Raw genomic sequence first — 57,408 nt, 5'->3', positions numbered from 1 at the left:
TCATACTCAGAGCTGTCCCCGTCGCGAGGGGAGGGCGCTTGGATCCGGCCCAAAGCGGCGATGGGGATAGGTTGAGCGGGGCCGCTGGCGGTTCCCGAGCGGTCAAGTCAGGTCGTGTGGCTTACTCTTTAGGAGCGCGCACGGGTGGCAGGACCGTCCGGGGTCAAGCCGACAGCGGAGCGACAGGGCGGTGATCGTACAAGCCGCCTATCGTGGATCGTCGGGGTCGAGACGGAGTAGCCGATCGACTTGGTCCACGCCCGTCCGGGGGTAACGGAGGCCCGAGCAGACAACGCTCACGCCCGCCGTCCTCACGGGCAAGAACAGCCTGGCGGAGCGGTCGTCCGAGCCGAAACGTAAAATCAACCTCACGGTCTCCGGGTTCGCCCGGCCGCTCCGTCGCCTCCCCACCACCTTCAGCGGCCAGGCCGCGTGAAGCGGCGACGCCGTGCGCCTCGCGGGCCGTCCGCGACCCATCGTCCCAGATTCACGATTAACCGGGATTCACCATGGCTGGGGAGGCCGCCTTAACCATCCGACCCCATGCTGTACTGAAATGGGATTGGAGGGGCGGGCATGGCCCAGCACGTGGAAACCTTGGTGATCGGCGCCGGCCCGGCGGGCCTGACGACCGCCTATACCCTGGCCAAGGCCGGGCGGGGCGTGACCGTGCTGGAGATGGACCCGACCTATGTCGGCGGCATCAGCCGGACCGTCGACTACAAGGGCTTCAAGTTCGACATCGGCGGCCACCGGTTCTTCTCGAAGAGCCAGGAGATCGTCGACCTCTGGAACGAGATCCTGCCCGACGACTTCATCGACCGCCCGCGCCTGTCGCGGATCTATTATCGCGAGAAGTTCTACGCCTATCCGCTGAAGGCCTTCGAGGCGCTGGCGAACCTGGGCGTCTGGACGGCCGCCAAGTGCATGGCCTCGTTCGGCTGGGCCAAGTTCCGCCCGATCGCCGCGCCCACCACCTTCCACGAATGGGTCCGCAACCAGTTCGGCGAGAAGCTGTTCTCGATCTTCTTCAAGACCTACACCGAGAAGGTGTGGGGCATGAGCTGCGACGAGATCTCGGCCGACTGGGCCAGCCAGCGCATCAAGGGCCTGGACCTGGCCGCCGCCATCATCGACGGCGTCAAGCGCTCGCTGGGGGTCAAGGCCAAGGCCGGCGTTGAGGGTTCGCCCAAGACCCTGATCGAGAGCTTCCGCTATCCCCGAAAAGGCCCCGGCATGATGTGGGAGGCCTGCGCCGAGAAGATCACCGCCCTGGGCGGCGAGGTCCGGATGGGCCGCAAGGTCGACGGTCTGCACCATGACAAGCTGGCCAAGATCTGGACCGTCTCGGTGACCGGCGCGGACGGCAAGAAAGAGATCTACACGGCCGACAGCGTCGTCTCCTCGGCCCCGATCCGCGAGCTGATGCACGCCGTGTCGCCTACGCCGATCAGCGTCTTCCACGCCGGCGAGCTGATGTATCGCGACTTCATCACCGTGGTGCTGATCGGCAAGCCGCAGAAGGAGCTGCCGGACAACTGGATCTACATCCACGATCCGTCGGTGAAGGTCGGCCGCGTGCAGAACTTCCGCTCGTGGTCGCCGGAGATGATCCCGGACGGCGTCTCGACCTGCCTGGGCCTGGAGTACTTCTGCTTCGAGGGCGACGGCCTGTGGACCAGCTCCGACGAGGACCTGGTCGCCCAGGCCAAGCGCGAGATCGGCAAGATCGGCCTGATGGAGCCGGCCGATGTCTACGACGCCTGCGTGGTGCGCCAGCCCAAGGCCTATCCGGTCTATGACGACGCCTATGCCGAGCACATCAAGATGATCCGCCTGGACCTGAAGATGCACTTCCCGGGCCTGCATCTGGTCGGCCGCAACGGCATGCACAAGTACAACAACCAGGACCACGCCATGATGACCGGCCTCTTGACGGCCGAGAACATCATCGCCGGCGAGATCGTCCACGACGTGTGGGAGGTCAACGAGGACGCCGAGTACGGCGAAGCCGGGGTCTCCGGCGCCCGCGCGGCCCTGCGCAGCGAACGCGCCGTGCCCAAGAAGGTCGCCGCCTAACCATGGGTCTTGCGCGACAGCTCTGGCGGCGGCTGCCTGAAGGGCTGCGGGAGCTGCTGCTCTACGGTTTCGCCAGCGCCCTGGCGCTGGGGGTCGACTGGGGCCTGCTGCTGGTCCTGACCAAGCTGGGGGTGAACTATCTGCTCGCCTCGGCGACCGGCTTCACTAGCGGCATCGGCGTGACCTACGGGCTGTCGGTCTCGGTGGTGTTCCGCCATCGGCTCGTCGCCGACCGCAAGCGCGAGTTTCTCGGCTTTCTCGGCGTCGGCCTGGCCGGCCTGATCCTGACCCAGGGCCTGATGGCGCTGTGGGTCGAGGCGCTGCGCATGACGCCGGGCCTGGCCAAGATCCCGACCGCGGGCCTCGTGTTCGTGTTCAACTTCACCGTCCGCCGGGCGCTGCTGTTCCGCGCGCCCGGCGTCGACGCCGCCCGGACTTGAGGAGCCTCATGCCGGGCCGCCCCGCGCGTTTCGCCGCCGACCGGGGGCTGGGCCTGCTGGCCGCGTTCAGCGTCTTCCTGCTCAGCCGTCCCTATCCCGGCGTCTATCACGACGGCCGCCTCTATATCGCCGACGCCCTAGCCAAGCTTGACCCGGCCGGCGTGGGCCAGGACCTGATGTTCGTCCACGACGGCCAGTTCGGCTTCAGCCTGTACACGCCGATCCTGGCCCGGCTGATCGCCATGCTGGGGCCGTCGGGCGGGACGATGGCGATTGTCGTCCTGACCCTGACCCTGTGGTTCGCCGCGGCGGCGCTGCTGGTCGAGCGGCTGCTGGCCGATCGTCCGCCGGCCGTGCGCTGGGCGGCCCTGATGCTCATCGTGGCGCTGCCGCCGTCGTACGGGCCGCTGAACGCGCTGAGCTATGCCGAACCCTACGCCACGCCCCGGGGGCTGGCCGAGGCCGCGGGCCTGGCCGGCATGGCCGCCTATCTGTCGGGACGCAGGATCCTGGGCCTGGCCGCCTGCGCGGCGGGCATGCTGTTCCATCCCATCATGGGCCTGTGCTCGGCCGCCGCCATCGGCCTGGCCCTCTGCCTGGAGGACCGTCGCTGGCTGTGGGCCGCCCTGGCCGGCCTGGCGCTGGCGGCGCTCGCTGGCCTGCTGCGCCTGCCGTTCGCCGACCGCATCGTCACGGTGATGGAGCCGGCCTGGCGCGCCGTCGTCGAAAGGCGCAGCCCGATCGTCTTCCCGTCGCAATGGCCCGTTGAGACCTGGAGCCTGATCGCGCTTCACCTCTGCAGCCTCGCCGCCGGCGCCGCGCTGCTGCGAGACGCGCCGCGCCGGCTGGCCGTGGGCGCCCTGGCCGCCGGCTTACTGGGCGTGGCGGTGTCGGCGCTTCTCGGCGAGCGCCTGTCGCTGCTGCTGTTCCTGCAGATGCAGACCTGGCGGGCGTTGCAGCCGGCGGCGGTGCTGGCCGCCGCCAGCATGGCCCTGCTGTGCGCCGAACTGCCCAGGCGTGGGCCGCTGAGCCTGTGGGGACTGGCCCTGCTGGGCGTGGCCTGGATCTTCCGCGAGGCCAGCCACCTGGCGCTGATCGTCGCGCCCATCGGCCTGCTGTGCGTGCTGTGGGGGCAAAGGATCCGCTTAAGCCGCCCCGCGCTGATCGGCGGAGCCGCTGTCTGCGCCTTGGCGGCGGCGGCGATCGCCTACGGCGCGCTGCGCGTCATCGACCTGGCGGGCGCCCTGGCGGCCATGCCGTCGGCCTGGCCTTTCGGCCTGGTCTTCGTCTGGGCCAGCGATCTGCCGAGCCTGCTCGTCGGCCTGATGGTCGGCGCGGGGCTGGCCTGGGGCTGGCGACCGGCGGCGGCCTTCCGAATTGTCGGCGTGGCGGCGCTGTGCGTTCTGGCGTTGGCGCTTTGGGACGATCGCTCGCCGTTCGTGCGCGAGCGCGACCAGGGCAGGGACGCCGTCCTAACGGCCATGACGGCGTCGCGGCCCGGCGCGGTGCTCTGGATGTTGGGCGACGTCGAGCCGTGGATGTTGATGGGGCGGCCCAGCTGGACCAGCAGGCTGCAATCGGCCGGCGTGGTGTTCTCCCGGCCGCTGGCGCTGGAGCTCAAGGACCGCGCCCGGCGCCTGATCGCGTCCGGCCTGGTCGAGGACGACTGGCTGACATCGCCGCGCGCGGCGATCGCCCCGCCGCCGCCGCCTCGGCTGGCGAGCGTTCGCGCGTTCTGCGCCGCGCCGGACGCGCCGGCGTGGATCGTCTGGGCCTATTGGAAAGACGCCGTCCTGGAGCCGGGACTGAAGGCGCGAGACTGGACGCCGCGGCGCCCGTTCACGCAGGTGACACCCAACGGTTGGTTGACGGCCAGCCGCTACGCGGTGATCCCGTGCGCCGGCGACTGATCGGTCTTGTCGGTCGCCTCGGGCGTCGTCAGGCGGCCAGCGGTCCAGCAGACGAAATGCACGATCGCGTCGGCCAGGCCGACCATCGCCGCCAGCACGAAAACGCTCGAAATAATCAGGATCGCCAGAACCGACATGATGGTCTCCTGTCCGTTTCATCTAGCGGCGGGGAGAAATTTTCGTTCCCGTGGCAGCGCTTCCAAATCACGAAAACCATCTATTTGGTTGACAACGTTGTCACGCTTCCGGTGAATGGCGCGTCCGCGCAAAGACGGACTCAGAGACATCGTCACTAGGGAGTGGTGCAGTGATTGCGGTGAAATACAGCCTCGAGGGCGCCGTCCGATGACCGACGCCGCGATCGCGAAATCCACGACCCAAGTCGGGGGCAAGAACGGCGGCGGCGTCGCCGTCGTCTACGTGACCTGCCTGTTCTTCATCTGGGCCCTGGTCACCAATCTGCTGGACCCGCTGCTGAAGACCATGAAGACGGTTTTCACCCTGACTCCGGTCGAAGCCAACCTGACCGGCTTCGCCTTCTTCATCGCCTACGGCGTCATGTCGATGCCCTCGGCGGCCTTCCTGTCGAAGCTGGGCTACGCCAAGTCGGTGATGGTCGGCCTGGGCGGCATCGTCGTCGGCTGCTTCATCGCCATCGCCGCGGCCAAGCTGCACACCTTCGCCCTGGTGCTGACCGCCCTGTTCGTGATGGCCTCGGGCATCACCCTTCTGCAGGTCGCCGCCAATCCGCTGATCGCCTCGATGGGCCGTCCCGAGGACAGCTCGTTCCGCCTGAACCTGTCGCAGGCGTTCAACTCGCTGGGCGCGGCCTGCGGCCTGTGGTTCGGCGCCAACTTCCTGCTGAAGGGCGAGATCTTCAAAAAGGGGATCACGATCACCGAGCCGATGCGCGAGCAGGCGCTGGGCTTCGTCTCCAACGTCTATTTCGTCATCGGCCTGGGTCTGGCCCTGTTCATCCTGGCCATCTTCTTCGTGCGCCAGCGGATCACCGAAGCCGCCCCGAAGACCGGCCATTTCGTCAACCCGCTGACGGCCCTGTCATCGAAGTGGGCCAATCTCGGCGCGATCGGCATCTTCCTCTATGTCGGCGCCGAGGTGGCGATCTCGCTGAACCTGCTGCTGTTCATCGAGCAGGCCCATATCCTGAACATCCCGGCCGAGCAGGCCGGCAAGATGACCACCTTCTACATGGTCTTCGCCATGATCGGCCGCTTCAGCGGCTCGGCCCTGCTGAAGTCGTTCAAGGATTACGCCCTGCTGACCGTCGTCGCTCTGGGGGCGATCGCGCTGAGCCTGGTCGTGATCCTGACCAAGGACATGGTCCCCAGCGCCCATGCCGGCGAGATCAGCCTGCTGCTGGCCACCGTGCCGGTGACCACCGGCCTGATCCCGGCCTTCGCGGCGCTGCTGATCGGCCTGTTCAACTCGATCATGTTCCCGACCATCTTCACCCTGACCCTGCAGCGCTCGTCGGCCCCGGCCTCGGCGACCTCGGGCCTGCTATGCATGGCCATTGTCGGCGGCGCCTTCCTGCCGCTGGCCTTCGGCAAGATCGAGGAAATGACCGGCTCGAAGTCGCTGGCCTTCGTCGCGCCGCTGATTTGCTACCTCTACGTCCTGTGGTTCTCGCTGGCCGCCAAGAAGGCCCCGACCCACGAGATCGAGGAAGGCGTGGCCGGCGGCCACTAGAGCCAACCAACTCGCACCTGCAAGCGCGCCCCGGGAAGTCCATCTTCCCGGGGTTCTTTTTTGGCTCGGCCTAGTGCGCGTCCCGCGGCGGCGCGCCGGCCATGGGCGGCGGCTTGCAGAACGGCGCCATGACCAGGGCGGCCAGGAACAGCATCGCCATCACCCGGAAGACGTCGTTGAACGCCAGGGTCAGGGCCTCGCGGCCCACGACCTTGGCCAGTTCGCCCTGCAGGATCAGCGCCGCCTGGGCCGTGTCGGGCGTGCGCTCGGCGATGCGAGCGGCCAGGGTCCCCAGCGCGTCGGTTCCCGAACGACCGGCCTGACCCAGAGCCTCGCCGAACCGGGCGACGTGGATGCGGGCGTTGTCGCCGAGCCAGGTGTTCACGACCGCGATGCCGATCGCCCCGCCCAGGTTGCGCATCAGGTTGAACAGGCCCGAGGCGTAGCGCAGCTCGGCCGCCTCGAACCCGCTCAAGGCCAAGGTCACGCTGGGCACAATGCACAGCATGATCGCGAAGCCGCGCAGAGCCTGCGGGACCAGCAGGGCCATGAAGCCCCACTGGCTGGTCATATGCGAGGTCAGCCACAGCGCGGTGGCGAACAGGGTCAGGCCGACGCTGACGGTGATCCGGGCGTCGACCCGGGTGGACAGGCGGGCGGCGATCACCGTCGACAGGATCTGGGCGACGCCGGTGACCACGACCGTCGCGCCGATCTCCAGGCTGTCATAGCCGCGCACCCGGCCCAGGAAGACCGGGATCAGATAGGTCGACGAATAGAGCCCGAAGCCGATCACCAGGTTGAACAGGCAGGCGAAGGCGAAGGTCGGCTTGCGGAACGGCGACAGCTTCACGATCGGCCCGCCCGAACGCAGCGAGCGCTCGACGAACAGGGCGAAGGCCACGACGGCGACCCAGGCGGCGATGGCGATGCCGGCGTCCTCGAACCACTGCCGTCGCGGGCCTTCTTCCAGCACGTATTCCAACCCGCCCAGGAACACGGCCATGGCGGCCAGATGCGAATAGTCGATGGTCTTCAGCATAGATAGCTTCGGCCGATCGACCTTGATCACATTGATCGCCAGCAGGGTGACCAGGGCTCCAGGGACGATGTTGACGTAGAAGATCGAACGCCAGCCGACGGCCTCGGTCAGCCAACCGCCGACCGTCGGGCCCAGGGTCGGAGCCAGCACGGACACCATGCCCAGGATCGCCGGGATCATCGCCCGCTGCGGTCCCGAGAACATCGCGAAGCCCGTGGCGAACACCGTCGGCACCATGGCCCCGCCGGTGAAGCCCTGCAGAATCCGGAACAGGATCATCGAGTCGATGTCCCAGGCCATGCCGCATAGGGCCGACGACAGGGTGAACAGGCCGGCGGACAAGGCGAACAGCCAGCGTGTCGACAGGGCCTGGGCCAGAAAGGCGGCGAACGGGATCATCACCAGCTCGGCCATCAGGTAGCCGGTTTGCACCCAGCTGATCTCGTCGGGTCCCGCCGATAGGCCGGCCTGCACATTGTTCAGCGAGGCGGCGACGATCTGGATGTCGATCAGGGCCATGAACTGGCCGAACGCCATCACCGCGAAGATCAGGAATTTGGTCGGCGTGGGCAGGGCCCCCGGGTCGATCGGCTTGGCGGCGTCGCTCATGTTCGGGTCCCGGGGCGCGCCCCTTGAAAGTATGACGGTCATCATATTATATGCGTCATGTAATCGAGGCCGCAAGATGCGCTACGACACCGAACACAAGGCGCGCACCCGCCGGAAGGTGCTGGACGAGGCCGCCAAGGCCATCCGCGAGGAGGGGCCGCATCGTCTGGGCGTGGCCGGCGTCATGGCCCGCGCGGGGCTGACGCACGGGGGCTTCTACGCCCATTTCCCGTCGAAAGAGGCGTTCGTCGCCGACGCGATCGCCCACATGTTCGAGGGCGGACCGACCGCCATGCTGGAGCGAATGAAGGGCCAGCCGCCACGCCAGGCTCTGACCGAATACATCGACTTCTATCTGTCGCGCAGGCACCGGGACACGCGAGAGGGCGGTTGTCCGCTTCCTTATCTGGCGGTCGACGCGCCGCGCCTAACCGAGGTGTCGCGGGAGCGCTACGCCAAGGGCGTGGCCCACTTGACCAGCATCATCGCCACCCATCTGACGGCGCTGGCCCGCGACCACGCCGAGGACGAAGCCAGCTCGACCCTTGCCGAACTGGTCGGGGCCCTGACCCTGGCCCGCGCCGAGCCCGATCCCACCCGCTCCGACGCCATTCTCGAACGCTCGCGGACGCATCTGAAACGCCGACTCGGCCTGGAGGCCGCCCAATGACCGATGTGACCTTCGAAGGCGCGGCCGGCGCGACTGGCAAGCCCGCCGCCAAGGCCCGTAAGGCCCCGTTCTCGCGCAAGACCGTGCTGGCGGTCGGCGGCGCGCTCGTCGTGGCGGCCGGCGGCGCGACGTTGATCGCCATGCCGAAGGGCTCCGTCTCGACCGACGCGGCCTATGTCCAGGCCGACAGCTCCAGCGTCGCGCCCAAGGTGCGCGGCCTCGTGGCCCAGGTGCTGGTCGGCCACAACCAGACCGTCAAGCGCGGCGACGCCCTGATCCGTATCGATCCCGAGGAGTTCGACGCGCGTGTCGCCTCGGCCGACGCCGACATCGCCAACGCCGAGGCCACCGCCGCCAGCGCGCGCGCGGCCCTGATCTCGCTGAACGCCGAGCAGCGCCTGGCCGGCTCCAACATCCGGGCCGCCCAGACGGCGATCGCCGCCGCCGACGCCGAGAACCTCCGCGCCCAGGCCGACCGCAAGCGCTACGAGGATCTCGCCGACAGCGGCGCGGTGGCCCGGCGCGACGTCGAGCGCTTCCGCGCCGCTGCCGTCGGGGCCCAGTCGGCCGCCGACCGCAGCCGCGCCCAGTTGTCCGTCAGCCAAGATCAGGCCGCCGTCACCGCCGCCAAGCGCGCCACCCTGACGGCCAATCTCGCCCAGGCCGAGGCCGCCGTCGCCCGGGCCCGCGCGGCGTCGATCCTGGCCCGCCAGGACCAGGCCCATACGATCATCGTCTCGCCGATCGACGGCGTGGTCGGCGACCGCCAGGCCGAACCCGGCGACTACGTCCAGCCCGGCACGCGGCTGATGACCATCGTGCCGATGAAGGCGCTCTATGTGACCGCCAACTTCAAGGAGACTCAGGTGGCGCGGATGCTTCCGGGCCAGGCGGCGACGATCAAGGTCGACGCCCTGGACGGCAAGGCGCTGAAGGGTCACGTCGAAAGCTTCGCTCCCGGTTCCGGCTCGCAGTTCTCGCTGCTGCCGTTCGAGCCGGGCACGGGCAACTTCACCAAGATCGTCCAGCGCGTGCCGGTCCGGATCCGTATCGACCCCGGCCAAGCCGAGGTCGCCCGCCTGCGGCCCGGCCTGTCGACGACGGTGAAGGTGCGGCTGAAGGGTTAGGAAGGCGTCTTGCGGAAGGCGTCCTTCAAGACGATGGCGCCCTCCTCGAACCTGAAGATGTCGCACCCGCGTATCGCGCATGAAGCATCGTTCGCGGCCGGCGCATGATAGGTCCAGGTCAAAAGCGCCACATCGCCCATCAGGATCGGCGTGTCGATCTGCATCCTGCCGCCTTTGTCGCGGGCGAACATCTCGACGACCCCGGCGCGGATCGCTTCACGACCGACATAGGTCGCACCGGGCTCGGGTCCGACCGAAGCGCTGTAGATCGCCTGCGGCGCCATGCAGGCGGCGACGGCGTCGGGATCTCGTCGCCCCCAGGCGTCGATGAAGCGCTGCAGCGCCACAAGTTTGGTGTCTGGTTCGCTCATGTTGACTCACTTTCGAGCGGCAGAGTCCAGGGGCGCCATTTGGCGTCAGGTGCGCCGCCAAGACCTCGGTAGAAGTCCTCGGCCCGCGCATTGCCGACCATCACCGTCCAGTTGATCCGTCCCGCGCCGATCCGCCGTCCTTCCGCCACGAGCGCCGCCATCAAGGCCGCGCCGACGCCCTGGCCGCGCGCCTGGGGCGAGACGAACAGCTCCTTCAGGACCAGGGTAGGCCGCAGGTCGTAGGTCCACGGTATGATGTAATGCACCGCCATGCCGACCAGCGCGCCATTGTCGGCCTCGGCTACCAGAGCGCCAAAGCGCGGCTCGGGCCCGAAGCCGGCCTCGATCACCGAGGCCTCGGTCACCGCGAAGGCGTCCGCATAGTCCTCGAACACCGCTAGCTCGCGCATCAAAGCCACGAGCACGGGTGTGTCCCGCCGCTGGAAAGGTCTGACGAGGGGAGCGGTGACGGAGGGCAAGGCGTTTCTCGAGACATCAACGCGTCGGACCGTGACGGATCGGAGGCGATTCCGTGAGCGGCGCGATTGCCTATTTTCGTCAGGATCGTGCCAAGGCGAATTTCGCGTCCCCTCGCGGCCGGCTTAGGCCTTGCGGCCGCGCGGACTGGACCCGGTCCAGCGCTTGAAGGCGCGGGAGAAGGCGCTGGTCTCGGAGAAGCCGACCAGATAGGCGGTCTCGTTGACCGACAGGCGTTCGAGATAGGTCTCGGCCATCTTCCGTCGCAGGGCGTCCAGCACCTGGTCGAAGCTGACGCCCTCGGCCTTGAGGCGGCGATAGAGCGTCTGGCGGGACAGGCCCAGGGCCTTGGCGATGTCGTCCATAGCGAGGTCGCCGGTATGGAGCAGGGGGATCAGCAGCGCCTCGACCCGGCCGCGGGCGGTCTTGGCGTCCTCCAGGCTCTTCAGCAGCGCGTCGGCGTGGCCGTTGAACATGCCGAAGGCGTAGCGGTTGGGACGGTGGATCTCGAGCGTTAGCCAGGCGGGTTCGATCCGCAGGGCGTTCCAGGCCGCTCCAAAGGTGACCGGCGCGCGCAGGATCGGTTCGTAGGCGGCCGCATGGGCCGGCCGGGCGCGGGTCAGGTGCGCGGCGCGGACGAAGGTGAAATCCGGATAGTGGCGGGCCATCTCGCAGGTGAAGCGAGCCAACGCCGCCTCGACCAGCTCCGGGAAGTCCTCGGCGTTCGCGCAGCGATCCACCAGCCACAGCTCGCCGTCACGCGGCGTCAGCTGAAAGCGCGGCCCGTCCGAGACGCCGTCGACCTCGACCACCAGCCGCGAGAAGCGGTTCAACTGCTTGAGCGCGTCGCCCATGGTCTCGGCCGCCTGACAGATCAGGCCGACGACCGACATTTGCTCGAAGCGCGTGGCCTCCGGGAACTTCAGGGCCAGGGCCGGCTCGCCGGTCATCTGCTGGCCGGCCCGATAAAGCGCCTTGTAGGCCTCCAGCGGCACACGGGCGTCCTGGTCGGCGAAGTCGGCCGGCTGGACGCCGGTCCGCGCCAGCAGGGCGTCGCGGTCCGCGCCCAGCGACACGGCGAAATCGAGCAGCGCCCTGAAGAACCCGCCCGACACCGTCGCCTGCGCCACGTTCACCATGACCCGAGGGGTAGCAGCGTGATCGCCAGGGTCAAGTTCGTGGCGCCGCCCGTCATGGCTCTGGCGGACGCCGATCCCTAGCCTGGACCCGAGGGATGCTTGTCGGAACGGGGTTTGCGTATGAAGACGACCGCCGCCAGGGCGCTGAGCCTTTCGGTCGCCGCCTGGTTCGTCGCCCTGGTCATGGGGCTGTGGGCTTTCGGGCTCTATATCCTGGCCCTGTACGGCATCGGCGCGGCGACTGGAAACTGGGAGCGCTGGAATGTCGTGCTGCCCAGCGGTCACGGCTATAGCCGCGGGGACACGGCGGGAAACCTGGCTCTGGGCGTCCATCTGCTGATGGCGGTGTTCGTGACCTTCGCCGGGGCCATTCAGCTGGTCCCGGCGCTGCGGGCCAAGGCCCCGGCCTTCCACCGCTGGAATGGCCGAATCTTCATCGCCGTGGCCTTCGTGATCGCCGGTTCGGGACTCTACATCGCCTTTACGCGCGGGGCGGTGGCCGGGGCCTATATGGCGGTCGGCAACACTCTGAATGCGGTGCTGCTGATGAGTTGCGCGGCGCAGGCGTTGCGGTTCGCCTTGAAGCGACGGTTCGACATTCACCGGCGCTGGGCTTTGCGGGCCTTCGTCCTGATGCTGGGCGTGTTCTTCTATCGTCTCGGCATGATGCTGTGGTTCGTCGCCAACCACGGCCCGGTAGGCCACACCGAGGCCTTCGACGGACCGTTCGACATCTTCCTGGCCTTCGCCCATGTCCTGTTGCCGCTGGCGATCTTGGAGCTCAACCTGCTGGCGCGGGAGCGCGGCGGGGCGGTCGCCAAGTTCGCCATGGCCGGCGTCATGGCCGTGGCGACCGTGGCCACGGCGGCGGGCGGCCTGTTCGCCGCCTTCGGCCTGTGGCTGCCTCGCCTTTAGGCAGATCAGTTTTCCTGGGGGAGCCTGTGGAAAAACCTCGCTCGTAATTCCCACCGCTCGGCACGACATTCAGCATCTCAGGTGTCGAGGAACGAGCATGGCCGCCGCGCAACCCAAGAGCAGCCGCTTCATCAGCGGGTTCGGAGTCCAGGTGCTGGCCGCCATGGTCGTTGGCTTGGCCCTTGGCCTGCTGGCCCGTGACCTGGGACCGGCGGAAGGGCAGGCGGGCTACGTCCTGGCCGAGACCTTGCACCAGGTCGGGTCGATCTTCATCCAGCTGCTGCGGACCTTGGTGCCGCCGCTAGTGTTCACGGCCATCGTGGCCAGCATCGCCAACATCGCCCAGATGCAGAACGCCGCCCGACTGGTCTGGCGCACTCTGTTCTGGTTCGCGCTCACCGCCCTGATCGCCGTGCTGATCGGCATCGCCCTGGGTCTGATCCTGCAGCCGGGCCTGCACACCTCGGTGGCCGCGGCCGCCGCCAAGGCGCCGAAGACCCATGGCTCGTGGCTCGACTTCCTGACCGGTCTCGTGCCGGCCAACGTCCTGGGCCTGGCCGCGTCGACCAAGATCTCGGACGCCGGCGTGGCCACGACCTCGCTGTCGTTCAACGTGCTGCAGATCGTCGTCATCTCGCTGGTCGCCGGCGTCGCGGCCTTGAAGGTCGGCGAGGCGGGCGAGGCCTTCCTGAAGTTCAACGCCTCGGCCCTGGCGATCGTCCGCAAGGTGTTGTGGTGGGTGATCCGCCTGACCCCGATCGGCACCATCGGCCTGTTTGGCAATGCTGTGGCTCAATATGGCTGGACCACCCTGGGCCAGCTCGGCGCCTTCACCGGCGCGATCTATATCGGCCTGGCCCTGGTGCTGCTGGTCGTCTACCCGACGATCCTGGCCCTGAACGGCCTGAATCCCGTGAAGTTCTTCCAGGGCGCCTGGCCGGCCATCCAGCTGGGCTTCGTCTCGCGCTCGTCGGTCGGCACGCTGCCGGTGACCGAGGCGGTGACCGAGACCAGCCTGGGCGTGCCGCGCGCCTATGCCGCCTTCGCCGCGCCATTGGGCGCGACCACCAAGATGGACGGCTGCGCGGCCATCTATCCGGCGATCTCGGCGATCTTCGTGGCGCAGTTCTTCGGCGTGCACCTGGCCTTGTCGGACTACTTCCTGATCGTTTTCGTGTCGGTGATCGGCTCGGCCGCCACGGCGGGCCTGACCGGCGCCACCGTGATGCTGACCCTGACCCTGTCGACCCTGGGCCTCCCGCTGGAAGGCGCGGGGCTGCTCCTGGCCATCGACCCGATCCTGGACATGGGTCGCACGGCCGTGAACGTCGCCGGCCAGGCCCTGGTCCCGACCATCGTGGCCAAGCGGGAAGGGATCCTAGACCTGGAGACCTATAACGCCGCTCGCGTTCCGGCCGAGGCGACCTTGCATCCCGCCGAATAGGCGAGCGCGGTTGCGCCGGGGCGGTTTAGCGGCAATTTTGCCGGCCTGGTGAAGCGTCCCCGGGGGATTCCATGGCTTTGAAGACGACGAACGGCGGCCCGCAGGGGCCGAGCCGGCGCGCCTTCCTGTCCGGCGCGGCGGCCCTCGCGGGGCTGGCCGTCACGGCTCCCCGTGCGTTCGCCCGCGCCTCCGATCGCGTCGAGAGCCTGTTGGCCCAGATGACGATCGAGGAAAAGGCCGGTCAGCTATCGTGCTTCGCCGACATGATCCGGCCGCCGATCGGCGACATGAACCCGCTGGTCAACATCCGCAACGCCCAGACCCTGACCGCCGAGGTCAAGGCCGGTCGGATCGGCGTGCTGATGAACGGCGTCGGCGCCCGGGCCGCTCGCGACACCCAGAAAGCGGCGGTCGAGGGTTCGCGCCTGAAGATTCCGCTGCTGTTCGCGGCCGACGTGATCCACGGCTTCCGCACGGTTTTCCCGATCCCCCTGGCCGAGGCGGCCAGCTTCGACCCGCATCTGGCCGAGCGCACCGCCCGCGCCGCGGCGATCGAGGCCACCGCCACGGGTCTGCACTGGACGTTCGCCCCGATGGTTGACGTCGCCCGCGACCAGCGCTGGGGCCGCGTGGCCGAGGGCTCGGGCGAGGACGTGTTCCTGGGAGAGGTGATGGCCGCCGCCCGGGTGCGCGGCTTCCAGGGCAAGGACCTCAAGGCCGACGACAGCATGCTGGCCACGCCCAAGCACTTCGCCGCCTACGGCGCGGTGACGGCGGGGCTGGAGTACAACTCGGTCGAGCTCTCCGAGGCGACCCTGCGCGAGGTGCATCTGCCGCCGTTCCAGGCCGCGTTCAGCGCCGGGGCGATGACGGTGATGTCGGCGTTCAACGATGTGAACGGAATCCCGGCCACCGCCAACAAGCGCCTGCTGACCGACCTGCTGCGCGGGGAGTGGGGCTTCAAGGGCGTGGTCATCTCGGACTACACGGCCGACCAGGAACTGGTGGCCCACGGCTTCGCCGCCGACGACCGCGACGCCGCGCGCCTGGCCATGCTGGCCGGCGTCGACATCAGCATGCAGAGCGGCCTCTACATCCGCTACCTGCCGGAGCTGGTCGCTTCGGGCGCCGTGCCGATGGCGACCGTCGACGCCGCGGTGCGCCGGGTGCTGTCCCTGAAGGAGGCGATCGGCCTCTTCGACAATCCCTATCGCTCGCTCGACCCCAAGGCCGAGGCTACTCGCACCGCCACGCCGGCGATGCGGGCGCTCAGCCGCGAGGCGGGCGGCCGGTCGATCGTGCTGCTGAAGAACGACCGCGCCTTGCTGCCGCTGCCCAAGGCCGGCAAGCGCCTGGCGCTGATCGGCCCGTTCGCGGACGATAGCGAGAATGTCCTGGGGGCCTGGGGCGGTTTCTTCGCCGATCGGCGGCTGAACGTCGACCTGGCCACGGGCCTGCGCGCCCAGATGGCCGACCCGGCCAGCCTGATCGTCGAACGAGGTTGCGAGGTCGAGACCACGATCGCCGGCGGCTTCGAGCGCGCCGTCGCCGCGGCGCAAGGCGCCGACATCGTCCTGCTGGCCGTCGGCGAGAGCCAGGACATGACTGGCGAGGCCAAGTCGCGCACCGACATTCGCATCCCGGCCGTGCAGCAGCGTCTGGCCGAGGCCATCGCGGCCACGGGCAAGCCCGTCGTCGTCCTGCTGCGCCACGGCCGCGCCATCGCCCTGGAAGGCGTGATCCGCGATGCGCCGGCGATCCTGGCCACCTGGTTCCTGGGCAGCGAGATGGGCAACGCCGTGGCCGACGTGCTGTTCGGGACGGTGAACCCGTCGGGCCGCCTGCCGGTCAGTTTCCCGATCGACAGCGGCCAGGAGCCGTTCTTCTACAACGGCCGCACCACGGGCCGCCCGGCGCCCGCCGATCCGAACGGCCAGGAGTACAAGGCTCGCTGGCGCTCGATCCGCAACGACGCGCTCTATCCGTTCGGCTTCGGCCTCGGCTATTCCGGCTTCGAGATCTCGGACGTGAAATTCAGCACCGCGCGCCTAGCCTGGAACGACACCCTGCATATCACGGCCAAGGTGCGGAACATTGGCCAGGTCCACGGCGAGCACGTCGTTCAGCTCTATATCCGCGATCGGGTCGCCAGCCGCACCCGGCCGGTGCGCGAGCTGAAAGGTTTCCAGCGCGTCGCCCTGGCCCCGGGCGCCGAGCGCGAGGTCAAGTTCGAGCTGAAGCGCGAGAACCTGATGTTCGTCGGCGACAACGACTACTGGATCGTCGAGCCTGGAGTCTTCGACGTCTGGATCGCCAACTCCTCGGTCGACGGTCTGGGCGCCAGCTTCGAGCTTCTGGCGGCGGGGCAGGGCTGAGGCCGAATCGGCGCGCTTAGGAAATGGGGCCAAATGTGGCGGTGCGACGTTTCGTCTCGCCCAAAACGCGCACAAAATTAATCGCCTGATAAGCGAACCCTGGGCCTTCTGGAACAGATCGGGGCACCCAAAGTTTTTGGGCAGGTTCTTGTCTTGTAACGCTTTATCGAAACTCTGTTAGTCCCGGACCTCTCTTTTTCGAGAACCCGGCCTGTCGTGGTTTGCACTGCGTCGGCATGTCTCGTTGAAAGGTCTTGGAAAGGAAATATGGTTTACGCGAAACAAGCCGTAGTGTGGCTTGTTGCCGGATGCTCGCGCCGCGAGTGTCCTCGGATTGCTTCGTGATGCGCTAGGGGGCGCGTCCACCCAGCAAGGATGGATGAATGTCGATCTCGAGCCTTTCCGCCGCCCAGATCTCGAGCCTCTCGGCTACGGTGATCCAGGGACTGTCGACTACGGACATCCAATCGCTGAGCGGGACGCAGGTCGCCGCCATCAGCGCGACCGGGATCGGCGCGCTCGCGGACACCCAGGTCGCCGCGCTCAGCACAACCCAGGTCAAGGCGCTCACCGCGACCCAGATCCCGAAGTTCGCGACTTCGGTGGTCTTCGATGTCACCCAGCTGACCCAGCTCTCGACGCAGCAGGTCTCGGCCCTGACCTCGACTCAGCTGGCCGCGCTCGACACCTCCCACATCGCCGTCCTCAGCTCGACGCAGGTCGGCGCGCTGTCGGCCACCAGCTTCTCGGGTCTGGTCGACACCCAGATCGCCACGCTGGGCGACACCCAGATCAAGGGCCTGAGCGTCAATCAGTTGAAGGGCCTGACCACCACCGACATCGGTGAGCTGGCCGCCGCCCAGATCGGCGCCTTGACGGCGACGCAGCTGGCCAGCGTGACCGCCGCCAATGTCTCGGCGCTGGACGCGACGCAGGTCTCGGCGCTGTCGACCACCCAGATCAAGGCTCTGACGGCCGATCAGCTCAAGGGGCTGAAGACCACGGACATCGCCGAGCTCGCCGACACCCAGGTGGGCGCGCTCACGGCGACCCAATTGGGCGTCCTGTCGTCGGCGAATTTCTCGGCGCTGAACGCCACTCAGGTGGGCGCGCTGTCGACCACCCAGATCAAGGGCGTCACCGCCGACCAGATCAAGGGTTTGAACGCGACGGACATCGGCGAACTCGCCGATACCCAGGTCGGCGCGCTCAGCGCCGCGCAAATCGGCGCCCTGGCGACGACTCAAGCTCAGCAGCTGTCGACCACGCAGCTGTCGGTTCTGTCCTCGACGCAGGTGGCCGCGCTGGGCGCGTCCAACTTCTCGGCGCTGAACGCGACCCAGGTCAGCGCGCTGAACGACACTCAGATCAAGGGCCTGACGACGGCTCAACTGGCCGCCCTGAACGCTACGGACATCGGTGAGCTGGCCACGACTCAAGTCGCCGCCCTGACGGCGACCCAGTTGGGCTCGCTGACCGCCACGGCCTTCTCGGCGCTGGACGCGACCCAGGTCGCGGCGCTGTCGACGACGCAGGTCAAGGGTCTGACGGCGACGCAACTGAAAGGCGTCTCGGCCACGGACGTCGGCGAGCTGTCGTCGACCCAGGTCGGCGCGCTGTCGGCGACGCAACTGGCCGGCGTCACCGCCACCAACGTTTCGGCGCTGGACGCCACCCAGGTCGCCGCGCTGTCGACGACCCAGATCAAGGGTCTGACGGCCGACCAATTGAAAGGTCTGACGACCACGGATATCGGCGAACTGGCCGATACCCAAGTCGCCGCGCTGTCCGCCGCTCAGATCTCGAGCCTCTCGGCCGCCAACGTCTCGGCGCTGAACCAGACCCAGGTCGCGGTTCTCGCCAACACCCAGATCGCCGCCCTGAACACCAGCCAGGTGAAGGGTCTGACCACCACGGATATCGGCGAGCTGTCGTCGACCCAGATCAGCGCCCTGACGAGCGCCCAGATCGGCGCCCTGGCCACGACCCAGGTGAGGGAGCTGTCGACCACCCAGATCGGCGGCCTGTCCTCGAGCCAGATCGGCGCGATCGCCACGACCAATCTGACTCAGCTGAACGCCACCCAGATCGGCGCGCTCAGCTCGACGCAGCTGAAGGGCCTGACCAGCTCCCAGCTCGCCGGCCTCAGCACCACCAATATCGGCGATCTCGCCGACACCCAGATCGGCGCTCTGTCCGCGGCCCAGGTCGGCGCGCTGACGGCGACCGGCTTCTCGGCCCTGAACGCCACCCAGGTGGCGGCCCTGAACGAGACCCAGGTCAAGGGTCTGACAACCGTTCAGCTCAAGGGTCTGACGTCCACCGACATCGGCGAATTCGCCGATACCCAGGTCGCGGCTCTGACGGCCGCCCAGGTCGGCGCTCTGTCGGCGAACAATGTCTCGGCCCTGAACCAGACTCAGGTCGCCAACCTGTCGACGACCCAGATCAAGGCTCTGACCCCCGATCAGCTGAAGGGCCTGACCACCACGGACGTCGGCGAATTGTCGACGACCCAGGTCGGCGCCCTGACCGCCGCCCAGATCGGAAGCCTCTCGACCACCAACATCTCGGCCCTGGTCGATACCCAGGTCGCGGCTCTGTCGAGCACGCAGATCAAGGGTCTGACGACCGCCCAGATCGGCGGCCTGACGACCACCGACATCGGTGAACTGGCCGACACCCAGATCGCGGCCCTGGCCACCTCGCAGATCACGGCGCTCAGCCAGACCAACGTAAAGAGGCTGTCGACCACTCAGGTCGCCGCGCTCAGCGCCTCGCAGGTCGGCGCGCTCTCGGCCGCCAACTTCTCGGCGCTGGACGCCACCCAGGTCGGCGCCCTGAACGAGACGCAGGTCAAGGGCCTGACGACCTCGCAATTGGCCGCCCTGAACGCGACGGACATCGGCGAGCTGGTCGACACGCAGATCGCGGCCCTGGCGGCGACCCAGGTCGGCGCGCTTTCGGTCACGGGTCTGTCGGCGCTGGACGCCACCCAGACCGCCGCGCTCACGACCACCCAGGTCAAGGGGCTGACCGCGGTGCAGCTGAAAGGCCTGTCGGTCACCGACGTCGGCGACCTCAGCGCCACCCAGGTCGGCGCCCTGACGGCGACCCAGCTGGGCTCGCTGACCGCAACGGGCTTCTCGGCGCTGAACGGCACCCAGGTCGCCGCGCTATCGACGACCCAGATCAAGGGCCTGTCGGCCGATCAGCTGAAGAATCTGACGACCACGGACATCGGCGAGCTGGCCGACACCCAGATCGGCGCCCTGAGCGCCGACCAGATCAAGAACCTCTCGGCCGCCAACGTCTCGGCCCTGAGCCAGACGCAGATCTCGGCTCTCGCGAGCACGCAGATCCAGGCGCTGAGCACGACCCAGTTGAAGGGCCTGTCGGTCACCGACATCGACGAGCTGTCGGCGACCCAGGTCGGCGCGCTGTCGGCCGCCCAAGTCACCGCCCTGGCCTCGACCCAGGTGCAGGAGCTGTCGACCACCCAGATCGGCGGCCTATCCGCCACCCAGATCGGCGCGATCACGGCGACGAACGTCTCGCTGCTGGACGCCACGCAGACGGCCGCCCTGACGACGACCCAGGTGAAGGGCCTGACGACCAGCCAGCTGGCCGCCCTGAACACCACCAACATCGGCAACCTGGCCGACACTCAGATCGGCGCCCTGACGGCGACCCAGTTGGGCGCGCTGACCGCCACAAACTTCTCGGCCCTGAACGCCACCCAGGTGGCCGTGCTGAACGCGACCCAGATCAAGGGTCTGACGACCGTTCAGCTGAAGGGCCTGACGTCTACGGACGTCGGCGAGCTTTCGACGACCCAGGTTTCGGCCCTGTCGGCCGCCCAGATCGGCGCCCTGACGGCGACCAGCGTTTCGGCGCTCGACGCCACGCAGACGGCGGCCCTGTCGTCGACCCAGGTCAAGGGCCTGACCGCGGATCAGTTGAAGGGTCTGACGACCACGGACGTCGCCGAACTGGCCGACACCCAGGTCGGCGCCCTGACCGCCGACCAGATCAAGAACCTCACGGCCACCAACATCTCGGCGCTGAACGCCACGCAGTCGGCCGCCCTGTCGATCACTCAGATCAAGGGGCTGACGACCACCCAGATCGCCGGTCTGACGACCACCGATATCGGTGAACTAGCCGACACCCAGATCGGGGCTTTGTCGGCCGCGCAAATCACCGCGCTGAATGTCCAGGACTTGACCTCGACCCAAGTCGCCGGTCTCAGCTCGACGGTGATCGGCGCGATCGGCGCGACCAAGTTCTCGGCCTTCGACGCCACCCAGGTGGCGGCGCTGTCGTCGACCCAGATCAAGGGTCTGACCGCCGACCAACTGAAAGGATTGACGACCACCGACATCGGCGAACTGGCCGACACCCAGGTGGGCGCGCTGACGGCGACCCAGCTGGGCTCGCTGACGGCGACTGGTTTCTCGGCTCTGAACGGGACCCAGGTCGCGGCGCTGAGCTCGACCCAGATCAAGGGTCTGACGGCGGTGCAGCTGAAGGGTCTGACGGCCACGGACATCGGCGAACTGGCCGACACCCAGGTGGGCGCCCTGACGGCGAGCCAGGTGGGCGCGCTGTCGGCGACCGGCTTCTCGGCGCTGAACAGCACCCAGGTCGCGGCGCTGTCGACGACCCAGATCAAGGGCCTGAGCGCCGACCAGTTGAAGGGTCTGACGACCACCGACGTCGGTGAGCTGTCGACCACTCAGATCGGCGCCCTGACCGCGGACCAGCTGAAGAACCTCTCGGCCGCCAGCATCTCGGCCCTGGCCGACACGCAAGTGGCCGCGCTGAGCAACACCCAGGTCCAGGCGCTGTCCACGACCCAGCTGAAGGGCCTTTCGGTCACCGATATCGACGAGCTGTCGGCGACCCAGGTGGGCGCGCTCTCGGCCGCCCAGATCGGCGCGCTGGCCACCACTCAGGTGCAGGAACTGTCGACCACCCAGATCGGCGGCCTCGCGGCCACCCAGATCGCGGCGATCTCGAACACCAACCTGGCGCAGCTGAACGCCACCCAGGTGGCGGCGCTGTCGACGACCCAGGTCAAGGGCCTGACCGCCGACCAGCTGAAGAACCTGTCGACGACCAACATTGGCGACCTCACGGAGACCCAGGTGGGCGCGCTGACGCCGACCCAGCTGGGCTCGCTGTCGGCCACGGGCTTCTCGAACCTGAACAGCACCCAGGTGGCCGCGATCAACGGGACCCAGATCAAGGGCCTGACCGCGTCGCAGCTGAAGGGTCTGACGACCACCGACATCGGTGAGCTGTCGACGACCCAGGTCAACGCCCTGACGGCGACGCAGCTGGGTTCGTTGACGACCACGGGCTTCTCGGCCCTGGACGCCACCCAGGTCGGCGCGCTGTCCACGACCCAGATCAAGGGTCTGACCGCGGATCAGCTGAAGAACCTGACGGCGACGGACATCGGCGAACTGGCCGACACTCAGGTCGGCGCTCTGACCGCCGATCAGATCAAGAGCCTCTCGGCCGCCAACATCTCGGCGCTGTCGAGCACCCAGTCGGCGGCCCTGTCGTCGACCCAGATCAAGGGACTGACCAGCGCTCAAATCCAAGGCCTGACAACGACCGACATCGGCGACCTGGCTGACACCCAGATCGGGGCGCTGACCACGTCGCAGATCACGGCCCTGGCCACGACCCAGGCCCAGCAGCTGTCGACGACCCAGATCGGCGCCTTGAGCGCGACCCAGGTCGGCTCGCTGACGACGTCCAGCTTCTCGGCGCTGAACGCCACCCAGGTCGGCGCGCTGTCGACGACACAGGTCAAGGGTCTGACCGTCGGCCAACTGGCCGCCCTGACCACGACGGACGTCGGCGAACTGGCCGACACCCAGGTGGGGGCGCTGACGCCGACTCAACTGGGCTCGCTGACCGCCACGGCCTTCTCGGCCCTGGACGCCACCCAGACCGCCGCCCTGACCACGACCCAGGTCAAGGGCCTGACCACGGCTCAGCTGAAGGGCCTGTCGGTCACGGATATCGGCGACCTCGCCGACACCCAGGTCGGCGCCCTGACGGCCACCCAACTGGGCTCGTTGACGGCGACCGGCTTCTCGGCGCTGAACAGCACCCAGGTCGCCGTGCTGAACGCGACCCAGATCAAGGGCCTGAGCGCTGACCAGCTGAAGGGTCTGACGACCACCGACATCGGTGAGCTGTCGACCACCCAGATCGGCGCCCTCACCGCGGACCAGCTGAAAAACCTCTCGGCCGCCAATATCTCGGTCCTGGTCGACACCCAGGTGGCCGCGCTGAGCAACACGCAGATCCAGGCGCTGAGCACGACCCAGCTGAAGGGCCTGTCGGTCACCGACATCGACGAGCTGTCGGCGACCCAGGTCGGCGCGCTGGCGGCCGCCCAGATCGGGGCCCTGGCCTCGACCCAGGTGCAGGAGCTGTCGACCACCCAGATCGGCGGTCTCTCGGCCAGTCAGATCGGGGCGATCTCGGTCACCAATATCAACCTGTTGAACGCCACCCAGGTCGGCGCGCTGACGACGACCCAGGTCAAGGGCCTGACGGTCGGCCAGCTGGCCGGCTTGAACACCACCAACATCGGTGACTTGGCCGACACCCAGGTCGGGGCGCTGACCTCGACCCAGCTAGGCGCCCTGACCGCCACGGGCTTCTCCAACCTCAACGCCACCCAGGTGGCGGTGCTGAGCGAGACCCAGGTCAAGGGCCTGACCGTGGGGCAGCTGAAGGGCCTGACCACCACCGACATCGGCGAGCTGTCGACCACTCAGATCGGCGCTCTGTCGGCCGGCCAGGTGGCCGCCCTGACGGCGACCAGCGTCTCGGCGCTGAACGCCACTCAGACGGCGGCCCTGACGACCACCCAGATCAAGGGTCTGACGGTCGACCAGCTGAAGGGCCTGAGCACGACGGACATCGGCGAACTGTCGACGACCCAGATCGCCGCCCTGGCCACCAGCCAGATCGCGGCGCTGTCGGCGACCAATGTCTCGGCCTTCGACGCTACCCAGACGGCGGCTCTGACCAGCACCCAGGTGAAGGGTCTGACCAGCGACCAGGTGAAGGGCCTGACGACCACCGACATCGGCGAACTGGCCGACACCCAGGTGGGGGCGCTGACCACGGCGCAAGTCGGAGCCCTGGCCTCGACCCAGGCGCAGCAGCTCTCGACCACCCAACTGGGGGCCCTGAGCGGTTCGCAACTGGGCTCGCTGACAACGACCGCCTTCTCGACCCTGGACAGCACCCAGATCGGCGCGCTGAACAGCACCCAGGTGAAGGGCATCGCCACCACCCAGCTGGCCAGCCTGACGGCGACGGATGTCGGCCAATTCGTCGACACCCAGATCGCCGCGCTCAGCCTCCTGCAGCTGGCGGCCCTGTCGGCGACCAGCGTCTCGGCGCTGGACTCGACCCAGACGGCCGCCTTGTCGTCGACCCAGGTGAAGGGCCTGACGGCGACCCAGCTGAAGGGTCTGTCCTCGACGGACGTGGGCGACTTCGCGGGCACCCAGCTGGCGGCGCTGACGACCAGCCAACTGGGCGCGCTGTCGACGACCGTGATCGGTGCTCTGAGCACCACCCAGATCGGCCAGCTGCAAGCCTCGCAATTGGCCGGCCTGACCTCGACCCAGCTGGACTACCTCACGACGACCAATATCGAGGCGCTGTCCAGCACCCAGGCGAACGCCCTGACCGCCACCCAGGTGCAGAGCCTGAACGACGCCCAGATCGCTTCGTATCTGACCGTCGCCTGATCCTAAGCGTCCGCCGCTCGCGCCCACCAGCGCGGGCGGCGGACCGCTTCTCGGCCATTGGTCGAGCGTCCAACCCCATGCCATGATCGCCGACAGCCGACTCGCGCGCCGTGCTCGGGCGCGGCTGCCCGCCGCTTATCGGTTGCAGGAAGACAATGGCCGACGTCGACACGCTGGATATGCTCAGCAAACTGACCGCCGAGAGTTTCTCGCTCGGCGACGTGATCACCCTGGCCTCGACCTTGACGCAGGACGGCCAGCCGGCCCTGGCCGACCAGGCCTACAAGATCTGGATCCGCTTCAATTCCGAGCATCCACAGCTGAGCGTGGCGCACTTCAACCGCGCCGTCCTGCAATCCGCGCTCGGTGACAACCCCGGGGCGATCGCCTCCCTGGAGACGGCGATCGCCCTGAACGCCGATTTCCTGCCGGCCTATGTGAACCTGGGCGGCCTGCAGGAGCGCGCCGGGCTGTCGGAGATGGCCATCGCCACCTGGGAGACCGGCGCCAATCGTCCCGCCGTCATGAACGGCGTGGGCGTCGGCTACGCCTTCACCTGCCTCAAGCAGATCGCGCGCGTGCTGGGCGACCTGCACCAGCCCGTCCGGGCCGAGATGGCCCTGTTGCGCGCCGCGGACCTCGATCCGCACGCGATGGACGTGATCGGTCAGCTGGTGGCGATGCGCCTCAGCCAATGCAAATGGCCGGCGGTGCAGCCCAACGAGCGCCTGAGCCGCGAAACCTTGCTGAAGGGCGTCAATCCGCTGTCGGTGGCGGCCTATACCGACGACCCTCTCCTGCAACTGGCCGCTGGCAACTATTTCGTCGAGCGCGAGGCCAAGGTCACGCCCGAGCAGGTCCGCGCCGACCGCCGCGACGCCCCGATCGACCTCTCCGGCCGCCGCCCGCGCATCGGCTACATTTCGTCCGACCTGCGCGACCACGCCGTCGGCTATCTGATGGCCGAACTGTTCGAGGTGCACGACAAATCCAAGGTCGAGGTCTTCGCCTACTACTGTGGGCCGGAGTCCAGCGACGGTCTCAACACCCGCATTCGCGCCGCCGTCGAGCACTTCACCGATATTCGTCCGATGACGGACGACGAGGCCGCTCAGCGCATCGTCGACGACGGCATCGACATCCTGGTCGACGTCAATGGCCACACGCGCGACGCTCGCACCGCCGTCTTCGCGCGTCGTCCGGCTCCCATCCTGGTCAATTGGCTGGGCTATCCCGGCACGATGGGCAGCGACTATCACCATTACATCATCGCCGATCCGTGGATCATTCCGCCGGAGATGGAGCTCTACTACTCCGAGGCCGTCCGCCGGATTCCTTGCTATCAGCCCAACGATCGCCGTCGGAAGGTGGACGAGACCGTCCCGAGCCGCGCCGACGCCGGCCTACCCGAGGACGGCTTCGTGTTCTGCTGCTTCAACGGCCCGCAGAAGATCACGCCGTACGTGTTCGATCGCTGGATGGAGATCCTCAAACGCACCTCTGGCAGCGTGCTGTGGCTGTTGGACAGCAATCCGGAGACCAACGCGCGCCTGCGCGACGCGGCCGAGGCGCGAGGCGTCGACCGGACACGCCTGGTCTTCGCGCAGAAGATGCAGAACGCCTTCCACTTGGCGCGTTACCGCCTGGCGGACCTGTTCCTCGACACCACCCCCTACGGCGCCCACACCACGGCCTCGGACGCGCTCTGGATGGGCGTGCCGATGCTGACCTGGTCGGGCCGCTGCTTCGCTTCGCGGGTTTGCGGCAGTCTGGTGCGCAACGCGGGCCTGCCCGAACTGGTCGTCGACAGCCCCGAAGCCTATGTCGAGAAAGCGGTCGAGCTGGGCGCTGATCCGGCGAAGACCCGGGCCCTGCGCGCGACGCTGGAAGCCAACCGCGACACCTGCGTGCTGTTCGACATGGACCTGTTGGCCGCCAAGCTGGAAGAGCTCTATGGCGAGATGATCGCCGAGCATCAGGCCGGCCAGCGACCCCGGCCGAACCTGACCAACATGTCGACCTATCTCGACATCGGGCTGGCCCTGGACCGCGACGATCGCGAGATGCAGGCCGAACCGGACCTGCATGGCCTCTATCGCCACGAGCTGGCGCGGCGTCACCAGGTCAAGGCCATCCCCGCCGACAACCGGCTGTGGGCGGGCGACACCCCGTGAGTCGCCGGCGGCTGGAGGCCCTGAAGCTCGACGGCTACGCCCCGCGCGACCTCCTCGACGTGGGGGCGAACGTAGGGGACTTCACCCGCGAGCTCCTGCAGGCTTTTCCGGACTGCGTCGCGACCCTGGTGGAAACGACTTCGGACGTCGGCCACGAGGGCGTAATCGCCCTCGGCAAGGATCGTCTGGACGACCGGCTGGCCGGCCGTCGCTTCGACTTCGTGAGGATCGACGGGTCCGGCGAACTCGACCTCTTGCGTGGCGGGAAGACCCTGCTGCGCCAGGCGGATTACGTGCTGGTCGAGGTCCCGGCCGGCGACCTCGCCGAGTCCGTGATGACCCAGATGACGTCGATGGGATTTGTCCCGGCCGACCTCACGGCCTCCGATGATCGGATGGAGGTCCTGTTCACGCGCCGGGCGGCCCGGCCGTCGCAGTTCGGCCGGCTGACCACGCTCAACGACCTGACCGGCCTGGTGGCCCACCTGCGGGCGCGAAAGGCGCAGAACCCCGACTTCCGCGTCCTGCTGATCGGCGGCGGTCCCGCCGGCTGGCCGGGGGATCTTCGCGACGCGGTCCTGGGCGGCGACAGCGTCGCGTTTCCGGGCGACCTTTCCGATCCGGACACCTATCGCGCCATTCTGGCCCACGTCGCCCGAGAAGGCCGCTTCGACTACGCCGTCGCGCCGCACGTGCTCCAGACGCTGGCCCGGCCCTCCGTTCTGCTGGAGCGGCTGCCGCTGGTCGCCGAGGTCGGCTGGATCACGACGCCGTCGCGCTATCTCGAAGCCCTGAAGCCCGAGGGCGAGCACCGGGGCTTCGCCCATCACCGCTGGGGCGTCGACCTTGATCAAGGGACCCTGGTCCTGGCGCCCAAGACGCCGCTGATCGAGCACATGGTGTTCCCGGGCGAGACCGTCTGGGCGCAGGCGCTGAACCGCTACGAGCTGCAGGTCGGCTGGCGGGGCGGCCTGCGGTTCGAGATCCTGGGCGGGGAGGGGGCGTCGCCGCCGCGCGACGAAGCCCTGGCCCTGATGGGACGCTTCTTCGAGGGCGTCGCCGCCGACGCCGCGCCGGCCAGCCCGCCGAAGCTGGATGTCGCCGCCGAACTGGCCCAGGCCTTGGCCACCGCCCGCGACGCCAGCGGTGTCCTGCATCCTCTGGGCCGGATGAAATTCTACCACGACGCGGTCAGCCTGATCCTTTGCGAGCCCCTGACCCGCGAGCGCCTCGACCTGTTCGAGACCCTGCTGGCCGAGGCCGAAGCCATGGACGTTCGGCCGCCCGCGCCGGAATGGACCGACTGGGTCATCCACTATCGCGTGGTGCTCGAGGCCCTGACCGGCGCCCATCTCGACGATCCGACGCCGCCCGCGCCGAATGACGGGCCCCAGACCTTCCTGACTGGCGACGGCCAGAGCCTGGATGGCGCGGGGCTGAGGGCCCATGCCGACGCCCTGGGCGTGCAGGCGGTGTTCTTCGCCGCCGCCGACGAGCGCTATGTCGAACTCTACGGCCGCTGGCTAGCCCTGTCGGTGCTCAAGCACAGCGACGTGCCGTTCCTGGTGGTGATCCACGTGATCGGCGGAGGCGAGCGCTTGGCGGCGGCCGCCGCGACGGTCAGAATCGACGATCCGCGCGTGGTCTTCACCGGCGACGGCTTCGACGCCTCGGCGGTGACCACCAAGTGCTACGAGGCGCCGCCCAAGGGCCTGATCGAGATCCCGGTCGCCCACTACCAGTCGGTGCGCTTCCAGCGCCTGGGGGGGCTGCTGGAGCTGTTGCACAGGCCGGTGTTTGTGTCCGACATCGACCTGCTTTTGCAACGCGGCGTCTCGGATCTGCTGGAGAAATGGCCTGACGCCGACCTCGTGATCAACGAGAACGACCGCAACATCCAGGCCGGCTCGCGCATCACCGCCAACCTGCTGCTGGCCCGTCCGACCCCGGCGACGGCGATCCTGCTGCGCTGGCTAAGAGTCTATCTGGATGAGCGTCTGTCGCGCCCGACCGTCACCCGTTGGATCGACCAGGTGGCCCTGAACCTGGCTCGCCATCACCTGGCGTGGCACGTTCCGGACGCGAAGATCGGGGCCTTCGACACGCTTAGCGACATCAACAACGTGATGTTCAGCGAGTACATCCCCGGTCACCCGTTCCGGTTCCTGTCGCTGTATCACGGGTTCGATACGTCGACCCTGGAGGAGTAGGGGCGGCGCTAGAACTCGGCGCGCGCCCGCATCAGCACCGCGCCGCCGGCCTCCGCCCAGAGCTCGGCGCCGCCATCGACCAAGCGACCCTTCGCCACGATCGTCTCGCCCGCGAAGGCCGGCTTCACCGCCCGGAACGCGAAGCGCGTCAGCGGGCGCGGGGGAAGGATCTCCAGCAGTAGCAAAGCGATCAGCGGACCGTGGACCACCAGGCCGGGATAGCCCTCGACGCCGGTCGCATAGGCCTGGTCGTAGTGGATGCGGTGGCTGTTCGAGGTCGCCGCCGAGAAGGCGAACAGCAGCGCCGGATCGGTGGCGGTCTCGCGGCGCCAATCGGCGGGCGGCAAGGGTTCGAGGTCGGGCGCGCGGGGCGCCGGTGGAGCGGCGGTGTAGACGATGGTCTGGCGCTCGGCGACGCGAACCTCGCCCTGCTGGCCGAACGTCCGATCGAGCGTGACGAAGGCCAGCGGCCCGCTCGCGCCGGGCTTTTCGGTGACGCCGGCGATCGTCTCGACAACCTCGGTCTCCTGGCCGGAAATTAGAGGACCGGGGAAGGTCATCTCCGCCGCCGCGAACATCCGCCGGGGCGCTTCGATCGGCGGCAGGAACAGGCCACGTCGGGGATGGCCGTCGAGGCCAAGGTCCGACCGTCGGACGGGCTCGGCGAGGCAGGCCCAGTGCCAGGCCGGCGGGACCACGTCCGGCGCCTCCGGCCGGTCCAGCACGGCCGCCAGCCGCGCCAGGTCCGAGGTCGCCAGGACCGCCGTTCGCCGTCGCTGCCGACCGATCCAATCCATCAGTACGAGCGCGGCAGGCCGAGCACGTGCTCGGCGACGTAGGCCAGGATCAGGTTCGTCGAGATCGGCGCCACCTGGTAGAGGCGCGTCTCGCGGAACTTGCGCTCGATGTCGTACTCCTCGGCGAAGCCGAAGCCGCCATGGGTCTGCAGGCACATGTCGGCCGCCGCCCACGAGGCCTCCGAGGCCAGCATCTTGCCGATGTTGGCTTGCTCGCCGCAGGGAAGTCCGGCGTCGTAGCGCGCGGCGGCGTCATAGACGGTCAGGCGCGCGGCATGGGCCTGGGCGTAGGCGCGGGCGATCGGGAACTGCACGCCCTGGTTCTGGCCGATCGGGCGGCCGAACACCACGCGGCTCGACGCATAGTCCCGGGCCTTGCCGATCAGCCAGGCGGCGTCGCCCAGACACTCGGCCCCGATCAGGATCCGTTCGGCGTTCATGCCATCCAGAATGTAACGGAAGCCTTGGCCTTCCTCGCCGATGAGGCTGTCGGCCGGGATGATCAGGTCGTCGAAAAAGAGTTCGGTCGTGGCGTGGTTCAGCATGGTGGCGATCGGCTTGATCGTCAGCCCACGGCCTTTCGCCTCGCGCATGTCGACCAGGAAGACCGACAGACCCTCGCTCTTGCGCGCGACCTGGTCCTTGGGCGTGGTGCGGGCCAGCAGCACCATCAGGTCGGAGTGCTCGGCCCGGCTGGTCCAGACCTTCTGGCCGTTGACGACGTATGTGTCGCCCTCGCGGCGAGCGAAGGTCGAGATCGAGGTGGTGTCGGAGCCTGCGGTCGGTTCGGTGACACCGAAAGCCTGCAGCCGGATCGAGCCATCGGCGATCCGGGGGAGCCAGGTTTCCTTCTGCTCGGGCGAGCCGTGCCGCAGGACCGTTCCCATGGTGTACATCTGGGCGTGCAGGGCGGCCGCGTTGCCGCCGCTGGCGTGGACCTCTTCCAGGATCGCCGCCGCGGCGGTCAGGCCAAGCCCGCCGCCGCCATGCGTTTCAGGGATCAGCACGCCCAGCAGGCCGGCCTTGGTCATGGCGGCCACGAAGTCGGTCGGATAGGCCTTCTCGCGATCCAACGCGCGCCAGTAGGGCGGCGGGAAGTCGCGGCAGAGCGACCGCACCGTCCGGCGCAGGGCTTCGATCAACTCGGGATCGGCCTGCGACATCAGATCCGCTCGAAGACCAGGGCCGGCGCCATGCGGTTCCTGTCACGGATAGAGGCGGTCATGGAGCGGCTCCGACGTCATCGCGATTTGTTAGATACGCGAGGGCCAGGCCTCAACAAGTTTTCGGCGCCGGCGGTCGCCAGGCGACCCTAGTCGTCCGGCCCGAAGGCCAGTTCGCTAAGGTTCAGCGTCTAAAAGAGAAGGAATGGTGGGTGTAGTAGGATTCGAACCTACGACCCGCTGATTAAGAGTCAGCTGCTCTACCAACTGAGCTATACACCCATTCGACGGTCCGAAGCACTTGCGAGCCCCGGCGGCGAGGCGCGGAACATACGCAATGAATTTGGGAGCGCAAGCGCTTTTTTCATGGCCAGACGAGATATCAGCGGAGCCGTGGATTTCGCTTACCTGGAAGGGTTCGCGGCGGGGGATTCCGGAGTCGTCGACGAGGTGCTGGCGCTGTTTCGCGAACAGGCCGCGCTGTGGACTCCGATGCTGGATCCCGGCCATCCCGGCTGGAAGGACGCGGTCCACACGGTCAAGGGCGCGGCGCGGGGAGTCGGCGCCTTCGCGCTCGGCGAGGTCTGCGAGCGCTGCGAGGCGGGCGAGGAGAGCCTAGAAGCGGTCAAGACGGCTCTGGACGTCGCCCTGATGGACATCGCCGCCTACGCCCACGAACAGGCGCTGCGCTCGCTGAAGGGCTAGAGCCACTGACTCATAATCAGCGGGCCCAAGCTTCAGCCAAAAAAATAGGGACCGAAGCAAGGCTTCGGCCCCATGAGGAGGAGGTTGCTAGAGCGCGCCCTAGAACTTGGCGCGCATGGTGACCTGATAGGTGCGGCCGTCGTAGTCGATACGGCGCGGCAGCATCGGATCGTTCTCGTATTCCGAACGGGTCGCGTCGGTCAGGTTGAAGGCGTCGACCGAGACCGTCAGGTCCTTGGTCACATTGAACGAGGCCGACGCGTCCAGCTGGCTGCGCGCCTTGACGGTGCGGGCGTCGCCGACGAACGAGTTGCCGGCGGCCAGGTCGTACTTGTCACGCCAGTTGTAGACCAGGCGGACGCCGCCCCACTTGGCTTCGTAGTAACCGATGACGTTCAGGTTGTTCTTCGACACGCTGGGCAGGGTGATCTTGTTGCCCGCCGTGTCCTTGCCGTCGATCTTCGTATACGAGTAGTTGAACGCACCACCGAAGTTCTTCCAGAAGCCCGGCAGGAAATCGAGGTTCTGCTGGATGTTGAACTCGAAGCCGGTCACTTGCATCGGCGACTGGTTGGTCTTGCCGCTGATGTTGACCTGGGCGTTCTTCAGGACGCCGCCGGCGCCGACGAACTTGTTCGAGCTGACGCAGCGCGGCGTGCCGGCCGAATTGTCGATGCTGAGCGTGCCCAGGTCGACATCCACGCCGTCGATCTTGCCGCTGGCCGGACAGAGGATCGATTGATCCGTGATCGGACCGATATAGCCCTTGATGTCCTTGCGGTAGGCCGCGATCGAGATCAGGCCGCCCGGGCGGTTGTACCACTCCAGCGACAGGTCGTACGAGTTGGAGGTGTACGGCTTGATGTCGGTGGCGCCGAGCGTGACCGTATAGACCGGATCGGTCGGCGGGTTCACGTCGACCGGAACCTGGACGAAGGTCGTCGGCACGTTGTCGCGCGGTTGCGGACGGACGTAGGTGCGGTAAGCGGCGGCGCGGAAGACCAGGTTGTCGCGCAGGTCGGCGACCACGATCGCCGAGGGCAGCCAGTAGTCGAAGTTGTTCTTGCGGGTCGAGGTGGTCAGCGAGTGGTTGATCGGCCCCGCGACGTTCGCCAACGCGGCGGCGCAGTTCTTACAGTTCAGGGCGACGATCTTCTGCTCGGTGTATTCGTAGCGCGTGCCGACGGTGCCACGGACCGGAACGCTGAACAGTTCGGTCTTGAACTTCGCGGCGAGATACGCCGAGAAGACGTCGTTCTGGTTGCTGAAGTTGTTGTTCCAGTAGTTGCCGTCCGTGTAGTTGTTCACCACGCCATAGGGCGTCAGGAACACCCCGGGCGCGCCCAGCGCGAACTGGTCGGGCAGGCCGTTCGGATTGGTCGCCGTGCGTAGGTTGGTGTTGACCGGCGTGATCGCTTTCAGAATCCGGTCGATGTCGACGTTCATCCAGTTTGACGTGGCGCCCGCCGCTTGGCCGCCGAAGAAGTCCTTCGCGTAGCCGAGCTGACCGGCCATGTCCGGCGTGATGTTCTGGGTCTGGGCCCCCAGCGCGGTGTTGCGCGAGCCGGTCGAGGTGAACTTGTTGTGCTCGGCGCGGCCGCCGAACGTCAGGTTCGTAAAGATCGAGGCGTCCAGCGAACGGTCGAAGTCGAGCTGGAACGCGTCCAGGACGTTGTCGGCGTTGCCGCTGGTGCCGGTGACGCCGAACTTGTCGCCGGCGGTGGTCGCGCTCTGGCCGGGCATCTGGGCGCCGGCCTGGGTCGCGGCGGTCGCCGTGGCCGGGATCAGGAAGCCGCCATTCGGCAGGTGGGTGGCGTGCGGCGTGTTCAGGACCGCCGTGTAGTTCGCCAGGTCCGTCCCGCCCAGGTTCACCGAGGTGGTGATGCCGTTCAGGCCGGCCGAACCGAGGTTGCGGTAGGGGTTCTGGACGACGTCCAGCTCGATCTGATTGGCCTGGGCCTGGGCGCGCGAGACGGTGAGGGCGGCTGTCGCCTTCCACGCGTCGTTCTTGAATTCCAGGCTCGGGTTGATGGCCCAGGTCTGGTTCTTGGCGGGCTCGGAGCGGACCGAGTCGAAGGTGTTGATGTTCGCGGCCGAGAACTTGTTGATGTAGGCGCGATCGCCGTTCGGCGTCTTGACGATGTAGGGCGTACCGATGTCGCTGATCACCGCGACGGCCGAGGTCGCGCTCAGCGCGGTGTTGGTGTTGTTGCCCGGGCCCGCGTCGATATAGAGCAGGTTGTTGGTCGCCTCATCCAGCTTGCGCTTGGTGATGAAGGCGTTGGCGCCGAACTTCCACTCGTCGTTGATCCGCCATTCGAAGCCGCCGGCCGATGACAGGGTCGTGCCGCGGTTGAACTTCACCAGCTGGCGGGTCTGGCTGGGATAGTAGACGCCGCCCGGATACTTGGCGATCAGGGCGTCATAGGTGGGGTTGTTGCCCGGCGTGGCCTGGTTGCCGACCTGGATCGAACCGAGCTTGTTGGCCCACGAGTTCACCGTGATCGAGTCGCGGCGGAACTTCTCGTCCTTCCAGGCCACGACGCCGAACACGGCGAAGTCGTCGGAGAGGTGCTTGTTGTAGCCGATCGAGGCCAGCGGGCTGCCGAGGTTGCCCAGGTCGTTGTACTCGTAGGACAGCTTGGCGAAGCCGCCGTCCTTGCGGGCCAGGGCCGGGTTGATGCGCAGGTCGATATTGCCCGACAGGCCGCCGGCCAGGTTCGACGCCGACGGCGACTTGATGACGTTGATCGCCGTGAAGATGTCCGAGTTGAAGGCGCCCAGCGGGGTCGAGCCGTTCAGGATGGGATCGGCGAAGGCGCCGCCGTTCAGCGTGGTGCGCGCGAACGAGCCGGGCAGGCCGCGCAGCGAGATCGTGGCGTTGCGGCTGTCGGCCTCGCGGTTGATCTGGATGCCGGGAATCCGCTGGATGGCTTCGCCGACGTTCAGGTCGGGGAAGCGGCCCAGGCCGTCCGACGAGATGCCGTCCGAGATTTCCAGTGTCTCGCGCTTGGTCGAGATGGCGTTGGCGTAGGCCTGACGGAATCCGGTGACAACAACGGCTTCAACGGTTTCGGCCTCGGGCTTCGGCCCCGCCGCGGGCGCGGCTTGGCGCGCTTCGGCGGCCGAGCCGACCGCCAGGGCCGCGCACGACGCCATCAGGGCGGCGCGAAGCGCGAAGGTGTTGCGAGCATGGATCATGAGAAATGCCTCCCCCGGCGCACTGACCTGGCGCCCTTGAGAGAGACTTATCCGACCAGTTCGTGCCGTTGTCAATAATTGGTAATGCCACTTGCGAAGATGTGGCGCCCACTTGGTCAGGCCAAAACCATAGGATGTGGACTAACCGCTCGCCAATGGAAGCGCGCCCAATGCGCGAAAGGCAGCATGCCTTGAATCTCTTTGGAAAACCCTGCCTTCGGGCGTCGAGAGGTGCGACATAGAGGCGCGTCGCGGCCGCCATTTGTCCGACCAATGGTATGACCAGATTGAGCGTCTGACTTGACCGCCATTCGGCCCAGATCGGCCAGTCAATTTACGGATGCGTAATTGGCGAGGCGGATGTGGCTTCGTTACAACGGGGCCTCGTCACGAGGAGACATCCCATGCCCCCAAGCCCCTGGAGCCATCAACGCAGCGCCGGCGTCGCCGACGACATCGACTTCGAGATCAAGGGCGAGGAACTGCAGTTCGTCGAGATCGAACTGGATCCGGGCGAGAGCGCGGTGGCCGAGGCCGGCGCCTTCGTCTGGAAGGACGCCAGCGTCCAGATGACCACCGTGTTCGGCGACGGCTCGGCCGATCAGGGCGGCGGCTTCATGGGCAAGCTCCTGGGCGCGGGCAAGCGGCTGGTCACCGGCGAGAGCCTGTTCACCACGGTCTTCACCCACACCGGCCAGGGCAAGGCGCGCGTGGCCTTCGCCTCGCCGACGCCCGGATCGATCCTGCCGCTGAACCTGGGCCAGCTGGGCGGGACGCTGATCTGCCAGAAGGACAGCTTCCTGGCCGCCGCCCGCGGCGTATCGATCGGCATCCACTTCCAGAAGCGGATGATGACCGGCCTGTTCGGCGGCGAGGGGTTCATCATGCAGCGCCTCGAGGGCGACGGTTGGGTGTTCGTGCAGATGGGCGGCGCCCTGGTCGAGCGCACGCTGGCGCCGGGCGAGGAGCTGCATGTCGATACCGGCTGCCTGGCGGCCTATACGCCGGGCGTTGATTTCGACCTGGTCATGGCCGGCGGCGTGAAGAGCGTGTTGTTCGGCGGCGAGGGCCTGTTCTTCGCCCGCCTGCGCGGCCCGGGAAAGGTCTGGATCCAGTCTTTGCCGTTCGCGCGCCTGGCCGGTCGTATGCTTCAGGCCGCCCAAGGCCAGGGCGGCAATCGCGGCGAGGGTAGCATCCTCGGGCAGTTCGGCAATCTGATCGACGGGAACTGATCCGCAAAAGCTGTCATCCCGGACAAGCGCATAGCGCGCAGAGCCGGGACCGCCGGTAGCTCCGAGCTCGTGGCGGTCCCGGCTCTCCGCTTCGCTACGGCCGGGATGACAATTTCACGGACCCTTCGTCTTGTCCCAGCTGTCGTATTCGTACGCGATGCAGCGGTCGATCAGCGTGCGCCAGACCGGTTCGGCGATGGCTTCCGACAGGCCCGAGGCGCGCGCGGCGGCCTTGACCTTGGTCACCACATCCTCGATCCGCGCGCGGTCGAACACCTTGCCGCGGTCGGCCTTGATGCGGGCGGCCGCGTCCATGTAGCCCTGACGCTCGGTCAGGAGCTGGACCAGGGCCCGGTCCAGGGCGTCCACGCCCTGTCGCACATCGGCCATGGTCTGGCAGTCGGCAGGCGCGAGGCGCTCGTCGACCGTGAGAGTCGTCGTTTTCATGGGCCCCTTTAAGCCGGTTCCGCGGCCTAAAACCAGAGCTTGGCAGGCTTAAATGCCCGCGCCGTTGTCCATGGTGCGCAGGGCCGCCTCGTGGGCCTCGGCCTCGGCCTTCAGCCAGGTCACGAACGCCTTGACCTGGGGCAGGCGACCCTTGGCCTTGGGGTGGACGACGTAGTAGGCGAAGTCGACCGCCGTGGAGGCCTCGAACGGGATGACCAGGCGCCCCGAGTCGAGGTCGGCCTGGGCCAGGGTGCGCTTGGCCAGGGCGATGCCGCGGCCGTTGGCGGCGGCCTCGATGACCAGGCTGGACTGGTTGAAGCGCGGCCCCCGCGCGCCGTCGACGCCCTTGATACCGCGCGCGGCCAGCCACATCGCCCAGTCGGGGCAGCTGTCGTCGGCGTCGGGCGAGCCGTCGTGCAGCAGGATATGGTGGGCGAGGTCCTCGGGGCGCTCCAGGGCGTTGTCGGCCAGCAGGTTCGGACTGGCGACCGGCACCACCGACTCGTGCATCAGGCGGACGACCTCCAGACCCGGATAGCGGCCCGAGCCGTAGCGGATGGCCATGTCGACCTCGCCCGTGGCGAAGTCCACGACCTCCATGCCGGCCGACAGCCAGACGTCGACCTGGGGATGGGCCTGCTCGAACTTGCCCAGGCGCGGGACCAGCCACTTGGCGGCGAACGAAGGTGCGGCGGTCAGGGTCAGGCGGCGGCCGTCGACGGCGGCGGTCAGCAGGCTGGCGGCCTCGGCCAGGCGGTCGAAGGCCTCGCGCAGGGCGGGCAGGGCGGTCTGGGCCGCGTCGGTCAGCAGCAGGCCCTTGGGCGTGCGCTTGAACAGGGCCGCGCCGACATAGTCCTCGAGATTCTGGATCTGCTGGCTGACGGCGCCGGGCGTCACCGACAGCTCGTCGGCGGCGCGGCTGAAGTTCAGATGCCGCGCGGCGGCCTCGAACGCGCGCAGGGCGTTCAGGGGCGGCAGGCGGCGGCGCTCGTTCGGTCTTTCCATGAGTTTTACTGAACGCCCCGGCAGAAGTCCTTGTTTGCGAATTGGCCTCTTCGCGTCGACTTTGCAAGCGTTCGCTGACGGATCGGCCCTTTTCGTTAGTGGACGCCGTGGGGCGGCCGCGAGGCCGCCCCACTATTTCTTCAAGGCCAATGGCAGGGGTGGTTCGAAAGGACCGCCCCGCATTGCGTTCCGCCGGTCTATTCCGATCGCGTTGATAGAGGTTCTAAACAGCATGGCCCGCTCGCCGGTCCGAAACGCCCTGACCCGCAATGGCAAGCCTGGCCTTGTCGCCGTCGGCGGCGCGCGCGTCGATCGCGCGCCCGGCGCGGTGTGGCTGGTCGGCGCGGGGCCCGGCGATCCGGACCTGCTGACCTTCCGAGCCTTCAACGCCCTGCGGGCGGCCGACGTCGTGGTGCATGACGGCCTGGTCTCCGAAGAGATCCTCGACCTGGCGCCCTCGGCGGCGCGGCGGATCAATGTCGCCAAGCGCAAATCGCGCCATATCCTGCCGCAGGACGGCATCAACCAGTTGATCGTGGCCCTGGCCCTGGACGGCCTGACCGTGGTTCGCCTGAAGGGCGGCGACCCGTTCCTGTTCGGGCGCGGCGGCGAGGAACTGCTGGCCTGTCGGGAGGCCGGCGTCGTTTGTCACGTCGTGCCCGGGGTCACCGCCGCCCTGGCCGCCAGCGCCGGCGCTGGCGCGCCCCTGACCCATCGCGGCGCGGCCCAGGCCGTCACCTTCGTTACCGGCCACGCCGCGCACGGCGAGCCTGACCTGGACTGGGCCGCTCTGGCGCGTCCGAACCAGACCGTCGTCGTCTATATGGGCGTCTCGACGGCGGGCCTGATCGCCGAGCGCCTGACCGCCGCCGGTCGCGCGGTGTCGACTCCGGCTCTGATCGTCGAGAACGCCAGCCGCGCCGACGAGCGCCGCATCCAGACCACCCTGGCCGGCCTGGCCGAGGCCGCTGAAGGCGTGACTGGCCCGGCGCTGCTGATGGTCGGCGAGGCCATGGCCTTGGCCGACGTCGGTTCGGTCGCCGCCGAAATCTCCCAATCCGTTTCGTTCGAGGCGAGCGCGCGTTCATGAAAGCCATCACCGCCAACCGCCTGCTCGACGGCGACGTCGTGTTCTGGAAGTCCGGCCAATGGGTCGAGCGCTTCGGCGACGCGCAGCTGTTCGACGAAGACCAGGCTGACGCGATCGAAGCCGCCGTCGCCACGGGCAAGGGCCAGCCGACCGTGGTGGTAGACGTCTATCCGATCGACTTGACCCCGTCGGAAGGCCACTGGGCCCCCGTCAGCTATCGCGAACGCATCCGGGCCCTGGGCCCCACCAACGAACCCACCCACGGCAAGCAGGCCGAGGGCGGCGACGTCGTCGAGGCCCTGCGCCACGCGGCGGGCGCGGCGCGCTCGACCGGCCGCGTCGATCTGATCCGCAGGAAGTAGGGCGGAAGCCATGTACCAGTACGACGTCATCGACAAAGAATTCCTCGTCGACCGCTCGAACGAGTTCCGCGGCCAGGTCGGCCGCCGCTTGTCGGGCGAGCTGACCGAGGACCAGTTCAAGCCGCTGCGGCTGATGAACGGCCTCTATCTGCAGCTGCACGCCTACATGCTGCGGATCGCCATTCCGTACGGTTCGCTGAACCCGACCCAGACCCGCCGGCTGGCGCAGATCGCGCGCGACTACGACAAGGGCTACGGCCATTTCACCACGCGCCAGAACATCCAGTTCAACTGGATCAAGCTGAAGGACGCGCCGGACATCCTGGACAAGCTGGCCGAGGTGGACCTGCACGCCATCCAGACCAGCGGCAACTGCATCCGCAACACCACCTCCGACCCCTATGCCGGCGCCACGGCCGAGGAGATCGACGACCCGCGCGTCTGGTCCGAAGTGATCCGGCAGTGGTCGACCCTGCACCCGGAATTCTCGTTTCTGCCGCGCAAGTTCAAGATCGCCGTCACCGCCTCGGCCAAGGACCGCACGGCGGCCAAGGTGCACGACATCGGCCTGCTGCTGCGCCAGGGTCGTGACGGCGCGCACGGCTTCGAGGTGATCGTCGGCGGCGGCCAGGGGCGCACGCCCTATGTCGGCCCGACCATCAAGCAGTTCCTGCCGACCGATCGGCTGCTCAGCTATCTGGAAGCCATCCTGCGCGTCTACAATCGCCACGGCCGCCGCGACAACATCTACAAGGCCCGGATCAAGATCCTGGTCGCCGCCCTGGGCGCCGAGGAGTTCGCGCGCCAGGTGGAAGAAGAATGGAGCAAGATCGACGCCGTCCGCGCCGACCTGCCCGCCGGCGAGCTGGCCCGCATCCGCGCGTCGTTCGCCACGACCCCGTTCGAGGCCCTGCCGGCCCGCTCGGAGATCTTCGAGGTCGCCAAGGCCAACGACAGCGCCTTCGCCCGCTTCGTGCGGAACAACGTCCGCGCCCACAAGCAGCCGGGCTACGCGATCGTCGAGGTCTCGCTGAAGGCCCAGGAGCAGACCCCGGGCGACGCCTCTGCCGACCAGCTGGACGTCGTCGCCGACCTGGCCGAGCGCTACAGCTTCAGCGACCTGCGCGTCACCCACGCCCAGAACCTCGTCCTGCCGCACGTGAAGCTGGACGACCTGCCGACCGTGTTCGCCACCCTGCAGGCCAACGGCCTGGCTACGCCGAACATCGACCTGATCAGCGACATCATCGCCTGCCCGGGCCTGGACTACTGCGCCCTGGCCAATGCCCGCGCCATCCCGATCGCTCAGGACATCGCCCGCCAGTTCGCCGATCCCGATCGCGCCGAAGAGGTCGGCGAGCTGAAGATCAAGATCAGCGGCTGCATCAACGCCTGCGGCCACCACCACGTGGCCCACATCGGCGTCCTGGGCGTCGATAAGAAGGGCGAGGAGTTCTACCAGCTGTCGCTGGGCGGCTCCGGCGCCGAGGACGCCTCGATCGGTAAGATCCTGGGCCCAGCCCTGCCGGCCGACAAGGTGGCCACGGCCGTCGAGCAGTTGGTCGGCGCCTATCTCGACGTCCGCGCCGACGGCGAGCGCTTCCTCGATACCTATCGCCGCGTCGGCCTCGAGCCCTTCAAGGAGGCTGTCTATGCCCAGGCTGATTGAGCTGGCGGACGGTCAGGCCCGCTGGGCCGACGACGCCTTCGTCCACATCACCGACGAGGACGCCATTCCGGAAACGGGCGACGTGATCCTGACCCTGGCCCGCTTCGAGACCGAGGGCGACGCCCTGCTGTCGTCGAACAGCCGCCGGGTCGGGGTGAGGATCGAGTCCGATCAAGAGGTCGAGGTCCTGGCCTATGACCTGCCGCGTATCGCGGTGGTGGCCCTGGCCTTTCCGAAGTACCGCGATGGCCGCGCCTACACCTCGGCCCGCCTGCTGCGCGAGCGGTTCGGCTATCAGGGCCAGGTGCGCGCCGTGGGCGACGTGCTGCAAGAGCAGGCCGGCTTCATGGTCCGCTGCGGCTTCGACGCGTTCGAGGCCGCCGACGGCGCCACGCCCGAGGCCTGGACCAAGGCCGCTGGCCGCTTCCGCCACGTCTATCAGCGCGCCGCCGATGGGCGTGAAGTCGCGTTCGAGGAAAGGGCTCGCTGATGGCCTATGACCAGACCGCCACGAGCGCTTCCGGCCTCGCGGCCCGGCTAGACGCCGAGTTGCGCGACGCCCATCCGCTGACCATCCTGCGCGCCGCCTACGATCACTTCGGCGATCGGCTGGCGCTGGTCTCGTCGTTCGGGGCGGAGTCGGCCGTGCTGCTGCACCTGGCCTCACAGGTGTCGCCCGGCATTCCGGTGCTGTTCCTGGACACCGGCATGCTGTTCGGCCAGACCCTGGACTATCGCAAGAACCTCGCGGCCCAGTTCGGCCTGACCGACGTGCGCGACCTGCGCCCGGCCTTCACGGACCTGGCGACCCAGGACCCGAACTCGGACCTGTGGCGCAGCAGCGTCGACGCCTGCTGCAACATCCGCAAGGTCCTGCCGCTGGACCGCGCCCTGGGCGGCTTCGACGGCTGGATCACCGGCCGCAAGCGTTTCCATGGCGGCGATCGCCTGAGCCTGCCGGTGGTCGAGGAGGCTGACGGCAAGATCAAGTTCAACCCGCTGGCCAATTGGGCCAAGGCCGAGCTGGACGCCTATGTGGCCGAGCACAAGCTGCCGGCTCACCCGCTGGTGGCCCAGGGCTACGCCTCGATCGGCTGCTGGCCGTGCACCAAGCCGTCCGAGGACGGCCGCTCGGGCCGCTGGGCCGGCCTGGAGAAGACCGAGTGCGGCATCCACGTCGCCCGCGCGCCCGGCGTCGCGCCGAACGTCGGCGGCGACATCTAGCTAAGCCGGCAGGCGCGTCGAGCGGGGCAGGGCCAGGCGCTCGGCCTCCTCGCGGGCCAGGAACCGCAGTTCCACGACCGCGCCGCCATGGCGCCGATTGCGGATTGTGACCTCGCCGCCGTGCGCGTCGGCCAGCGCCTTGACCACGGCCAAGCCTAGGCCCGAACCACCGGTCGCCCGGGTGCGGGAGAGGTCCGCGCGCCAGAAACCCTCGAAGGCGCGATGGTCCGCCGGGAAGCCGGGGCCGCGATCGGCCGCCTGCAGCACGCACTCGCCGTCCTGCGTGAAGGTGCGGACCGATAGGCGCCGGCCCTCGGCGGCGTAGCGGCGGGCGTTCTCCAGCACCGCCCGTAGCATCTGCCGCACGCGGGCCGGATCGGCGCGGACCAGGGCGGGCTGAAGATCCGTCTCGACCGCCATCTGCGCCGCGGCGAACTGCGGGGCCAGGGCGTGGAGCACCGACAGCGTCTCCTCGGCCAGGTCGCAGTCGGCGACTTCCAAGGCCAGGGCGCCGGTCGAGCCCAGACTGACCGTGCGCAGGTCGTCGATGATCCGCGACAGGTCGTTCACCTGAGTCAGCAGGGCGCGCATCTGCGCATCGTCGCGCGGAAAGACGCCGTCCAGCGCGCCCTGGATATAGCCGTTCAGCACGGTTAGGGGCGTGCGCAACTCGTGGGCGATCGCGGCGGACTGGAACCGCATTCGCCGCTCAGAGCTCTCCAGCGCCTCGGCCTGGGTGTTGAAGCCGTCGACTAGGCTCTGCAATTCTAGGGTCAGCTTTGGCGGCGCGACAATGCGGTGGCTGAAGTCGCCGGCGCCGATCTTCTTGGCCCCTTCGGCGACGGCGTTGATCGGCGCGGCGAAGCGACTGGCGATCCGACCGGACAGCCAGACGCAGACGACGATGACCAGCACCGACAAGACCGCGACGCCGGCATAGCTCAGCACGACCGCGCGGGTCTGCTCGGCCGACATGGTCTTGAGCAGGGCCAGCATATCCGCGTGGGAAGGGACCTCGTTGCGGTCCAACTGCTCGATGGCGTGGACCAGGCGGGGAGGAATACGGCTCTTGATCTCCAGATTGATCAGCCTGTCGATCCCGGCCGAGGCCGTGGCGATGAACAGGACCGCGCAGACCAGCATCCAAGCGATGGCCACGCCCAGGCGGCGAGCGAGGGTTGGCGGGGTCTTCACGCCGCGCCGACCAGGCGATAGCCGACGCCGCGCACATTGACGACGAAGCCCACGGCCCCCGCGGCCTCCAGCTTGCGCCGCAGGTTGCTGACGTGGCTATCGACGGTGCGCTCCAGCGCGTCGCTGTCGGGCAGACAGGCGTCGAGGATCTCGGCCCGGCTCAGCACCCGCATGGGGGCGTTGAGGAACCGGACCAGGATGCGGAACTCGCTGAGCGTCAGATTCAAGGTCGTCGCGCCGGCGTCGGGATCGACCACGCGAGCCACGTGGGCGGAGAGATCGGCCTCGATCGGGCCGTGGCGCAAAAGGCCGGCCCCGCCGCCGCCGCGGGTCCGTCGCAGCACCGCCTTGACCCGCGCCACCACCTCGGCCGGATTGAAGGGCTTCACGACATAGTCGTCGGCGCCCATCCGTAGGCCGGTTAGGCGGTCGATATCCTCGGCCATGGCGGTGGCGAAGATCACCGGCGTGTCGCCGCGTCGCCGCACCTCGGCCAGCACCGCGTAGCCGTCCTTCTTGGGAATGTTGACGTCCAGCAGCAACAGGTCGGGATTGAGGCTGCGGTGCTGCTGCAGCGCCGTCTCGCCGTCGGCGGCGCAGACCACGCGCAGGCGTTCGCGCTCCAGATAGGTCTGCAGGATGCGGGCGATGTCGGGATCGTCCTCGACCACGCAGATCAGCGCGTTTTCCATCTTCGGGGTCCTGAAGGTGAGCGGCGGATCGTGGCGCGGGACTGTCGAGGGTTCGTCGAGGTTCGGCGCAAACCTCGCGAGCTTGATGCAAGGCCCGCGGATCGGCGTTCTGGCAAATGAATTACTCTTAAGGTCGCCCCCACGCGACCTCCACACTTCGCGCGCAAACCCTCCATCGCCCGTCGCCATCAAGGCTCCACGTCCCGCCGGCCCCCACGCCGGCCTCGTCAACAACGATGGAGCCTTCTCCGATGCTGAAAATCACGATGATCGCCACGGCCCTGCTGAGCGCCGCCGTCGCCGCCCCCGCCATGGCTCAAGACGCCGACGCGTTGAGCGGCCTCTACGCCGGGGCCGAGGTCGGCTACGCCAAGCCCAAGACCAAGCTGGACTTCACGCCCAAGACGGGCGCCGCGGCCGCTGGTTCGGCCAACAAGACCGGCTTCGACTACAGCGGCTTCGTCGGCTACGGCGCGGTGGTCGGCGAGAGCCTCTATCTGGGCGGCGAAGCGTCGCTGGGCGCCGGCGGCGGCAAGGTCTCGCGCAGCCTGGCCGGCCAGCGGGTCACGGTCGATCCAGGCCTGCGCTACGGCGCGGCCGCCCGCGCGGGCTTTGTCGTCACCGAGGGCGGTCTGCTGTACGGCAAGGTCGGCCTGGAGCGTCGCAAGGTCGAGGCCTCGATCATCGGCTCCAAGAAGAAGGTGACCGAGAAGGGCCTGGTCTACGGCGTCGGCTACGAACAGCAGCTGAGCGGCAACCTCTCGCTGCGTGGTGAGGTGTTGCGTGTGAAATACGACGACAAGAGCGCCACTTTCGCGGGCGGCGAGAAGCTGAACCTCGACGGCAAGGAGACCCGCGTGAACCTGGGCGCGGTCATTCGCTTCTAGGACCGCCGGCCACGCCGCCCGGGTCAATCTCCCGGGCGGTAGGTCTTCACGGCGTGCTTCTGGACGTCTTCCGGGTAGAAATAGACGTCGCGCAGATTGCCTCGGCTGTAGCGCAGGGCCTGATCGTTGAAGTGCGGGGAGGCGGGATCGCCGCTTTCGCCGCCGGCCGAGACGGCGCGGGCCCGGACCTTGTCGCCGAACTGAACGACCGCCACGAAGCTGTTGCCCAGGGTGCCATAGTATTTCTTGGTTCCGGGCCAGCGCTTGGCCCCGAACGAGGCCAGCGAGCCCCACTGGGCCGAGGTGAACGGCACGGGGATGCTGGGCTTGGCGTCGTCGAAGGTCTGGACGATCGAACCGTCGTTGCGCTGGAAGCGATTGATCTGGCCCCAGGGGGTCTTCCACGATCCGAAGTCGGCCGTCAGGCGATCCGAGGCCTCGGCCAGGGCCGAGAGCTTCTCGGCGGCGGTCAGCTTGTCGGCCATGTAGTCGTAGGGATTAAGCCCCTGGGCCTTGGCGGCCGGCGCGGCCTTGGCCCACATCGCCTCGCCCCAGAACACGGCCAGCGAGGTCTCGGTCGACTGGGCCGACCAGCGCTTGTCCCAAGCCTTCAGGGCGGCGACCTGATCGGCTGTCTTGGCCTTGACCGGATCGCCGTCGGGTGTCGTGTCATAGGCGGCGACCAAGGTCGGGACCAGCCGCGCGAAGGCCGTCAGGTACGGGTCGTAGGCCTTGTCGATCAGGCCGCCCAGGGTGAGGTTCTTGGCGTCCTTCAGGACGAGGTCGGCGTGGACGCCGCGCGGGTTCTCGCCGGCGCTGTCCATATATTTCGGATAGTCGGCCTTCTTCGGACTGTAGGGGCCAGCGGCCGTGTAAGGCCAGTTGTTGGTGTTGAAGGCCCAGCCGTTCGGCGGGTTCAGCACGTGCGGCGCGTCCTTCAAGGCGTGCAGGCCCTTCCAGTCGGTGGCCGGGTCCGAACCGTCGACTGGCTTGGTGTAGTCGAAGCGGTCGTCGCGGATCGGGATGAACTGCGGGTGCAGATAGGCGATCTCGCCCTTGCTGTCGGCGAAAAGCGTGTTGTTCGACGAATTGGCCTTCAGCTCGGCCACTTTCATGAACGACGCGTAGTCGGTGGCCTTGGTGCGCAGGAACGACTGCTCAAGGGCCGCCATCGGCTTGTTCATCAGGGCGATGCTGATCCACTTGCCGCCCTCCTCGCGCACGATCGGGCCGTGGTGGCTTTTGAAGACGGTGAAGCGCTTTGTCGCCATCGTCCCATCGGCGGCGCGGTAGGGAACGGCGATCACCTCGCTCTTCAGCGGGCGCAGCGCCTTGCCATACTTGTAGAAGCGCTGGCCGTCCTTCTCGACGATGGTCTCGGCGAACTCGTCGACCACGTCGACGCCGCTGGAGGTGTGCATCCAGCCGGCCTTGGCGTTGAAGCCCTGGTAGATGAAGAACTGGCCCCAGGTCGTGGCCCCGTAGGCGTTCAGGCCCGCATCGCTGGCCACCTGCATCTCCGAGCGGAAGAAGAAGCTGGTGTGGGGGTTGATCAGCAGCAGGGCGTGGCCCTCCAGCGTATTCTTCGGCGCGATGACGAAGCCGTTCGACCCCTTGGGCTCCTTGAACAGCAGGCCCTTCTCGTCGGCGGTCATGGCCAATTGCCGTTGACCATAGAAGGCCTCCAGCTGGGTCAGGGCCACGCGCTCGATGTCGCCGCCGATGCTGCCCTCCGAGAAGCTGAGCGCCATCCAGGGCTCGAACCGGGTGATGACCTTCGGCTTCACGTCGGGATGGGTGGCCAGATAGAAGTTCAGCCCGTCGGCCCAGCCGTTCATCAGCGCCTTCAGCCAGGCCGGGCTTCTGGCGTAGTCGGCCTTCAGCACGACCGGATCGATGAACAGTTTCTGGCGCAGGTCGGCCCAGATCGCCTTCTCGCCCTCGGCCTGGGCCGTGCAGCCCAGCGAGGTCATGAAGTTGGTCTCGACCCGGTTGAAGTCGTCCTCGGCCTGGGCGTAGGCCATGCCGAACACCGCGTCGGCGTCGGTTTTTCCGTGAATGTGGGCGATGCCCCAGTCGTCGCGCGTGATCTGGACCTTGGCGGCGCGGGCCTTGAGGGCGGCGAGGTCATCGGCTCGGGCGGGCGCGGCGGCCAGCACGGCGACGAGCGCCAAGACGCTGATCGAAAGACTACGACGCATGATCATCCCCAACACCGCCAAGGCGGGGATCCAAGCCGAGTTCGGGGATCAATTCTAGTCCGCGTCGCGCGCGAAGGGCGACTTCATTCCCCGCCTCGACGAGGCGCGCGGATTTCGTGCGGAGGTCGCGCCTATTGCGGCGGGCAGCCCTTGAACTCGCCGACCTTAATGACCGACAGGCTGGAGAGGTCGACGCCGCCCAAGGCTCGCATCGAGCCGGCGCCGAAACCGCTGAACAGGTCCAGCTTCAGGCCCTTGATCGCGCCGCCGATGTCGGAGGCGTACCAGTAGCCGTCGTGCGTGCCGCCGTCGGGCATCGGCAGGCCGACGGTTTCCTTGATGAAGATCACGGTGCGGCGCGGGATCACCTTGGGATCGACCGCGACGGTCCGCATGGCCGCGACCTTGCAGCCCAGCGAGTCGAACGCGCGGATGCCCTTGGCGCCAGCGTGGTACATCGTCGCTTTCATCTTCCACTCGACCGAGCCGGGCAGGGCGCCGCCGCTCAGGGCCGAGGTGATCAGGTCGCCCAGCGGGTCGACACGCTGCGTCGAGGCGGACTCGGTATCGGCGGCATGGGCGAGAGCGGGAAGGGCGAATGCGGAGATGACCGCGGTGGCCAAAATTCCGGCGAGCTTGCGTCGCATCGAGGGGGACCTCTTATCGGCGTGTCTGTCGGGCGGCGGTCTGAATATTCGGATCACGGCCCTGTGACAACCCTGGGAGTCGTCCCATCTCCGGCCCGGCTCGCTCAATGAGCGAAAAAGCGGCATGGATTCAGGGGCTTGAAACTTGGCCTTGGTGGACTCACTTTTTTTGTTTCAGTCAGCTTCACAGGAGGAACTCGCCATGACGCTCCGTATCTACGGCGACTCGATCTCGGGCAATTGCCTCAAGGTGAAGTGGACCGCCGAGCGGCTGCATCTGCCGTTCGAATGGATCGAGACCAGCGTTCTGACGGCCGAGACGCGCACGCCGGAGTTCCTGGCCCTGAACCCGGCGGGACAGGTTCCGCTGGTCATCCTGGAGGACGGCCGGCCGCTGTCGCAGTCCAACGCCATCATGCTGCACCTGGCCGAGGGCTCGGCGCTGATCCCGACGGACGCCTATGACCGGGCCAAGATGTTCGAGTGGCTGTTCTGGGAGCAATATAGCCACGAGCCCTATGTCGCCGTGGTCCGCTTCCAGGTCGCCTATCTGGGCAAGGCCCGCGAAAGCCTGGAGACGCGGCTGATCGAGCGCGGCGACCAGGCCCTGGCGCGCCTGGAAACACAGCTGAAACAAACGCCCTTTCTGGTCGGCGAGCGGCTCACCCTGGCGGACATCGCCCTGGTGGCCTACACCCGCGTGGCGCACGAGGGCGGGTTCGACCTTTCGCTGTATCCGGCCGTGAAGGCCTGGGTGGAGCGGATCGAGACCGCGCTCGGCATTATCTGATCCTTCGGAGCTCTTCCTTGCGTCTGTCGTCCAGCCTGAACGTCCTCGTCCTCGCCGCGGCTCTCTCGGCGCCGGCCGCCTCGGCCTTCGCCTGGGGCTCGTCGGGCCACCGCGTCGTCGGCGTCGTCGGCGCCGCCAGCCTGTCGTCCGACCTGCCCGCCTTCCTGCGCACGCCCGAGGCCATCGCCGCGATCGGCGAGTACGCCCGCGAGCCGGACCGCTGGAAGGGTTCGGGCAAGATCCACGACACCGACCGCGACGCCGCCCACTTCCTTGACGTCGACGACCAGGGAAAGATGTTCGGCGGCCCGGCCTTCACGGTGGCGACCCTGCCGCCGACCCGCGCAGACTATGAAAAGGCGCTGCAGGCCGCCGGCGTCGACAGCTGGAAGGCCGGCTATCTGCCGTACGCGATCATCGACGGCTACCAGCAGCTGGTGAAGGATTTCACCTACTGGCGGATCCTGACCGCGGCGCTGAAGATCGAGAAGGATCCGACCCGGCTGGCCTATTACAAGGCCGATTTGAAGCGTCGTCAGGAGCTGCTGGTGCGCGACCTGGGTGTCTGGGCCCACTATGTCGGCGACGGCAGCCAGCCGCTGCACCTGTCGGTGCATTACAATGGCTGGGGCGACTATCCGAACCCCAACGGCTACACCAATTCGCGCTCGATCCATTTCCAGTTCGAGGGCCCGCTGGCCAAGGCGCTGGGCGACGAGACGTCGATCAAGGCGCTGGTGCCGGCCTACCAGGCCTGCGAATGCTCGATCGAGACACGCGTCGTCGGCTACCTGACCGAAACTTGGAAGCAGACCGAGCCGCTGTATCAGCTGGAGAAGGCCGGCGGCATGGTCGAGACCGACCCACGCGCCAAGACCTTCGTCCAGGCTCGCATCGCGGCTGGCGCCGCGGCGCTGCGCGATCTGGTCACCGACGCCTGGAGCGCCAGCGCCAAGGGCACGATCGGCTATCGTCCCGAGATCAGCGTGGCGGATGTCGAGTCCGGCAAGGCCGATCCGTGGCTCGACCTGTACGGCAAGGATTGAGGATGCTGGCTTTCGGCGCGCCGGTCGCGGGGCTCAACTATCTGGATCGTCCCGCCGCGTTCGGCGTCGCCGAGAACGCTCTGGGCCAGATCGCCCTGGCCCAGGTGACCAAGCCCGGCAAGGCGCCGTACTTCGACCTGCCCGGCGGGGCGGTGGACGGTGACGAGACCGAACAGGAAGCGGTGGTCCGCGAATTCGGCGAAGAGACCGGCCTCGTGGTCGAGGCCGGTCTTCTGATCGATACGGTGTCCCAGCTGTTCCTGAAGTCCGACGGCCAGCCCGTGCGGAACTTCGGCGGGATCTACACGGTCAAGGTGACCGGCGAGAAGCCCGCCCTGAAGGTGGAAGACGACCATACGCTGGTCTGGCTGGACCCGCGCGACGCGGTGGTCGCCCTCCGCCATGACGCCCATGCCTGGGCCGTCGCGGCGTGGATGCGTCGCGGTTAGTTCAAGGTCAGCTCGACGCCCGCGCGCTGGGCGATCTTCAGGTCCTCGACCTGGCGCTCGGTCAGGGCGTCCTTCAGGTCTTCGTTGAAGTCCATCAGGCAAGCCTTCACCGACAGGCCACGCAGGCCCTTGGCCTCGCAGGCGCGGTTGGCGGCGATGTTGACGCGGCGGGCGAACTCGCGGGCGTCGGTCGGTTCGGAGAGGCGCAGGTCGCCAACCTTGATGCGGGCGACCGGCTGAGCCGGTTCGGCGGCGTGGGCGGCGCTCAGGCCGATGATCGGCGTGGCGGCCAGCACCAGGGTGGCGATGGCGGCGATACGGTTGACGAGCTTGCTCATGGTCTGAAGGTCCCTCTCTGGTTGGTCGCCCGCGGCGATCCGTTGAGGGAGGGTGTAGTCTTCGCGCTCGCCGAACACCCGTTACGATGGCGTCATGACTTCGATTTAAGTCTATGAAACAGAAGTAATATTTCGAAAAATTTAGAATTGGACTGTCGCGTGCCAATCCTACGCCGCGACGAAGTCCCGCGTGGCCTTGTGGTCGCTTTGGCGGACGGGCAGGGTGAAGCTGACCGTGGTGCCTTCGCCGGGCAGGGAGTGCATCTCCAACACCCCGTCGTGCATGGTGATCAGAGACTTGGTCAGGGCCAGGCCCAGGCCCGTGCCTTGGGTGGTCTTGGAGAACTGGCTCTCGACCTGCTCGAACGGCCTGGCCAGGCGCTCAAGGTCTTCCTTGGCGATGCCGATGCCCGTGTCGGTGACCGAGACCTTGACGGTGTCGTTGAACGGATCGCGACGGACCTCGGCTCGCACCGTGACGCTGCCGGCCCGGGGCGTGAACTTGATGGCGTTCGACAGCAGGTTCAGCAGCACCTGCTTGACCGCGCGATAGTCGGCCTCGATCTCCGGCAGGGGCGGGAAGTCGATGCTGAGCTTCAGGCCGGCGGCCTCGGCGCGGTTGCGGATCAGGCGGACGGCGTCCTCGGCCACGTCCTCCAGATGCATCGGCTCGAACTTCAGGTTCATCTTGCCGGCTTCGATCTTCGACATGTCGAGGATGTCGTTGATCAGCGCCAGCAGATGCTGGCCAGACGAGTGGATGTCCTGGCTGTAGCCCTTGTAGCGCTTGTCCCCGAGCGCCCCGAACATCTCGTTCATCATGATCTCGGAGAAGCCGTTGATGGCGTTCAGCGGCGTCCGCAGCTCGTGGGACATGTTGGCCAGGAACTCGCTCTTGGCCTTGTTGGCGCTCTCGGCCTTGACCTTCTCGGTCTCGTACTTGCGGGCCAGCTCGGCCAGCTGCTCCTGGCTGCGCTCCAGGCCGGCGATAGCGTTCTGCAGCTGCTCCTCGTTGAGGCGGCGGGCTTCTTCCTGGGTCTTGATCGCGGTGATGTCGGCGGCGGTCATGACCAGACCGCCCTCGGCCGTGCGGCGCTCGCTGATCTGGATCCAGCGACCATCCATCAGCTCGGCCTCGCGCACGCCCTTGGCGCCGTCGGGCGCGGGGATCTCCTGCTTGATGGCCAGCGCCGCGAACCGGTTGACCTCGGCGCGGGCCGCGCCGGGCTTCAAGAGCTTGGGCTCCAGCGAGAAGACGCTGCGGTAGTTGCGATTGCACATCAGCAGCCGGCCCTGGCGATCCCAGAGCACGAAGGCCTCCGACACGCTTTCAATGGCGTCGCGCAGCCGGTTCTCGGCCGCCTGGGCGCGAGCCTGGGCGATGCGCTCCTCGGTGACGTCCAGAGCCACGCCGATGATGCGGACATAGCCGTCGGTCCCAGGCTTGCCGAAGCCCTGACCCCGCGCGTCGATCCACAACGAGCGGCCGCCCTGTTCGGCGGCGGGGACCCGGAACGAGACGTCGAAGGCGCCGTACATGGCCGCGTTGGCCAGGGCCTGGCGGACCCGTTCGCGGTGGTCGATCGAGATGCGTTCGAGCAGGTCCTGACCCGCGACGACGCCGCCGCCGCCCCAGCCGAACATGGCGCCGGTCACGTCCGACAGAAACACCTGGTCGCCGTTCAGGTCCCATTCCCAGATGCCGCAGCGGGCGGCCTCGACGGCGAGGCGGAAGCGCTGTTCGCTGTCGATGAATTCGCGATGGGCGACCTCGGCCTTGCGGCTCTGGATCAGCAGCAGCAGGGCCAGGGCGATGCCGACGGCCAGCGGGGCCAACAGGTTGAAAGCGCCTTCCATGACCTGGCGGTCCAGGTTGGCGACGGTGTGGGTTGGGGCCGCGGCCAGCACCAGCAGGGCGCCCTCGGCCGCTGGGCGCACGGCGATGTCCAGGGCCGCGCCGTCGATCGCCTGGCCGCGCAGAGCGACCGCGCCGTCACCGACATCCTCGGGCGAGAGGGCGAAGGCCTCGCGGAACGTGCCGGCGCCCTGGGCGCCCCGGCCGCGCGCGGCGATCAGCTTGCCGTCCGGCAAAGCCAGAGCCGCGCTGTCGCCCTTGGCGGGATCCTCGATCAGGCGCGTGGCGTCGCCGCTGGCGATCACGAAGGCGCGGGCTTGGTCCAGGGTGGCGGTGGTGGCGACATAGAGCCGCCCCGTGTCGCCGACAGAGCCGGTCCAGGTGGAGTGGCCCGAGGCGGCGGCGGCCTGGGCGGCGGCCTTCCAGTCGGCGCCCTCGTCGCGTCCGGACACCGAGACCACGCCGGCGGGGCCGATGACGGCGACGGCCGCGGCCTCGCCGCCGGCGGCGCGCAGGGCGGTCTCGGCGGCGTCCATGGTCGCGCCCGGATCGCGTTTGAGCAGGTCGGCGGCCGCCGACAGACCCGCGCGCTGAGCGGCGAGATTGACCTCGACTCGGCCGGCGATCAAACCGGCCTTGGCCGACAGCGGCGCGCCGCCCGGCTGGATCGAAGCGTCATTCTGCAGACGTTTGACGCCGAAGGCGGTGTAGACGGCCAGCAGCAGCAGCGCGGCCAGAATCGCGATGCGAACGAACGCCTGGGAGGGTCCTTGGACGGACTTGGCCCGCATGGCCGCGGGCGCGGTCGGTCCGGCGCGCGCCGTCCCCCCGTGTCTCGCCATGCCCCTATCCAAACCGCCCGGCTCCCGGATTCACGCGGCGAGTCACTTCGCCAAGATGGTGAATCTAACTTACCGGCCACGATGGCGTCACCGCCGAAGAGGCGGATTCCGCGCTTGTGGGCTTATTGGTCGCAATCCCCTCCCGGCGCGACTCGTGAAAACCTTGTCAGTCCAAGGCCTTGGTGGCCAGCTCCAGCACGTTTTTCGACAGGTCCGGATGGGCCGCGACGCGCGCGAGCTGCTCGCGCATCAGCTGGCCCAGTTCGGGTTTGTAGCGTCGCCAGTTGCCCAGCGGCTCGACCAGGCGCGCGGCGGTCATCGGGTTGAACGCGTCCACCGCCAGGATCCTGTCGGCCAGGAAGCGGTAGCCGGCCCCGCTGGGATCGTGGAAACGGGCCGGATTGAAGTTGGCGAAGGTCGAGATCAAGGCCCGCAGTCGATTGGGATTGGTCGGCTCGAAGTCGGCGTGGGTGGTCAGGGCCATCACGCGTTCCAGGACATCTTCGTTCGGGTCGCGCGCCTGAACGGCGAACCACTTATCCAGGACCAGCGGCTCCAGATGCCAGGCATAGTGGAAGTTGGCCAAGGCCTTGTCGCGGGCCACGCCGCCGATGGAGACCAGCGGATAGAGGCCGCCGATCATGTCGGTCATGTTGCGGGCGCCCTCGAAGTGGCCGACCAGACGCATCAGGTTGTCGGCGTGCGGATCGGCCGACAGGACCTCGGCGCAGGCGTTTCGTAGGGCGCGACGGCCCGCGGCTTGAGCGCTGGCCGAGAATTCGCCCTCGCTTTGCATCTCGCCATGCAGGCGGCGCAGCAGGTCGCCTAGATGGATGGCGATGCGGGCGCGCAGGTGGTCGCGAGCCGCGTGCAGGGCGGCCGGATCAGCGGGCTCGGACATCAGGGCCAGATCCGGCTCCGACGGCAGAGAGAGCAACAGGGTCTTGAAGGCGGGCTCGGCCGCGTCGTCGATCAAGGCCTGCCCGAGCGCCTCCGCGTAGCGTTCCTCGCCCACCTCGTCAGGTGTCCCGGCGGCCCGCGCCAGGATCAGGTCGCGGGCCAGGGTCTGGCCCGCCTCCCAGCGGTTGAATAGATCCGGATCCGAGCCGAACAGAACGTAGCGGTCCGAAGGACGCGCGTCGGTCGTCAGGTTCACGGGCGCGGAGAAGCCGCGCAGCGCCGACAGGACCGGGACGCTGGCGACGCCGTCCCAGCGGACCGTCAGCGTCTCCTGGTCCAGAAGCACGACCTCGGTGTCGCGCAGCACCTCGCCGTCCGTCGACAGCAGGCCGATGGCGACCGGGACCGGCAGCGGCTTCTTGGTCGGCTGGCCGGGCGTCGGGGCGGTCGACTGGGTCAGGGTCAGGGTCACCGCCTGGGCGCTCGCGTCATAGGCGGTCTCGATCGTCACCGCCGGCGTGCCAGCCTGCTCGTACCAGCCGAAGAAGTCGGAAAGATCGCGGCCCGAGGCCTCGGCGAAACAGGCGATGAAGGCCTCCACCGTGGTCGCCTGGCCGTCATGGCGCTGGAAGTAGAGGTCGCAGCCCTTCCGGAAGGCCGCGGCGCCCAGAATGGTCTTGAGCATGCGGATGATCTCCGCGCCCTTCTCATAGATCGTCGCCGTGTAGAAATTGTCGATCTTCAGATAGCTGGACGGCCGCACCGGGTGGGCGAGGGGGCCCGCGTCCTCGGCGAACTGCCGCGCGCGCAGGGCGCGGACATCCTTGATCCGCTGCACGGCGCCGCCGCGCATGTCGGCGCTGAAGCTCTGGTCGCGGAAGACCGTGAAGCCCTCCTTCAGGCACAGCTGGAACCAGTCGCGGCAGGTGATGCGGTTGCCGGTCCAGTTGTGGAAATACTCGTGCGCGACCACGGCCTCGATGCGCTCGTAGTCCAGGTCGGTGGCGGTTTGGGGGTCGGCCAGCAGCAGGGAGCTGTTGAAAATATTCAGCCCTTTGTTCTCCATGGCCCCGAAGTTGAAGTCACGAACGGCCACGATCATGAACAGGTCGAGGTCGTATTCGCGGCCGAACGTGTCCTCGTCCCACTTCATCGCCCGCTTGAGGCTGTCGAGGGCGTAGGCGGCGCGGGAGGCCTGGCCCGGATCGACGAAGACCCGCAGCGCCACCTCGCGGCCGCTCATGGTCACGAACTTGTCGGTCAGGACGTCCAGGTCGCCGGCCACCAGAGCGAACAGGTAGCTGGGCTTGGGGAAGGGATCGACCCACTCGGCGAAGTGCCGGTTGTCGGCCAGCGAGCCCTGGTCGACCAGATTGCCGTTGCTCAGCAGGTGGGGAAACTTCGCCCCCGCCTCGATCCGGACGCTATAGCGCGACAGCACGTCCGGACGGTCGGGGAAATAGGTGATGGTTCGGAAACCCTCGGCCTCGCACTGGGTGCAGAAGCGGCCGCCCGACATGTAGAGGCCCGTCAGCGCCTTGTTGGCCAGAGGATCGATCTCGACCTCGGTGGTCAGGACGAACTGGTCGGGAACTTCGTGGATCGTGAGGTGCTCGGCGTCGGCCGCGTACTGGTTGGCGCCCAGCGCCTGGCCGTCGACGGCGATCGAGACCAGCTTCAGCCGCTCGCCGTTCAGCACCAGAGGTTCGCTCTCGTCGCCGATCCGGCGCACCGCCAACTCGGTCTTCACCCGCGTCGCTGACGGATGCAGCTCGAAGACCAGCCGCGTGGTCTCGATGGCGAACGGGAACGGGCGATAGTCCGCCAGGCGGATGGGCTGAGGGGTGTCGGTGCGCATGGGTCCTACTTAGTCCCCCGGGGCGACCTCCGCGAGAGGACCTTGACGGCCAAGCCCGAATTAATGGCTGCTTCGCCCTCGAAACGGGCGTGGGGGAACACGGCGATGACGGACGATCGGACGGGGCTGGAAGTCGGCCGCAGGCGCTTCCTGCATCCAGGGCCGCTGCGCTGGCTGCGCGCCGTGGGCTGGATGATGCTGCTCTTCATCATCTTCACCCTGGTCTATGCCGGGGCCCAGACCGTGGGCAATCCGCTGTTCAAGGGCGGCGGCCATCTGCTGGAGGTGCTGGAGGTCGCGGCGATCTGCGGCGCGGGCCTGGCGCTCTACGGCGGCGTCGTCTGGCTGGCCGAGGGGCGCTGGCCCGAGGAGCTGGACCCGCGTAGGGCCCCCGTCGACCTGGCGATCGGCCTGCTCGTCGGCGCCGCGATGCTGAGCGCGGCGGTGGGCGGGCTTTACGCCCTGGGCGTCTACGACATCAGCGGCCCGCGCCCGGCCTCGGCCTGGGGCACGATCGCCATGGCCATCGAGTCCGGCGTGATGGAGGAGCTCCTGATGCGGGCCATCGTCCTGCGCCTGCTGATGCGCGCCTTCGGCGTCTGGCCGGCCCTGGTGGCGCAGGCGGCGTTGTTCGGCGCGCTGCACCTGGCCAATCCCAACGCCACGCCGGTCGCCGCCGCCGCGATCGCCGTCGAGGCCGGCCTGATGCTGGCCGGCTTCTACCTGCTGACCGGACGCCTCTGGGTGTCGATCGGCGTCCACGCCGCCTGGAACTTCACGCAAGGCTGGGTCTGGGGCGCCTCGGTCTCGGGCATCCCGGTGGTCGAGAGTTGGCTGGTCAGTAAGCCCAAGCCGGGCGCGCCCGAATTGCTGAGCGGCGGCGCCTTTGGGCCCGAGGCCTCGCTGCCGGCCATGGTGGTCGGCACGCTGGCGGCTTTGGTGACGCTCTGGTGGGCCTGGAAGAAGGGGAACTTCGAGGCCCGGCCAGACGTGCAGGCGCCGCCGCGACCTTGATGAGCGGCGAAGCGCTCAGCTGGCGTTGCTCTCGTCGATGATGGCGATCGCGTCGACCTCGATCAGATAGCCTGGAGACATGACCGCCACCCCGACGATCACGTTCGCGGGCTTATGATCCCCAAGGAGCGAGATCTGCGCGGCCTCGAGGATCGGAACGTGCTGGTCGCGGTCGTAGTCGACGACGTACACCGTAATCTTGCAGACCTGCTCGGGCCGTGCGCCCGCCGCCCTAAGCGCTCGGCCAAGATTGGCGAAGGTCAGGCGCGCCTGCGCCGCGAAATCGCCTTGTCCGACCAGCTTGCCGTCGATGTCCTCAGGCTGTTGGCCGGAGATGAACACCAGCTTGGACCCCGTCGCGACGACGACCTGGGTGTACATTTCCGGAGTCGGCAGATCCGCGGGATTGATGAGTTCGAGCGGCATGCGAGGGTCTCCTACTGAAATCGACGTCGGCGATCATCCCGTCGCGGTCGCATGCAGCGACGGAAACGCCAGAGTCGCGCCGGATGTGAGCGCGCGTCGGATCGCGAAGCTGCGCTCCAGCATAGGGCGACTCTCGCCGGCCGTTCCAGAAGACGTTACGCCTCGACCGTCCCGCCCGGACCCGCCGCCGGCGTTTCCTGCAGGTAGCGTTCGATCGCCACGATCTTCTGGGCCAGGGCCGTCAGCACAGGCGGCGCGTCCTCGGGGCTGTCGGCCACCAGGGTCAGGACCTCGCGGGCGATGGCGTGCAGGCGCGGGGCGCTGGCGATCAGGCGGGCCTGGTATTCCATCCGGTGCGGGTCGCGATCGTACTCCGCCCCCGGCGTGCGCCAGCCGCCCCAATCGTTAGGATCGGTGACCACGACCGGATAGGTGCCCGGATAGGGGTGGTGGGCGCAGTCGTTCTCTTGCTGCCACTTGTTGCGGGCCCGCAGCACGCGCCAGTTCGAATGGGCGCCGCCTTCCTCGGGATCGGCCTTGTCCTCGGCCTTCAGCTCGTGAGCCTGGAACTCGCGGCCCAGGCCCAGGTCATAGGTCACCCGCACCGGCTCGTCGAAGCCCTTGGCCCAGATGGGCACGATCTTCTCGACATTGGCCCAGCAGCCGACGCTCTCGACCCACACCCGCTGGTTCTTCTGGAAGACGGTCTTGGCCATGGCCCGATGGTAACGTCCGAAAGCATACGAAAGGCTGTCATAAGAACCTGAAATCCTTGACGCCGGGTCAATCTTTCCCTTCGCGTGAACGTCGTTCAGTGTGGTTCCCGAGACCAGCCGCAGAGCTTGGTCCAGGGAGGCTCCAGTGGATTTCGACTATTCGGACGACCAGA

The 57,408-nt window shown here is 67.9% G+C and carries 44 protein-coding genes and 1 tRNA gene (1 of these 45 only partly in view); 25 read left to right on the top strand and 20 right to left on the bottom strand.

Annotated elements, in window-relative coordinates; all coding sequences use genetic code 11:
- The first annotated feature begins 576 nt into the window (after nt 1-576).
- Genes ABIC66_RS06950 through ABIC66_RS06940 form a run of 3 tightly spaced genes read left to right on the top strand, consistent with a single transcriptional unit; the run spans nt 577 to nt 4,429 of the window.
- Nucleotides 577-2,079 (top strand): NAD(P)/FAD-dependent oxidoreductase, encoded by a 1,503-nt coding sequence (locus ABIC66_RS06950; RefSeq protein ID WP_354068857.1) that lies wholly within the window; start codon nt 577-579, stop codon nt 2,077-2,079.
- Between the two features lie 2 nt (nt 2,080-2,081).
- The gene (locus tag ABIC66_RS06945; protein ID WP_354068855.1) at nt 2,082-2,519 is read left to right on the top strand and encodes a GtrA family protein; all 438 of its coding nucleotides are present in this window, start codon (nt 2,082-2,084) and stop codon (nt 2,517-2,519) included.
- Between the two features lie 8 nt (nt 2,520-2,527).
- Nucleotides 2,528-4,429, top strand: a complete 1,902-nt coding sequence (locus tag ABIC66_RS06940; RefSeq protein ID WP_354068853.1) for a hypothetical protein — start codon at nt 2,528-2,530, stop codon at nt 4,427-4,429.
- Here ABIC66_RS06940 and ABIC66_RS06935 read toward each other — a convergent pair.
- Nucleotides 4,399-4,566: a hypothetical protein gene (locus tag ABIC66_RS06935; RefSeq protein WP_354068851.1), complete on the bottom strand. Its 168-nt coding sequence runs from the start codon at nt 4,564-4,566 to the stop codon at nt 4,399-4,401. The genes ABIC66_RS06940 and ABIC66_RS06935 overlap by 31 nt on opposite strands.
- A 208-nt stretch (nt 4,567-4,774) precedes the next feature.
- Between ABIC66_RS06935 and ABIC66_RS06930 the strand changes: the two genes are divergently transcribed.
- The gene (locus ABIC66_RS06930) at nt 4,775-6,139 is read left to right on the top strand and encodes a sugar MFS transporter (protein ID WP_354068850.1); all 1,365 of its coding nucleotides are present in this window, start codon (nt 4,775-4,777) and stop codon (nt 6,137-6,139) included.
- 70 nt (nt 6,140-6,209) lie between these two features.
- Here the strand turns inward: ABIC66_RS06930 and ABIC66_RS06925 are convergent, their stop codons facing one another.
- Nucleotides 6,210-7,790: a DHA2 family efflux MFS transporter permease subunit gene (locus ABIC66_RS06925; protein ID WP_354068848.1), complete on the bottom strand. Its 1,581-nt coding sequence runs from the start codon at nt 7,788-7,790 to the stop codon at nt 6,210-6,212.
- Nucleotides 7,791-7,866: 76 nt separating this feature from the next.
- Between ABIC66_RS06925 and ABIC66_RS06920 the strand changes: the two genes are divergently transcribed.
- Nucleotides 7,867-8,460 carry a TetR/AcrR family transcriptional regulator gene (locus ABIC66_RS06920; RefSeq protein ID WP_354068846.1) on the top strand — a complete coding sequence of 198 codons (594 nt, stop codon included), beginning with the start codon at nt 7,867-7,869 and terminating at the stop codon, nt 8,458-8,460.
- Nucleotides 8,457-9,587, top strand: coding sequence for an HlyD family secretion protein (locus tag ABIC66_RS06915; protein WP_354068844.1), 1,131 nt, complete (start codon nt 8,457-8,459; stop codon nt 9,585-9,587). The genes ABIC66_RS06920 and ABIC66_RS06915 overlap by 4 nt, the downstream gene beginning before the upstream one ends.
- On the opposite strand, the gene ABIC66_RS06910 is transcribed toward ABIC66_RS06915, so the two are convergent.
- The 3 genes from ABIC66_RS06910 to ABIC66_RS06900 form a co-directional block, all read right to left on the bottom strand.
- Nucleotides 9,584-9,958, bottom strand: coding sequence for a nuclear transport factor 2 family protein (locus ABIC66_RS06910; RefSeq protein WP_354068843.1), 375 nt, complete (start codon nt 9,956-9,958; stop codon nt 9,584-9,586). The genes ABIC66_RS06915 and ABIC66_RS06910 overlap by 4 nt on opposite strands.
- The gene (locus tag ABIC66_RS06905) at nt 9,955-10,383 is read right to left on the bottom strand and encodes a GNAT family N-acetyltransferase (protein ID WP_354068841.1); all 429 of its coding nucleotides are present in this window, start codon (nt 10,381-10,383) and stop codon (nt 9,955-9,957) included. Before ABIC66_RS06905 ends, ABIC66_RS06910 begins: the two co-directional genes overlap by 4 nt.
- A 177-nt stretch (nt 10,384-10,560) precedes the next feature.
- Entirely contained in the window at nt 10,561-11,574 is a 1,014-nt protein-coding gene (locus ABIC66_RS06900; protein WP_354068840.1) for an AraC family transcriptional regulator, read from the bottom strand.
- 120 nt (nt 11,575-11,694) lie between these two features.
- On the opposite strand from ABIC66_RS06900, the gene ABIC66_RS06895 reads away from it, so the two are divergent.
- The 6 genes from ABIC66_RS06895 (at nt 11,695) to ABIC66_RS06870 (ending at nt 28,485) form a co-directional block, all read left to right on the top strand.
- Entirely contained in the window at nt 11,695-12,489 is a 795-nt protein-coding gene (locus ABIC66_RS06895; protein WP_354068838.1) for a DUF2306 domain-containing protein, read from the top strand.
- Nucleotides 12,490-12,586: 97 nt separating this feature from the next.
- Nucleotides 12,587-13,933, top strand: coding sequence for a dicarboxylate/amino acid:cation symporter (locus ABIC66_RS06890; protein WP_354068836.1), 1,347 nt, complete (start codon nt 12,587-12,589; stop codon nt 13,931-13,933).
- Between the two features lie 71 nt (nt 13,934-14,004).
- Nucleotides 14,005-16,308 carry a glycoside hydrolase family 3 N-terminal domain-containing protein gene (locus ABIC66_RS06885; protein WP_354068835.1) on the top strand — a complete coding sequence of 768 codons (2,304 nt, stop codon included), beginning with the start codon at nt 14,005-14,007 and terminating at the stop codon, nt 16,306-16,308.
- A gap of 383 nt (nt 16,309-16,691) precedes the next feature.
- Nucleotides 16,692-24,101: a beta strand repeat-containing protein gene (locus tag ABIC66_RS06880; RefSeq protein WP_354068833.1), complete on the top strand. Its 7,410-nt coding sequence runs from the start codon at nt 16,692-16,694 to the stop codon at nt 24,099-24,101.
- Between the two features lie 155 nt (nt 24,102-24,256).
- Nucleotides 24,257-26,275, top strand: a complete 2,019-nt coding sequence (locus tag ABIC66_RS06875; protein ID WP_354068832.1) for an O-linked N-acetylglucosamine transferase, SPINDLY family protein — start codon at nt 24,257-24,259, stop codon at nt 26,273-26,275.
- The gene (locus tag ABIC66_RS06870; protein WP_502910318.1) at nt 26,272-28,485 is read left to right on the top strand and encodes an FkbM family methyltransferase; all 2,214 of its coding nucleotides are present in this window, start codon (nt 26,272-26,274) and stop codon (nt 28,483-28,485) included. Before ABIC66_RS06875 ends, ABIC66_RS06870 begins: the two co-directional genes overlap by 4 nt.
- 8 nt (nt 28,486-28,493) lie before the next feature.
- Here ABIC66_RS06870 and ABIC66_RS06865 read toward each other — a convergent pair whose 3' ends face one another.
- From ABIC66_RS06865 to ABIC66_RS06855, 3 genes are all read right to left on the bottom strand, one after another.
- Nucleotides 28,494-29,282 carry an HTD2 family dehydratase gene (locus ABIC66_RS06865; RefSeq protein ID WP_354068830.1) on the bottom strand — a complete coding sequence of 263 codons (789 nt, stop codon included), beginning with the start codon at nt 29,280-29,282 and terminating at the stop codon, nt 28,494-28,496.
- Nucleotides 29,282-30,445: an acyl-CoA dehydrogenase family protein gene (locus ABIC66_RS06860; protein WP_354068829.1), complete on the bottom strand. Its 1,164-nt coding sequence runs from the start codon at nt 30,443-30,445 to the stop codon at nt 29,282-29,284. Before ABIC66_RS06860 ends, ABIC66_RS06865 begins: the two co-directional genes overlap by 1 nt.
- A 206-nt stretch (nt 30,446-30,651) precedes the next feature.
- Nucleotides 30,652-30,727: transfer RNA gene (locus ABIC66_RS06855), tRNA-Lys, on the bottom strand.
- An 84-nt stretch (nt 30,728-30,811) separates the two neighbouring features.
- Between ABIC66_RS06855 and ABIC66_RS06850 the strand changes: the two genes are divergently transcribed.
- Nucleotides 30,812-31,150, top strand: coding sequence for an Hpt domain-containing protein (locus tag ABIC66_RS06850; protein ID WP_354068827.1), 339 nt, complete (start codon nt 30,812-30,814; stop codon nt 31,148-31,150).
- Between the two features lie 99 nt (nt 31,151-31,249).
- Here ABIC66_RS06850 and ABIC66_RS06845 read toward each other — a convergent pair whose 3' ends face one another.
- Nucleotides 31,250-34,351 (bottom strand): TonB-dependent receptor, encoded by a 3,102-nt coding sequence (locus ABIC66_RS06845; RefSeq protein ID WP_354068825.1) that lies wholly within the window; start codon nt 34,349-34,351, stop codon nt 31,250-31,252.
- Nucleotides 34,352-34,755: 404 nt separating this feature from the next.
- On the opposite strand from ABIC66_RS06845, the gene ABIC66_RS06840 reads away from it, so the two are divergent.
- Nucleotides 34,756-35,583 carry a TIGR00266 family protein gene (locus ABIC66_RS06840; protein WP_354068823.1) on the top strand — a complete coding sequence of 276 codons (828 nt, stop codon included), beginning with the start codon at nt 34,756-34,758 and terminating at the stop codon, nt 35,581-35,583.
- Nucleotides 35,584-35,697: 114 nt separating this feature from the next.
- On the opposite strand, the gene ABIC66_RS06835 is transcribed toward ABIC66_RS06840, so the two are convergent.
- Nucleotides 35,698-36,030, bottom strand: a complete 333-nt coding sequence (locus ABIC66_RS06835; protein WP_354068821.1) for a chorismate mutase — start codon at nt 36,028-36,030, stop codon at nt 35,698-35,700.
- 48 nt (nt 36,031-36,078) lie between these two features.
- On the bottom strand, nt 36,079-37,035 hold the full coding sequence (gcvA, locus tag ABIC66_RS06830; RefSeq protein ID WP_354068820.1) for a transcriptional regulator GcvA: 957 nt from the start codon (nt 37,033-37,035) through the stop codon (nt 36,079-36,081).
- A 232-nt stretch (nt 37,036-37,267) separates the two neighbouring features.
- On the opposite strand from gcvA, the gene cobA reads away from it, so the two are divergent.
- From cobA to ABIC66_RS06805, 5 genes are read left to right on the top strand one after another with little or no spacing between them, the layout of a single operon-like run.
- Nucleotides 37,268-38,125: a uroporphyrinogen-III C-methyltransferase gene (cobA, locus tag ABIC66_RS06825; RefSeq protein ID WP_354068819.1), complete on the top strand. Its 858-nt coding sequence runs from the start codon at nt 37,268-37,270 to the stop codon at nt 38,123-38,125.
- Nucleotides 38,122-38,487 (top strand): DUF2849 domain-containing protein, encoded by a 366-nt coding sequence (locus tag ABIC66_RS06820; RefSeq protein ID WP_354068817.1) that lies wholly within the window; start codon nt 38,122-38,124, stop codon nt 38,485-38,487. Before cobA ends, ABIC66_RS06820 begins: the two co-directional genes overlap by 4 nt.
- Before the next feature lie 10 nt (nt 38,488-38,497).
- Entirely contained in the window at nt 38,498-40,156 is a 1,659-nt protein-coding gene (locus ABIC66_RS06815; protein ID WP_354068815.1) for a nitrite/sulfite reductase, read from the top strand.
- Entirely contained in the window at nt 40,140-40,646 is a 507-nt protein-coding gene (locus ABIC66_RS06810) for a DUF934 domain-containing protein (protein WP_354068813.1), read from the top strand. Before ABIC66_RS06815 ends, ABIC66_RS06810 begins: the two co-directional genes overlap by 17 nt.
- Nucleotides 40,646-41,380, top strand: coding sequence for a phosphoadenylyl-sulfate reductase (locus ABIC66_RS06805; RefSeq protein WP_354068811.1), 735 nt, complete (start codon nt 40,646-40,648; stop codon nt 41,378-41,380). The genes ABIC66_RS06810 and ABIC66_RS06805 overlap by 1 nt, the downstream gene beginning before the upstream one ends.
- On the opposite strand, the gene ABIC66_RS06800 is transcribed toward ABIC66_RS06805, so the two are convergent.
- Both ABIC66_RS06800 and ABIC66_RS06795 read right to left on the bottom strand, forming a co-directional pair.
- Nucleotides 41,381-42,574, bottom strand: coding sequence for an ATP-binding protein (locus ABIC66_RS06800; RefSeq protein ID WP_354068810.1), 1,194 nt, complete (start codon nt 42,572-42,574; stop codon nt 41,381-41,383).
- A complete protein-coding gene (locus tag ABIC66_RS06795) occupies nt 42,571-43,266 on the bottom strand; it encodes a response regulator (protein WP_354068808.1) in 696 nt (231 codons plus the stop codon). The genes ABIC66_RS06800 and ABIC66_RS06795 overlap by 4 nt, the downstream gene beginning before the upstream one ends.
- Before the next feature lie 251 nt (nt 43,267-43,517).
- Here ABIC66_RS06795 and ABIC66_RS06790 point away from each other — a divergent pair, with 251 nt between their 5' ends.
- Entirely contained in the window at nt 43,518-44,153 is a 636-nt protein-coding gene (locus ABIC66_RS06790; RefSeq protein ID WP_354068807.1) for an outer membrane protein, read from the top strand.
- 23 nt (nt 44,154-44,176) lie between these two features.
- On the opposite strand, the gene ABIC66_RS06785 is transcribed toward ABIC66_RS06790, so the two are convergent.
- On the bottom strand, nt 44,177-46,354 hold the full coding sequence (locus ABIC66_RS06785; protein ID WP_354068805.1) for a penicillin acylase family protein: 2,178 nt from the start codon (nt 46,352-46,354) through the stop codon (nt 44,177-44,179).
- A gap of 131 nt (nt 46,355-46,485) precedes the next feature.
- Nucleotides 46,486-47,001, bottom strand: coding sequence for a 3D domain-containing protein (locus ABIC66_RS06780; RefSeq protein WP_354068803.1), 516 nt, complete (start codon nt 46,999-47,001; stop codon nt 46,486-46,488).
- A gap of 202 nt (nt 47,002-47,203) precedes the next feature.
- Between ABIC66_RS06780 and ABIC66_RS06775 the strand changes: the two genes are divergently transcribed.
- Genes ABIC66_RS06775 through ABIC66_RS06765 form a run of 3 tightly spaced genes read left to right on the top strand, consistent with a single transcriptional unit; the run spans nt 47,204 to nt 49,286 of the window.
- Nucleotides 47,204-47,791 carry a glutathione S-transferase family protein gene (locus tag ABIC66_RS06775; RefSeq protein ID WP_354068801.1) on the top strand — a complete coding sequence of 196 codons (588 nt, stop codon included), beginning with the start codon at nt 47,204-47,206 and terminating at the stop codon, nt 47,789-47,791.
- A gap of 17 nt (nt 47,792-47,808) precedes the next feature.
- Nucleotides 47,809-48,837, top strand: coding sequence for a phospholipase C/P1 nuclease family protein (locus ABIC66_RS06770; protein WP_354068799.1), 1,029 nt, complete (start codon nt 47,809-47,811; stop codon nt 48,835-48,837).
- Between the two features lie 2 nt (nt 48,838-48,839).
- Complete coding sequence (locus ABIC66_RS06765) at nt 48,840-49,286, top strand: NUDIX domain-containing protein (RefSeq protein WP_354068797.1); 447 nt, start codon at nt 48,840-48,842, stop codon at nt 49,284-49,286.
- On the opposite strand, the gene ABIC66_RS06760 is transcribed toward ABIC66_RS06765, so the two are convergent.
- From ABIC66_RS06760 to pepN, 3 genes are all read right to left on the bottom strand, one after another.
- Complete coding sequence (locus ABIC66_RS06760) at nt 49,283-49,624, bottom strand: UrcA family protein (RefSeq protein WP_354068796.1); 342 nt, start codon at nt 49,622-49,624, stop codon at nt 49,283-49,285. The two genes, ABIC66_RS06765 and ABIC66_RS06760, sit on opposite strands and share 4 nt — an antisense overlap.
- Nucleotides 49,625-49,792: 168 nt before the next feature.
- Nucleotides 49,793-52,321 carry a cell cycle histidine kinase PleC gene (gene pleC, locus ABIC66_RS06755; RefSeq protein ID WP_354068794.1) on the bottom strand — a complete coding sequence of 843 codons (2,529 nt, stop codon included), beginning with the start codon at nt 52,319-52,321 and terminating at the stop codon, nt 49,793-49,795.
- 166 nt (nt 52,322-52,487) lie between these two features.
- Entirely contained in the window at nt 52,488-55,079 is a 2,592-nt protein-coding gene (gene pepN, locus ABIC66_RS06750; RefSeq protein ID WP_354068792.1) for an aminopeptidase N, read from the bottom strand.
- A 105-nt stretch (nt 55,080-55,184) separates the two neighbouring features.
- Here pepN and ABIC66_RS06745 point away from each other — a divergent pair, with 105 nt between their 5' ends.
- The gene (locus ABIC66_RS06745) at nt 55,185-56,093 is read left to right on the top strand and encodes a CPBP family intramembrane glutamic endopeptidase (protein WP_354068791.1); all 909 of its coding nucleotides are present in this window, start codon (nt 55,185-55,187) and stop codon (nt 56,091-56,093) included.
- A 15-nt stretch (nt 56,094-56,108) separates the two neighbouring features.
- Here the strand turns inward: ABIC66_RS06745 and ABIC66_RS06740 are convergent, their stop codons facing one another.
- Complete coding sequence (locus tag ABIC66_RS06740) at nt 56,109-56,519, bottom strand: RidA family protein (RefSeq protein ID WP_354068790.1); 411 nt, start codon at nt 56,517-56,519, stop codon at nt 56,109-56,111.
- Nucleotides 56,520-56,674: 155 nt separating this feature from the next.
- The gene (locus tag ABIC66_RS06735; RefSeq protein ID WP_354068789.1) at nt 56,675-57,235 is read right to left on the bottom strand and encodes a hypothetical protein; all 561 of its coding nucleotides are present in this window, start codon (nt 57,233-57,235) and stop codon (nt 56,675-56,677) included.
- A gap of 145 nt (nt 57,236-57,380) precedes the next feature.
- On the opposite strand from ABIC66_RS06735, the gene ABIC66_RS06730 reads away from it, so the two are divergent.
- Nucleotides 57,381-57,408 carry the 5' end (the start) of an acyl-CoA dehydrogenase family protein gene (locus ABIC66_RS06730; RefSeq protein ID WP_354068788.1) on the top strand. The gene runs 1,088 nt beyond the window's last position, so only the first 28 of its 1,116 coding nucleotides appear in the window; the start codon lies at nt 57,381-57,383; its stop codon lies off the right edge, out of view.

Source organism: Caulobacter sp. 1776 (assembly GCF_040545685.1).
Classification (GTDB): Bacteria; Pseudomonadota; Alphaproteobacteria; order Caulobacterales; family Caulobacteraceae; genus Caulobacter.
The sequence above is the reverse complement of the archived record's forward strand: the minus strand, read 5'-3'. Positions and strand labels throughout refer to the sequence as shown.

What these genes read in the sequence shown, in the direction of transcription:
- ABIC66_RS06760 (WP_354068796.1), bottom strand. Translation starts at nt 49,624, where the DNA reads ATGAGCAAGCTCGTCAACCGTATCGCCGCCATCGCCACCCTGGTGCTG.
- ABIC66_RS06790 (WP_354068807.1), top strand. Translation starts at nt 43,518, where the DNA reads ATGCTGAAAATCACGATGATCGCCACGGCCCTGCTGAGCGCCGCCGTC.
- ABIC66_RS06865 (WP_354068830.1), bottom strand. Translation starts at nt 29,282, where the DNA reads ATGGATTGGATCGGTCGGCAGCGACGGCGAACGGCGGTCCTGGCGACC.
- ABIC66_RS06795 (WP_354068808.1), bottom strand. Translation starts at nt 43,266, where the DNA reads ATGGAAAACGCGCTGATCTGCGTGGTCGAGGACGATCCCGACATCGCC.
- ABIC66_RS06925 (WP_354068848.1), bottom strand. Translation starts at nt 7,790, where the DNA reads ATGAGCGACGCCGCCAAGCCGATCGACCCGGGGGCCCTGCCCACGCCG.
- ABIC66_RS06920 (WP_354068846.1), top strand. Translation starts at nt 7,867, where the DNA reads ATGCGCTACGACACCGAACACAAGGCGCGCACCCGCCGGAAGGTGCTG.
- ABIC66_RS06735 (WP_354068789.1), bottom strand. Translation starts at nt 57,235, where the DNA reads ATGGCCAAGACCGTCTTCCAGAAGAACCAGCGGGTGTGGGTCGAGAGC.
- ABIC66_RS06875 (WP_354068832.1), top strand. Translation starts at nt 24,257, where the DNA reads ATGGCCGACGTCGACACGCTGGATATGCTCAGCAAACTGACCGCCGAG.
- ABIC66_RS06950 (WP_354068857.1), top strand. Translation starts at nt 577, where the DNA reads ATGGCCCAGCACGTGGAAACCTTGGTGATCGGCGCCGGCCCGGCGGGC.
- ABIC66_RS06910 (WP_354068843.1), bottom strand. Translation starts at nt 9,958, where the DNA reads ATGAGCGAACCAGACACCAAACTTGTGGCGCTGCAGCGCTTCATCGAC.
- ABIC66_RS06945 (WP_354068855.1), top strand. Translation starts at nt 2,082, where the DNA reads ATGGGTCTTGCGCGACAGCTCTGGCGGCGGCTGCCTGAAGGGCTGCGG.
- pepN (WP_354068792.1), bottom strand. Translation starts at nt 55,079, where the DNA reads ATGCGCACCGACACCCCTCAGCCCATCCGCCTGGCGGACTATCGCCCG.
- ABIC66_RS06900 (WP_354068840.1), bottom strand. Translation starts at nt 11,574, where the DNA reads ATGGTGAACGTGGCGCAGGCGACGGTGTCGGGCGGGTTCTTCAGGGCG.
- gcvA (WP_354068820.1), bottom strand. Translation starts at nt 37,035, where the DNA reads ATGGAAAGACCGAACGAGCGCCGCCGCCTGCCGCCCCTGAACGCCCTG.
- ABIC66_RS06805 (WP_354068811.1), top strand. Translation starts at nt 40,646, where the DNA reads ATGGCCTATGACCAGACCGCCACGAGCGCTTCCGGCCTCGCGGCCCGG.
- pleC (WP_354068794.1), bottom strand. Translation starts at nt 52,321, where the DNA reads ATGGCGAGACACGGGGGGACGGCGCGCGCCGGACCGACCGCGCCCGCG.
- ABIC66_RS06880 (WP_354068833.1), top strand. Translation starts at nt 16,692, where the DNA reads ATGTCGATCTCGAGCCTTTCCGCCGCCCAGATCTCGAGCCTCTCGGCT.
- cobA (WP_354068819.1), top strand. Translation starts at nt 37,268, where the DNA reads ATGGCCCGCTCGCCGGTCCGAAACGCCCTGACCCGCAATGGCAAGCCT.
- ABIC66_RS06940 (WP_354068853.1), top strand. Translation starts at nt 2,528, where the DNA reads ATGCCGGGCCGCCCCGCGCGTTTCGCCGCCGACCGGGGGCTGGGCCTG.
- ABIC66_RS06745 (WP_354068791.1), top strand. Translation starts at nt 55,185, where the DNA reads ATGACGGACGATCGGACGGGGCTGGAAGTCGGCCGCAGGCGCTTCCTG.
- ABIC66_RS06915 (WP_354068844.1), top strand. Translation starts at nt 8,457, where the DNA reads ATGACCGATGTGACCTTCGAAGGCGCGGCCGGCGCGACTGGCAAGCCC.
- ABIC66_RS06765 (WP_354068797.1), top strand. Translation starts at nt 48,840, where the DNA reads ATGCTGGCTTTCGGCGCGCCGGTCGCGGGGCTCAACTATCTGGATCGT.
- ABIC66_RS06860 (WP_354068829.1), bottom strand. Translation starts at nt 30,445, where the DNA reads ATGTCGCAGGCCGATCCCGAGTTGATCGAAGCCCTGCGCCGGACGGTG.
- ABIC66_RS06930 (WP_354068850.1), top strand. Translation starts at nt 4,775, where the DNA reads ATGACCGACGCCGCGATCGCGAAATCCACGACCCAAGTCGGGGGCAAG.
- ABIC66_RS06810 (WP_354068813.1), top strand. Translation starts at nt 40,140, where the DNA reads ATGCCCAGGCTGATTGAGCTGGCGGACGGTCAGGCCCGCTGGGCCGAC.
- ABIC66_RS06895 (WP_354068838.1), top strand. Translation starts at nt 11,695, where the DNA reads ATGAAGACGACCGCCGCCAGGGCGCTGAGCCTTTCGGTCGCCGCCTGG.
- ABIC66_RS06885 (WP_354068835.1), top strand. Translation starts at nt 14,005, where the DNA reads ATGGCTTTGAAGACGACGAACGGCGGCCCGCAGGGGCCGAGCCGGCGC.
- ABIC66_RS06775 (WP_354068801.1), top strand. Translation starts at nt 47,204, where the DNA reads ATGACGCTCCGTATCTACGGCGACTCGATCTCGGGCAATTGCCTCAAG.
- ABIC66_RS06785 (WP_354068805.1), bottom strand. Translation starts at nt 46,354, where the DNA reads ATGCGTCGTAGTCTTTCGATCAGCGTCTTGGCGCTCGTCGCCGTGCTG.
- ABIC66_RS06890 (WP_354068836.1), top strand. Translation starts at nt 12,587, where the DNA reads ATGGCCGCCGCGCAACCCAAGAGCAGCCGCTTCATCAGCGGGTTCGGA.
- ABIC66_RS06835 (WP_354068821.1), bottom strand. Translation starts at nt 36,030, where the DNA reads ATGAAAACGACGACTCTCACGGTCGACGAGCGCCTCGCGCCTGCCGAC.
- ABIC66_RS06780 (WP_354068803.1), bottom strand. Translation starts at nt 47,001, where the DNA reads ATGCGACGCAAGCTCGCCGGAATTTTGGCCACCGCGGTCATCTCCGCA.
- ABIC66_RS06740 (WP_354068790.1), bottom strand. Translation starts at nt 56,519, where the DNA reads ATGCCGCTCGAACTCATCAATCCCGCGGATCTGCCGACTCCGGAAATG.
- ABIC66_RS06845 (WP_354068825.1), bottom strand. Translation starts at nt 34,351, where the DNA reads ATGATCCATGCTCGCAACACCTTCGCGCTTCGCGCCGCCCTGATGGCG.
- ABIC66_RS06815 (WP_354068815.1), top strand. Translation starts at nt 38,498, where the DNA reads ATGTACCAGTACGACGTCATCGACAAAGAATTCCTCGTCGACCGCTCG.
- ABIC66_RS06820 (WP_354068817.1), top strand. Translation starts at nt 38,122, where the DNA reads ATGAAAGCCATCACCGCCAACCGCCTGCTCGACGGCGACGTCGTGTTC.
- ABIC66_RS06935 (WP_354068851.1), bottom strand. Translation starts at nt 4,566, where the DNA reads ATGTCGGTTCTGGCGATCCTGATTATTTCGAGCGTTTTCGTGCTGGCG.
- ABIC66_RS06850 (WP_354068827.1), top strand. Translation starts at nt 30,812, where the DNA reads ATGGCCAGACGAGATATCAGCGGAGCCGTGGATTTCGCTTACCTGGAA.
- ABIC66_RS06840 (WP_354068823.1), top strand. Translation starts at nt 34,756, where the DNA reads ATGCCCCCAAGCCCCTGGAGCCATCAACGCAGCGCCGGCGTCGCCGAC.